This window comes from Salipiger bermudensis HTCC2601 (assembly GCF_000153725.1).
Classification (GTDB): domain Bacteria; phylum Pseudomonadota; class Alphaproteobacteria; order Rhodobacterales; family Rhodobacteraceae; genus Salipiger; species Salipiger bermudensis.
Genome location: NZ_DS022280.1, coordinates 1 through 48857, shown reverse-complemented (window position 1 = coordinate 48857; position 48857 = coordinate 1). Strand labels below are relative to the sequence as shown.

The 48857-nt window shown below is 66.5% G+C and carries 46 protein-coding genes; 28 read left to right on the top strand and 18 right to left on the bottom strand.

Annotated features, from left to right (window positions below):
* From R2601_RS25050 to R2601_RS25020, 7 genes are all read left to right on the top strand, one after another.
* On the top strand, positions 1-603 hold a 603-nt coding region (locus R2601_RS25050), incomplete at its 5' end, for an ABC transporter permease (protein ID WP_007804116.1).
* A gap of 1 nt (position 604) precedes the next feature.
* Positions 605-1501: an ABC transporter permease gene (locus R2601_RS25045; RefSeq protein WP_007804114.1), complete on the top strand. Its 897-nt coding sequence runs from the start codon at positions 605-607 to the stop codon at positions 1499-1501.
* Positions 1502-1504: 3 nt separating this feature from the next.
* Positions 1505-2500 carry an ABC transporter ATP-binding protein gene (locus R2601_RS25040; RefSeq protein WP_007804112.1) on the top strand — a complete coding sequence of 332 codons (996 nt, stop codon included), beginning with the start codon at positions 1505-1507 and terminating at the stop codon, positions 2498-2500.
* Positions 2497-3480, top strand: coding sequence for an ABC transporter ATP-binding protein (locus R2601_RS25035; RefSeq protein WP_007804110.1), 984 nt, complete (start codon positions 2497-2499; stop codon positions 3478-3480). The genes R2601_RS25040 and R2601_RS25035 overlap by 4 nt, the downstream gene beginning before the upstream one ends.
* Complete coding sequence (locus tag R2601_RS25030; RefSeq protein ID WP_007804108.1) at positions 3477-5042, top strand: gamma-glutamyltransferase family protein; 1566 nt, start codon at positions 3477-3479, stop codon at positions 5040-5042. The genes R2601_RS25035 and R2601_RS25030 overlap by 4 nt, the downstream gene beginning before the upstream one ends.
* On the top strand, positions 5039-6430 hold the full coding sequence (locus R2601_RS25025; protein ID WP_007804106.1) for a M20 family metallopeptidase: 1392 nt from the start codon (positions 5039-5041) through the stop codon (positions 6428-6430). Before R2601_RS25030 ends, R2601_RS25025 begins: the two co-directional genes overlap by 4 nt.
* Before the next feature lie 125 nt (positions 6431-6555).
* Positions 6556-7380, top strand: a complete 825-nt coding sequence (locus tag R2601_RS25020) for an SH3 domain-containing protein (protein WP_007804105.1) — start codon at positions 6556-6558, stop codon at positions 7378-7380.
* Positions 7381-7523: 143 nt separating this feature from the next.
* On the opposite strand, the gene R2601_RS25015 is transcribed toward R2601_RS25020, so the two are convergent.
* The 5 genes from R2601_RS25015 to R2601_RS24995 are packed head-to-tail and all read right to left on the bottom strand — an operon-like array spanning position 7524 to position 13197.
* On the bottom strand, positions 7524-8459 hold the full coding sequence (locus R2601_RS25015; RefSeq protein ID WP_007804103.1) for an ABC transporter substrate-binding protein: 936 nt from the start codon (positions 8457-8459) through the stop codon (positions 7524-7526).
* Between the two features lie 48 nt (positions 8460-8507).
* Positions 8508-9515 carry an ABC transporter permease gene (locus R2601_RS25010; protein ID WP_007804101.1) on the bottom strand — a complete coding sequence of 336 codons (1008 nt, stop codon included), beginning with the start codon at positions 9513-9515 and terminating at the stop codon, positions 8508-8510.
* Entirely contained in the window at positions 9512-11017 is a 1506-nt protein-coding gene (locus tag R2601_RS25005) for a sugar ABC transporter ATP-binding protein (protein ID WP_007804099.1), read from the bottom strand. The genes R2601_RS25010 and R2601_RS25005 overlap by 4 nt, the downstream gene beginning before the upstream one ends.
* Positions 11010-12134, bottom strand: coding sequence for a Gfo/Idh/MocA family protein (locus R2601_RS25000; protein ID WP_007804097.1), 1125 nt, complete (start codon positions 12132-12134; stop codon positions 11010-11012). Before R2601_RS25000 ends, R2601_RS25005 begins: the two co-directional genes overlap by 8 nt.
* A 4-nt stretch (positions 12135-12138) precedes the next feature.
* Positions 12139-13197, bottom strand: coding sequence for a sugar phosphate isomerase/epimerase family protein (locus R2601_RS24995; protein WP_007804095.1), 1059 nt, complete (start codon positions 13195-13197; stop codon positions 12139-12141).
* 122 nt (positions 13198-13319) lie between these two features.
* Here R2601_RS24995 and R2601_RS24990 point away from each other — a divergent pair, with 122 nt between their 5' ends.
* The gene (locus tag R2601_RS24990) at positions 13320-14336 is read left to right on the top strand and encodes a LacI family DNA-binding transcriptional regulator (protein ID WP_007804093.1); all 1017 of its coding nucleotides are present in this window, start codon (positions 13320-13322) and stop codon (positions 14334-14336) included.
* Between the two features lie 108 nt (positions 14337-14444).
* Here R2601_RS24990 and R2601_RS24985 read toward each other — a convergent pair whose 3' ends face one another.
* On the bottom strand, positions 14445-16868 hold the full coding sequence (locus tag R2601_RS24985) for a sensor histidine kinase (RefSeq protein WP_007804092.1): 2424 nt from the start codon (positions 16866-16868) through the stop codon (positions 14445-14447).
* A complete protein-coding gene (locus R2601_RS24980; RefSeq protein ID WP_040546119.1) occupies positions 16849-17523 on the bottom strand; it encodes a response regulator transcription factor in 675 nt (224 codons plus the stop codon). Before R2601_RS24980 ends, R2601_RS24985 begins: the two co-directional genes overlap by 20 nt.
* 157 nt (positions 17524-17680) lie before the next feature.
* On the opposite strand from R2601_RS24980, the gene R2601_RS24975 reads away from it, so the two are divergent.
* From R2601_RS24975 to R2601_RS24960, 4 genes are all read left to right on the top strand, one after another.
* Positions 17681-18652, top strand: coding sequence for a Bug family tripartite tricarboxylate transporter substrate binding protein (locus tag R2601_RS24975; protein ID WP_007804087.1), 972 nt, complete (start codon positions 17681-17683; stop codon positions 18650-18652).
* Positions 18653-18791: 139 nt separating this feature from the next.
* Positions 18792-19271, top strand: a complete 480-nt coding sequence (locus tag R2601_RS24970; protein WP_007804085.1) for a tripartite tricarboxylate transporter TctB family protein — start codon at positions 18792-18794, stop codon at positions 19269-19271.
* On the top strand, positions 19271-20788 hold the full coding sequence (locus R2601_RS24965) for a tripartite tricarboxylate transporter permease (RefSeq protein ID WP_007804083.1): 1518 nt from the start codon (positions 19271-19273) through the stop codon (positions 20786-20788). The genes R2601_RS24970 and R2601_RS24965 overlap by 1 nt, the downstream gene beginning before the upstream one ends.
* 8 nt (positions 20789-20796) lie before the next feature.
* Positions 20797-21822, top strand: coding sequence for an AbrB family protein (locus R2601_RS24960; protein ID WP_007804081.1), 1026 nt, complete (start codon positions 20797-20799; stop codon positions 21820-21822).
* Between the two features lie 468 nt (positions 21823-22290).
* Here the strand turns inward: R2601_RS24960 and R2601_RS24955 are convergent, their stop codons facing one another.
* Positions 22291-23268, bottom strand: a complete 978-nt coding sequence (locus tag R2601_RS24955; RefSeq protein ID WP_007804079.1) for a penicillin acylase family protein — start codon at positions 23266-23268, stop codon at positions 22291-22293.
* 42 nt (positions 23269-23310) lie between these two features.
* Here R2601_RS24955 and R2601_RS27130 point away from each other — a divergent pair, with 42 nt between their 5' ends.
* The gene (locus R2601_RS27130) at positions 23311-23694 is read left to right on the top strand and encodes a GntR family transcriptional regulator (protein ID WP_007804077.1); all 384 of its coding nucleotides are present in this window, start codon (positions 23311-23313) and stop codon (positions 23692-23694) included.
* A 199-nt stretch (positions 23695-23893) separates the two neighbouring features.
* Here R2601_RS27130 and R2601_RS24945 read toward each other — a convergent pair whose 3' ends face one another.
* Positions 23894-24826 carry an IS5-like element ISRssp5 family transposase gene (locus tag R2601_RS24945; RefSeq protein ID WP_007791754.1) on the bottom strand — a complete coding sequence of 311 codons (933 nt, stop codon included), beginning with the start codon at positions 24824-24826 and terminating at the stop codon, positions 23894-23896.
* Positions 24827-24909: 83 nt separating this feature from the next.
* Here R2601_RS24945 and R2601_RS24940 point away from each other — a divergent pair, with 83 nt between their 5' ends.
* Positions 24910-25110, top strand: a complete 201-nt coding sequence (locus R2601_RS24940; protein ID WP_007804075.1) for a M20/M25/M40 family metallo-hydrolase — start codon at positions 24910-24912, stop codon at positions 25108-25110.
* A 72-nt stretch (positions 25111-25182) separates the two neighbouring features.
* On the opposite strand, the gene R2601_RS24935 is transcribed toward R2601_RS24940, so the two are convergent.
* Complete coding sequence (locus tag R2601_RS24935; protein ID WP_007804073.1) at positions 25183-26115, bottom strand: LysR family transcriptional regulator; 933 nt, start codon at positions 26113-26115, stop codon at positions 25183-25185.
* A 167-nt stretch (positions 26116-26282) separates the two neighbouring features.
* Here R2601_RS24935 and R2601_RS24930 point away from each other — a divergent pair, with 167 nt between their 5' ends.
* Positions 26283-26627 (top strand): RidA family protein, encoded by a 345-nt coding sequence (locus R2601_RS24930; protein WP_007804071.1) that lies wholly within the window; start codon positions 26283-26285, stop codon positions 26625-26627.
* A gap of 268 nt (positions 26628-26895) precedes the next feature.
* On the opposite strand, the gene R2601_RS24925 is transcribed toward R2601_RS24930, so the two are convergent.
* The gene (locus R2601_RS24925) at positions 26896-27591 is read right to left on the bottom strand and encodes a TetR family transcriptional regulator (RefSeq protein WP_083794033.1); all 696 of its coding nucleotides are present in this window, start codon (positions 27589-27591) and stop codon (positions 26896-26898) included.
* A 133-nt stretch (positions 27592-27724) separates the two neighbouring features.
* Between R2601_RS24925 and R2601_RS24920 the strand changes: the two genes are divergently transcribed.
* The 9 genes from R2601_RS24920 to R2601_RS24880 all read left to right on the top strand — a co-directional run bounded on the left by R2601_RS24920 (position 27725) and on the right by R2601_RS24880 (position 40255).
* Entirely contained in the window at positions 27725-29824 is a 2100-nt protein-coding gene (locus tag R2601_RS24920) for a hydantoinase/oxoprolinase family protein (RefSeq protein WP_040546117.1), read from the top strand.
* A complete protein-coding gene (locus R2601_RS24915; RefSeq protein ID WP_007804064.1) occupies positions 29821-31398 on the top strand; it encodes a hydantoinase B/oxoprolinase family protein in 1578 nt (525 codons plus the stop codon). The genes R2601_RS24920 and R2601_RS24915 overlap by 4 nt, the downstream gene beginning before the upstream one ends.
* 108 nt (positions 31399-31506) lie before the next feature.
* A complete protein-coding gene (locus R2601_RS24910; protein ID WP_007804061.1) occupies positions 31507-32514 on the top strand; it encodes a TRAP transporter substrate-binding protein in 1008 nt (335 codons plus the stop codon).
* Between the two features lie 9 nt (positions 32515-32523).
* Positions 32524-33147, top strand: coding sequence for a TRAP transporter small permease (locus R2601_RS24905; protein ID WP_007804059.1), 624 nt, complete (start codon positions 32524-32526; stop codon positions 33145-33147).
* Positions 33141-34433, top strand: a complete 1293-nt coding sequence (locus R2601_RS24900; RefSeq protein WP_007804057.1) for a TRAP transporter large permease — start codon at positions 33141-33143, stop codon at positions 34431-34433. The genes R2601_RS24905 and R2601_RS24900 overlap by 7 nt, the downstream gene beginning before the upstream one ends.
* A 3-nt stretch (positions 34434-34436) precedes the next feature.
* Positions 34437-36569 (top strand): hydantoinase/oxoprolinase family protein, encoded by a 2133-nt coding sequence (locus R2601_RS24895; RefSeq protein ID WP_007804055.1) that lies wholly within the window; start codon positions 34437-34439, stop codon positions 36567-36569.
* A complete protein-coding gene (locus R2601_RS24890) occupies positions 36566-38230 on the top strand; it encodes a hydantoinase B/oxoprolinase family protein (RefSeq protein WP_007804053.1) in 1665 nt (554 codons plus the stop codon). The genes R2601_RS24895 and R2601_RS24890 overlap by 4 nt, the downstream gene beginning before the upstream one ends.
* A 100-nt stretch (positions 38231-38330) precedes the next feature.
* Positions 38331-39284 carry an AEC family transporter gene (locus R2601_RS24885; protein WP_007804051.1) on the top strand — a complete coding sequence of 318 codons (954 nt, stop codon included), beginning with the start codon at positions 38331-38333 and terminating at the stop codon, positions 39282-39284.
* Between the two features lie 41 nt (positions 39285-39325).
* Entirely contained in the window at positions 39326-40255 is a 930-nt protein-coding gene (locus tag R2601_RS24880) for a 2-hydroxyacid dehydrogenase (protein WP_007804049.1), read from the top strand.
* A 132-nt stretch (positions 40256-40387) separates the two neighbouring features.
* On the opposite strand, the gene R2601_RS27640 is transcribed toward R2601_RS24880, so the two are convergent.
* The 7 genes from R2601_RS27640 to R2601_RS24850 all read right to left on the bottom strand — a co-directional run bounded on the left by R2601_RS27640 (position 40388) and on the right by R2601_RS24850 (position 46454).
* A complete protein-coding gene (locus tag R2601_RS27640) occupies positions 40388-40564 on the bottom strand; it encodes a helix-turn-helix domain-containing protein (protein ID WP_083794032.1) in 177 nt (58 codons plus the stop codon).
* Between the two features lie 144 nt (positions 40565-40708).
* Positions 40709-42199, bottom strand: a complete 1491-nt coding sequence (locus R2601_RS24875) for an acyl-CoA ligase (RefSeq protein ID WP_007804047.1) — start codon at positions 42197-42199, stop codon at positions 40709-40711.
* A gap of 18 nt (positions 42200-42217) precedes the next feature.
* On the bottom strand, positions 42218-42631 hold the full coding sequence (locus tag R2601_RS24870; protein ID WP_007804045.1) for a DUF3830 family protein: 414 nt from the start codon (positions 42629-42631) through the stop codon (positions 42218-42220).
* Positions 42632-42650: 19 nt separating this feature from the next.
* Complete coding sequence (locus R2601_RS24865) at positions 42651-43937, bottom strand: TRAP transporter large permease (protein ID WP_007804043.1); 1287 nt, start codon at positions 43935-43937, stop codon at positions 42651-42653.
* Positions 43937-44449, bottom strand: coding sequence for a TRAP transporter small permease (locus R2601_RS24860; RefSeq protein WP_007804041.1), 513 nt, complete (start codon positions 44447-44449; stop codon positions 43937-43939). Before R2601_RS24860 ends, R2601_RS24865 begins: the two co-directional genes overlap by 1 nt.
* A gap of 82 nt (positions 44450-44531) precedes the next feature.
* Positions 44532-45509, bottom strand: a complete 978-nt coding sequence (locus R2601_RS24855; RefSeq protein WP_007804040.1) for a TRAP transporter substrate-binding protein — start codon at positions 45507-45509, stop codon at positions 44532-44534.
* A 66-nt stretch (positions 45510-45575) separates the two neighbouring features.
* Positions 45576-46454 (bottom strand): dihydrodipicolinate synthase family protein, encoded by an 879-nt coding sequence (locus R2601_RS24850; RefSeq protein WP_007804038.1) that lies wholly within the window; start codon positions 46452-46454, stop codon positions 45576-45578.
* Between the two features lie 130 nt (positions 46455-46584).
* On the opposite strand from R2601_RS24850, the gene R2601_RS24845 reads away from it, so the two are divergent.
* From R2601_RS24845 to R2601_RS24830, 4 genes are all read left to right on the top strand, one after another.
* Positions 46585-46950 (top strand): tautomerase family protein, encoded by a 366-nt coding sequence (locus R2601_RS24845; protein ID WP_007804036.1) that lies wholly within the window; start codon positions 46585-46587, stop codon positions 46948-46950.
* Positions 46951-47016: 66 nt separating this feature from the next.
* On the top strand, positions 47017-48159 hold the full coding sequence (locus R2601_RS24840; RefSeq protein WP_007804034.1) for an acyl-CoA dehydrogenase family protein: 1143 nt from the start codon (positions 47017-47019) through the stop codon (positions 48157-48159).
* The gene (locus R2601_RS24835) at positions 48156-48599 is read left to right on the top strand and encodes a MaoC family dehydratase (protein ID WP_007804032.1); all 444 of its coding nucleotides are present in this window, start codon (positions 48156-48158) and stop codon (positions 48597-48599) included. Before R2601_RS24840 ends, R2601_RS24835 begins: the two co-directional genes overlap by 4 nt.
* Before the next feature lie 14 nt (positions 48600-48613).
* On the top strand, positions 48614-48857 hold a 244-nt coding region (locus R2601_RS24830), incomplete at its 3' end, for a GntR family transcriptional regulator (protein WP_007804031.1).

The following is a 48857-nucleotide window of genomic DNA, read 5'->3' as shown; positions in this document are numbered from 1 at the left end:
CTCTTCGCGCTTCTGACCGCGGTGCCGCTCGGCGTGGTGGCGGCGATCCGTCCCAACTCGCTGATCGACCGCGTGGCGCTGTTCCTGTCGGTCGCCGGGCAGGCGATGCCGTCGTTCTGGTTCGGCCTGATACTGATCGTGGTCTTTGCCATCCAGCTCGGCCTGCTGCCGCCCTCGGGCGCCGCGACATGGCGGCATTTCATCATGCCCACCATCGTGCTGGGCTACTACGCCATGCCAGCCATCATGCGCCTGACCCGCGCCGGCATGCTCGACGTGCTGGGCTCGGACTACATCCGCACCGCGCGCGCCAAGGGCGCCGGCGAGACGCGGGTGCTTTTCAAGCACGCGCTGCGCAACGCCATCATCCCGGTGGTCAGCCTCGCGGCGGTGCAGATGGGCTTCATGCTCGGCGGCTCGATCGTGGTCGAGTCGGTCTTTGCGCTGCACGGCGCGGGCTACCTCGCGTGGGAGAGCATCGCGCGCAACGACCTGCCCACGGTGCAGGCGCTGATCCTCGTCTTCTCGATGTTCTACATCGTCTTCACCTTCCTTGCCGACGTGCTCAACGCGTGGCTGGACCCCAGAATGCGGAGCGCCTGACGTGACCGACGCCACCGATCCCCTCTTTCGTGAAATCGAAGGCCCGTCGCCGCGGCAGATGCTCAAGGCGCGCGCCCTGAAACACAAGGCGCTGATCTTCGGCATGACCGTGGTCCTGCTGCTGGTGCTGGTTGCGCTGCTGGCGCCGGTGCTGGCGCCGCACGACCCCTACGAGCAGAGCCTGATGAACCGCATGGTCAAGCCGGTCTTCATGGGCGGCACGTGGGAACACCCGCTGGGCACCGACCACCTTGGCCGGGACTACCTGTCGCGGCTGATCTACGGTGCCCGCGTGTCGCTGCTGATCGGCGCCGTTGCGGCGCTGATCTCGGGCGTCATCGGCACCGCCATGGGCGTCGCCGCCGGCTATTTCGGCGGCAAGGTCGATGCCGTGGTGACCTTTCTGATCAATGTCCGCCTCGCCATGCCGGTTGTGCTGGTGGCGCTGGCGGTGGTCGCCATCCTCGGTGGCTCGCTGACGGTGGTGATCTGCGTGCTGGGTCTGCTGCTCTGGGACCGCTTCGCCGTGGTCATGCGGGCCTCGACCCTGCAGGTGCGCCGGCGCGACTACGTTGCCGCCGCGCAGGTCATCGGCGCCTCGACCCCGCGCATCGTGCTGACCGAGATCATGCCCAACATCTTCAACAACCTGATCGTCGTGGTCACGCTCGAGATGGCGCACGCCATCCTGCTCGAGGCGGCGCTGAGCTTCCTCGGCCTGGGCGTGCAGCCGCCGACCCCGTCCTGGGGCCTGATGGTGTCGGAGGGCAAGAACATGATGCTGTTCGAGCCGTGGCTGGTGCTGATCCCCGGCGCGGTGCTCTTCGTGCTGGTGCTGGCGATCAACCTGATGGGCGACGGTCTGCGCGACGTCACCGCCCCCGAAGGCAGGAGCTGAGCCATGAGTGACACGATCCTTTCCGTGAAGAACCTGACCCTCGACATTCCCATGGGCAGCGGCACGCTGCACGCGGTGCGCGGCATCGACTTCGACCTCAAGCGCGGCGAGACGCTGTCGATCGTCGGCGAGAGTGGCTCGGGCAAGTCGCTGACCTCGCTGGCGGTGATGGGGCTGCTCGGCAAGTCCATCAAGCGGCAGGCCGACGAGATGCGCTTCGAGGATGTCGATCTGCTGAAAGCCAACCGCCGGGTGATGCGCACGCTGCGCGGCAACCGGATGGCGATGATCTTTCAGGAGCCGATGACCTCGCTCAACCCGGCCTACACCATCGGGGACCAGCTGGCCGAAACGCTCAGGCTGCACCGCAAGGTGAGCAACGCGCAGGCCCGCGCCCGCGCCATCGAGCTGCTCGAGAAGGTCGGCATCACCGCCGCAGAGAGCCGGCTGAGCCAGTATCCGCACCAGCTTTCGGGCGGGTTGCGGCAGCGCGTGATGATCGCGCTCGCGCTGATGTGCGAGCCCGACCTACTGATCGCGGACGAGCCGACGACGGCGCTCGACGTGACCATTCAGGCGCAGATCCTGCGCCTGCTGGTCGATCTCACCCGCGAGATGAACATGGCGATGATCCTCATCACCCACGATCTTGGCGTGGTGGCGCGCGTCGCCGACAAGGTGGCGGTGATGTATGCCGGCGAGCTGGTCGAGACCGGCCCCTCGACCGAGGTCTTTGCCAGGCCCAGCCATCCCTACACCCGCGGCCTGCTGCGCTGCATCCCGCAGCCCGGCAAGACCGAGCGCGGCGCGCCGCTCGGCACCATTCCGGGCATCGTGCCCTCGCTGATCGGCGAGGTCACGGGCTGCGCCTTCCGCACCCGCTGCCCGCACGCCCGGCCCGAGTGCCGCGCGCCGATCCCGCAGCGCGGCGACGCCACCCACGCGTTCCGCTGCATCCATTCCGATGGGGCTCTGTCGCAAGAAGGAGAGGTCGCATGAGCGATATCCTGACCCTCGAAGGGGTGAAAAAGACCTACAGCGTCAAGCAGGGCCTGTTCGGCACCCGCAAGCCGCTGACCGCGGTCAACGACGTGACCCTGTCGATGCGCAAGGGCGAGGTGCTGGGGCTCGTGGGCGAGTCGGGCTGCGGCAAGTCCACGCTGGCCAAGTTGCTGCTGGGGCTCGAACAGCCCACCGCCGGCAAGGTGCTGGTCGAGGGCGACGACATGGCTGGCCTCGACCGCCGCGCGCTGGCCGGGCGGTTGCAGCCGATCTTCCAGGATCCCTATTCCTCGCTCAACCCGCGCAAGTCGATCTACGACCTGATCTCGCTTCCGCTTCGGGTGCACAAGATCGGCGATGCCGCCAGCCAGCAGAAGGCGGTGCGCGAGATCCTCGACGTGGTGGGCTTGCCGCAGCGGGTGATCAACACCTATCCCAGCCAGATGTCGGGCGGGCAGCGGCAGCGCGTGGCCATCGCCCGCGCGCTGGTCATGCGCCCCGAGATCGTGATCTGCGACGAGCCGACCTCGGCGCTCGACGTGTCGGTGCAAAGCCAGATCCTCAACCTTCTGGGCGACCTGCGGCGCGAGTTCGGCCTGACCTACCTGTTCATCTCGCATGACCTCGCGGTGGTCGAGCACCTCGCGACGCGGGTGGCGGTGATGTATCTCGGCCGCATCGTCGAAGAGGCGCCGGTGGCGGATCTCTTCGAGCGGCCGCGCCATCCCTACACCCGCGCGCTGCTGAGCTCTGTGCTCACCCCCGATCCGACGCAGGGCGTGCCCGAGACCTCGCTCGGCAGCGACTACCCGAACCCGATCGATCCGCCCTCGGGCTGCGCCTTCCACCCGCGCTGCCCGCACGCGACAGAGCACTGCAAGGCGGTCGCGCCGCGCCCGCTCGAGACCGAGGCCGGCCGGGTCGAGTGCCACCTGCACGACCCCGAGAGCCCGATGTTCGAAAGGAGCGCCGCATGAGCGCCTTGTCGAAGACGCAGGAGACCCGAAAGCACGTCATCGAGACCGCGGGCGGCGTGGTCGCGGCGCAACATCGCCTTGCCGCCGAAGCCGGGGCCGAGGTGCTGCGCGCCGGTGGCGACGCGGTCGACGCGGCTGTGGCGACCTCGTTTGCCATCGGGGTGCTCGAGCCGTGGATGAGCGGACCGGCCGGCGGCGGGGCAGCGGTGCACTGGCGCGCCGATACCGGCGAGGCGGTGGCGATCAATTTCGGCATGCGCTCGCCGCGCGGGCTGAAGGTCGCCGATTACCCGCTGAGCGGCGAGGGCAAGGCCGGCGACCTGTTCCCGTGGGAGCGGGTGGTCGAGGACCGCAATGTCGAGGGCGCCAAGGCCATCGCGGTGCCCGGCACCGTCGACGGCCTCGGGCAGGCCCATGCCCGCTGGGGCCGGATGCCCTGGGCCGAGCTGCTCTCACCGGCCATCGCCTTCGCCCGCGAGGGGATGCTGGTCGACTGGTACGCGGCGCTGCTGATCGCTTCGACCGCGCGCAACCTCGCCAAGGATCCCGACGCCGCGGCGCTGTTTCTCGATGACGGGGTCTGGCCCAAGGGCAGCGGCTGGACCGCGATCCCCGACAACCGGCTCGACCAGAGCGCCATGGCTGCCACGTTGGAGGCGCTGGCCGCCGGCGGGCCGCGCGCCTTCTACGAGGGCGACGTGGGCCGCGCTCTGGCGCAGGACGTGCAGGCCAAGGGCGGCAGCCTCGCCGCCGAGGATCTCGCCGGCTACCGCGCCTGGGTGGGGGCGGCGCAGCCGGTGTCCTATCGCGACGCGCTGTTCCACGTCATGCCCGGCCTCACCGCAGGCCCGACCTTCGCGCGGGTGATGGAGCAGCTCTCGGACGCCGATCTGTCGAGCCCGGCATCTGCCTATCCTGCCTACGCCCGCGCGCTCGCCACCGCCTATGCCGAACGGCTGGGCAAGATGGGCGATACCGGCGAGGTGCCCGAGGCGCCGGGCTGCACCACGCATTTCTCCGTCGTCGACCGCGACGGCAACATGGTGGCCAACACCCAGACCCTGCTGTCGATCTTCGGCAGCCGCGTGGTCTCGCCCGCCACCGGGCTGCTGATGAACAACGGCATCATGTGGTTCGACCCTGAGCAGGGGAAACCCAACTCGCTGGCCCCGGACAAGGCTTGCCTGATGAATGTCTGCCCGGTGCTGGGCGCCGCAGGCGAACGCCGCGTCGCGCTTGGCGCGTCGGGCGGGCGCAAGATCGTCTCCGCCGTGTCGCAGCTGGCCTCCTTCGTGGTCGATGGCGGCATGAGCCTCGGCGAGGCCTTCCACTCCCCGCGCATCGACGTCTCGGGCGGCACCGGCATCGTTGCCGACGAGATGCTTTCCCAAGACGTGCTGAGCGCACTCGGCGCCGTCATGCCGGTCCAGACCACCCGCCGCACCGTGCTGCCCTATGCCTTTGCCTGCCCCGCAGGCGTGATGCGCGACGGCACGACCAACACCGGATGCACCGAAATCATGTCGCCCTGGGGCGACGCAGCCCTCGAGGACGACCAATGACCCGCGACGCCGCCATCTCCCATGTCACCGACTATTTCGACGCGGGAACCTTCCAGTCGGACCTTGCGAGCCTCGTGGCATTCCGCACCGAGAGCCAGAACCCGGCGCAGGAGGCGCGCGACGAGTCGCTGCGCTACCTCAAGGAGGCGATGCTGCCCCGGCTCGAGGCGCTCGGCTTCGCCTGCGAGATCATCGACAACCCCGATCCGCGCGGCGGCCCGCTGCTGCTGGGCGAGCGGGTCGAGGCCGAGGGCCTGCCGATGGTGCTGACCTATGGCCACGGCGACGCGGTGCTGGGGCAGGAGGGTATGTGGCGCGAGGGCCTCAAGCCGTGGGAGATCGTCGAGGAGGACGAGCGGCTCTACGGGCGTGGCACCGCCGACAACAAGGGCCAGCACCTCGTCAACATCGCCGCGCTCGAGGCGGTGCTGGCGACGCGCGGAAGCCTCGGCTTCAACACCCGCATCGTCATCGAGATGAGCGAGGAGGTCGGCTCGGTCGGGCTGCCCGAAGTGTTCGAGACCTACAAGGAGAGGCTCACCGCCGATGTGCTGATCGCCTCCGACGGGCCGCGCCTGCAGCCCGAGGTGCCGACCATGTTCATGGGCTCGCGCGGGGGCACCACCTTCGATCTCGTGGTCGAGACCCACGAGGGCGCGCATCACTCCGGCAACTGGGGCGGGCTGCTCGCCGATCCGGCGATGATCCTCGCCCATGCGCTGGCCTGCATCACCGACGCGCGCGGCCAGATCAAGGTGCCGGAATGGCGCCCTGACAGCCTCACCGACAGCGTCCGCGCGGCCCTGCGCGACCTGCCGGTGGCGGGCGGCGAGGGGCCGGCGGTGGATCCCGACTGGGGTGAAGAAAGCCTGACGCCAGCAGAGCGGGTCTTTGGCTGGAACAGCTTTGCCGTGCTGGCGATGGTCTCGGGCGTGCCCGAGGCGCCGGTCAACGCGATCTCGGGCTGGGCGCGGGCGACCTGCCAGCTGCGCTACGTGGTCGGCACCGACCCGGAAGAGGTGATCCCCGCGCTGCGCCGCCATCTCGATGCGCATGGCTTCGAGCGGGTGCAGATCCGCGCCCATGACCGGGGCTTCTTCGCCGCCACTCGGCTCGATCCCGAGCACCCGTGGGCGCAGTTCGTGGGCGCCTCGATCCGCAAGACAGCGGGCGAGTTGCACGTGCTGCCCAACCTCGCCGGCTCGCTGCCCAATGACAGCTTCACCGATATCCTCGAGGTGCCGACGATCTGGGTGCCGCATTCCTATCGCGGCTGCTCGCAGCATGCGCCGAACGAGCACATTCTGAAGCCGGTATCGCGCGATGCGCTGCGGGTCATGGCCGGGGTGTTCTGGGATGTCGGGGCAGGGGGCACGCCCGCCAGCTGAGGACAGGACGTCTCGCAACAGAGCTTTTCAAAGACATTGGGGATCGCGGTGCGCCGGGCGTGCCGCGATCCCTTGCACTTTCTTGCGCAGGGTGCTGCTCTGGCCGGTGAAAGAGGAGCGCTCAGATGACCCTGTTCCCGATCCGGGCGGCGATGGCCGCCCTGCTGCTTGCCGTGTCGATGCCGCAGCCCGCGGTGGCGTTCGAACCCGGATACGCCGCCACGCTCGACGACCGGCATCTCGACCTGCGCCGGGCGCCGGGCTTCGACAGCCGGGTGATCGGCCGGCCTGGCCCGGGCACGATGCTCCGCGTGCGCGCGGTGCGCGGTGGCTGGGTGCAGCTCGTGGATCTTGGCGGGATCTATCCGTCTGGCTGGGTAGAGGCCTCCACCCTCGCGGGGCTTGGTTGGGTCGATGCCACCCGGGCCGCCGGGACGGGCGAGGGGATGAAGCTCACCCGCGGCACCGACACCGAGGGCCGGCCCACCGGCCGACGGTCTTTCATGAACGCGCCGTTCGGGGCGTCTCAGGAGACGCGGCCGTCGCCAGTCCCGTCGCCCACGCTGCCGCGCCCCTGGCCCACGGTGCCGGGCAGCGGACGGCAAGAGCCTCTGAGCACGGATGTCGCACGCTTCGACTGCCGGAGCGGCAATGGCGCGGGGCAGGGTCTTGCGGGATGCACGCTGCGCCTGAGCGTCGCTCTGGAGATCCCCGAAGCCTATGCGCCCTTCCTGACGGAGGAGGTCGCGCTGGTCTGCGAGGCGAGCATTTCCTACGAGAGCCTCGGCGCCGAAGAGCGCCGCACGATCTGGCAGCAGGACGGGATGCGACTCCCGGTTCGCGACGGCACCAGCGGCGGCGACGTGATGCTTCGCTTCGACTTTTCGCTGGAGCCGGACCCGGTGCTTTCGGCAGAGGTCGAAAGCGTCGACTGCCAGCCCCGTCGGTAGTCTTGCCCTTCGACCTCGGAGCAAGAAACCGCGCTGCGCCTTCTTCAATTCAATGACCGAACAGACTGAAAGCGCCCCCGCGATATTCCGCGGGGGCGCCTGACCATGTCCAAGGGCGCCCCGCTTTCCGGGGCGCGGGCCTCTCAGTAGGGGCTGTCTTCGAAGTAGAAGTCGTCGGCGTTCTCGGGCGTGATCAGCTCCGAGGCGATGATGAACTCGCCGCTCATCGGGGCGGCACCGGTGACGCCGACGGCGGTCATCTCGATGGCGGTGGAGATCATTGCCGGCGGGTAGGTGACGTTGACCGGCACCGTCTCGTCGCCGTTGCGGATGCGGTCGACCATCTCCTTCATGCCGGCGCCACCGACCACGATCATCTCGTCGGTGCGGCCGGCCTGCTCGATGGCGGCCAGCGCGCCCACGGCCATGTCGTCATCCGCGGCCCAGACTGCGTCGATCTCGGGGAAGCGCGACAGCCAGTCCTGCATCAGGGTGAACGCGGTGTCACGGTTCCAGTTGCCGTGATCCATCGCCAGCACTTCGAGGCCGGAGCCGTCGATTGCCGCCTCGAAGCCCTCGACCCGCTCGTTGTCCACGGTGGAAGGGATGCCGCGCATCACCACGACCTTGCCGCCATCCTCGAGCGCACCGGCGAAATACTCGCCCGCGGTGCGGCCGAAGCTGTCGTTGTCACCGGCGACGTAGAGCGTCTCGATGCCCTCCACGGCGAGGCCGCGGTCGACCACGGTGACCCAGGTGCCGCTCTCGGCGATGCGCTGGATCGGACCGGTCAGCGGCTCGGATTCGAACGGCAGCACGACGAGCGCGTCGATGCCGCGGGTCGCCACCATGTCCTCGAGATCCGAGACCTGGGTGGCCGAGTCCGGCGTGGTGGTCAGCACGAAGCTGTGCTCGGGGTAGACCTCCTGAAGGCGCTCGACGGTGCGCTCGGCATGGTAGTTCAGCGCCCCGGCCCAGCCGTGGGTCGCGGCCGGGATCGAGATCCCGATGGTCTCGGCCTGCGCCGAGCAGGCCAGTGCGCCGATCAGCGCGGTGGTTGCGAAAAAGGTCTTCGTCATCTGGTAGTACCTCCCATGGAAAAGACGACGTTGCAGTCAGGCGGTCTCTCAGCGGTCGCTGGCGCTCTTGCGCTGCATGACCACCGCGAGGATGATGACAGCCCCCTGGATCGCTCCGTTCAGGTAGGGGCTCACGAAATCGGTGAGGTTGAGGATGTTGCCGATCAGGCTCAGGATCAGGACGCCCACGACGGTGCCCCAGACCCGGCCGAAGCCGCCCTTCAGAAGCGTGCCGCCGATGATCACCGCGGCGATCGCCTCGAGCTCCCAGAGCAGGCCGGTGGAGGCTGAGGCCGAGCCGAGGCGCGGCACGTACATCACCACCGCGAAGCCCACCAGCAGGCCGAGCAGGGCATAGGTGGCCAGCCGCACCTTGAGCACCGCGATCGAGGAGTAGCGCGCGACGCGCTCGTTCGAGCCGATGGCGGCGCAGTGGCGGCCGAAGGCGGTGTGGCGCATGACGATCTCGCCGATGATCGCCACCACGGCGAAGGCGATGATCGGCCAGCTGATGCCGGCGATGCCGCCGTAATAGACCGGGCGGTAGAGCTCGCGCATCTCGAAGCCGAGGCTTAGCGTGCCGCCATCGGCCAGCCACGTGATCAGCGAGCGGTAGATGCCCATGGTGCCCAGCGTCACGATGAAGGCCTCGATGCCGACCCGCGTGATCAGCACGCCATTGATGATCCCGGCGATCAGCCCGGCGGCCAGCGCCAGCGCGACCCCCAGAAGGATCACCGGCAGGGTGACGCCCATGCTTTCGGTCAGCGTGTTCATGGTCAGGATCATCAGGCCCGCCACGAAGGCGGCCATCGAGCCAACCGACAGGTCGAGCCCGCCGGCGGTGATCACAAATGTCATGCCCACCGCGATGATGCCGATGAAGGCCGAGCGTGCCAGTACGTTGGTGATGTTGGCGTAGCTCAGGAAGTTGGAGTTCAGCGCCATGCCGATCAGGATCAGCGCGATGAGCGCAACGACGGGGCCGATCACCTGAAGGTTGATCTTGCGGCCCGCGCCTTGCGAATTGGTTTTCGATGCCGTCGCCATGGTCATGCCACCGCCTCTTTACTGGTCTCCCCGAGGCCCATCGCCAGACGGACGATGGACCCCTCGTTCACGTCGTCTCCCTCGAGCGCGCCGACCACGCGCCCGTCATGCATGACCAGCGCCCGCGAGACGATGCCGATCAGCTCGGGCATCTCGGAGGAGATCACGATGATGGCGTGGCCCTCGGCGGCGAGCCGCGAGATCAGGCCGTAGATCTGCTGCTTGGTGCCGATGTCGATGCCGCGCGTCGGCTCGTCGATCAGGATCACCTGCGGTTCGCTGAGCAGGGTCTTGGCGAGCAGCAGCTTCTGCTGGTTGCCGCCCGAGAGGTTGCCAACCGGCATGCCGCGCTCGGGGATGCGGATGGCGAACTCCTCGATGGCGCGGTCGAGCGCGGCCTCCTCGGCCTTGCGGTCGATCAGCACCTTGCCGAAGCGGTCGAGCAGCGCCAGCGTCAGGTTCTCGCGCGCGCCCTTGTCGAGCAGCAGCCCGGCGTTCTTGCGGTCTTCGGTGAGATAGACCAGCCCGCGTTCCATCGCGGTGCGGACCTCGCCCGCGGGCAGTTCCTCGCCCATCAGCCGCACCTCTCCCGTGCGCGGGCGCAGCCCGGCGATGGCCTCGGCCAGCTCGGTGCGGCCCGAGCCCACCAGCCCGCCGATGCCCAGCACCTCGCCCCGGCGCAGGGTCAGGCTGGCATCCTCGATGAGGCCCGGCACCGAGAGCCCCTCGACCTCGAGCATGACCTCGTTCTGCGGCACCGCCTTGGCGGGATAGAGATCCGACAGCTCGCGGCCCACCATGGCGGCGGCCATCTCGTCTTCTGATATATCGGCGACCATCTCAGAGCGCACCATGGCGCCGTCGCGCAGCACCGTGACCCGGTCGCAGACGCGCTTGACCTCCGAAAGCTTGTGCGAGGTGTAGAGGAGCGCCACGCCCTCATCGCGCAGGCGCTCAATCTGGCGGAACAGGATCTCGCAGTCGCGCTCGGTCAGCACGGCGGTGGGCTCGTCCATGATCAGGACCCGAAGGTCGCGGGACAGCGCCTTGGCGATCTCGACCATCTGCTTCGAGGGCACCGAGATCTGCGACACCTGCGCCGATGGGTCGACATTGCATTCGAGCCGCTCGAGCAGCTCGCTGGTGCGGGCGCGCATCGCCTTGTGATCGAGGCGCCAGCCGCGTTTCAGCTCGCGCCCGAGAAAGACGTTCTGGTCGACACCGAGATGCTCCGCGAGGTTGAACTCCTGGTGGATCATCACGATCCCCAGCGCCTCGGCATCGTCGGAGCTCTGGAAGCTGATCGGCTTGCCCTGCCACAGCGTCTCGCCGGCGGTGGCGTCGTAGTAGCCGGCGATGATCTTCATCGTGGTCGACTTGCCGGCGCCGTTCTCGCCGATCAGGGCATGGATCTCGCCGGGACAAAGCTCAAAATCCACCCCGTGAAGGACCTGAACCGGCCCGAAGGACTTGTCGACGCCGCGCAGGGCGAGGATCGGGTCAGCCATGGCCCACCTCCACCCAGGCGCTGTCGGCCTCGGCCGAGCGGATGCAGGCATCGATGAACTCGAGCCCCTCGACCCCGTCGCGGATGCCCGGGAGCAGGGTCTCGTGCGGCTGCCCGGCCTGCCTCGCGCGGATCGCGCAGGCGGCCTCGGCGTAGATGTTGGCAAAGCCCTCGAGATAGCCCTCGGGATGGCCCGGCGGCACGCGGCTGCCGGCCATGGTCTCGGCGCCGCGACGCAGCTTGCGCGCCGGCTCTCCGAGCTTGGTGAACCACAGGGTCTCGGGCGTCTCGTGAGCCCATTCGATCCCGGCGGTCTCGCCGTAGATGCGCAGCTTGAGCCCGTTCTCGGTGCCCGGCGCGACCTGGCTGCACCAGAGCGCGCCCTTGGCGCCGGAGGCATAGCGCATCATGATCTGGGCGTTGTCGTCGACCGCGCGGCCGGGGACGAAGCTGGTCAGGTCCGCCGCCAGCCGCTCCGGCACCATGCCGCTGACAAAGCGGGCGAGCTGGAAGGCGTGGGTGCCGATATCGCCGATCGAGCCGCCCGCGCCGGCCTTCTTGGGATCGCCGCGCCAAGCCGCCTGCTTGCTGTCGCTGGGCCGGGCCAGCCAGTCCTGCGCGTATTCCACCTGCACCAGTCGGATCGGCCCGAGATCGCCGCGCGCGATCATCTCGCGCGCCAGCCGCAGCTGCGGATAGGCCGAGTAGTTGTGGGTCAGAACGAAGAGCGCGCGGGCCTCTTCGGCGATCTGCGCCAGCGCGCGGGCGTCCTCGAGCGTCGAGGTCATTGGCTTGTCGCAGATGACGTGGATGCCAGCCTCGAGGAACGCCTTGGCGGCGGGAAAGTGCACGTGGTTGGGCGTGCAGATCGACACCGCCTCGATGCCGTCGGGGCGGGCCGCTTCCTCGCGCGCCATGACAGCGAAATCGTCATAGGTCCGCTCCGGCGCGATGCCGATCTCGGCGGCGCTCTCGGCGTTGCGCTCGGGCGTGGTCGAGAGCGCGCCGGCGATCAGCGCAAAGCGGTTGTCGAGCCGTGCCGCGATGCGGTGCACATTGCCGATCATCGCGCCCTTGCCGCCGCCGACCATGCCGAGCCTGATGGGAGTGTGGGTCATGGTGTCAGCCCTCCAGCCCGAGCATCCGCAGGTTCGCGGCCTGGTCAGTGCCTGACGCCGCGAAATCGTCGAACGCGTGCTCGGTGACGCGAATGATGTGATCCTTGACGAACTGCGCGCCTTCGCGGGCGCCGTCCTCGGGGTGCTTAAGGGCGCATTCCCACTCGACCACCGCCCAGCCGTCGAAATCCATGGCCGCGAGCTTGGCGAAGATCGCCTTGAAATCGACCTGCCCGTCGCCGGGGCTGCGGAAGCGGCCCGCTCGGTCGACCCAGGACTGGAAGCCGCCATAGACGCCCTGCCGCCCCGTGGGGCGGAACTCGGCGTCCTTGACGTGGAACATGCCGATGCGCTCGGCATAGATGTCGAGATGGGCGATGTAGTCGAGCTGCTGCAGGAGGTAGTGGCTCGGATCGTAGAGCATCATCGCCGCCGGATGCTGGTCGACCCGGTCGAGGAACATCTCGAAGCTGGCGCCGTCATGCAGGTCTTCGCCGGGATGGATCTCGTAGCAGATCTTCACGCCCTTCTCGGCAGCATGGTCGAGGATCGGCCGCCAGCGCTTGGCCAGTTCATCGAACGCCGCTTCGACAAGGCCCGCCGGGCGCTGCGGCCACGGGTAGAGATAGGGCCAGGCCAGCGCGCCCGAGAACGCCGCCATCCGGTCAATGCCGAGATTGGCCGAGGCGTCGATGGTCTTGAGCACCTGCTCGACGGCCCATTCCTGCCGCGCCTTCGGGTTGCCGTGCAGCGCGGCGGGGGCAAAGCCGTCGAAGGCCTCGTCATAGGCGGGGTGGACCGCCACGAGCTGGCCCTGGATATGGGCCGAGAGCTCGCTGATCGCGACGCCGTTTGCGGTCGCGGTGCCGGCGAGCTCCTGGCAGTAGTCGCGCGACGTGGCCGCCAGGTCGAGATCCATCAGGCCGGCCTCGCCGGTCGGGACCTGAACGCCGAGATAGCCGCAGCCCGCGGCCCATTTGGTGATGTTGTCGAAGCTGTCGAACGGCGCATCGCTGCCAACGAATTGCGCAAGAAACAGGCCGGGGCCTTTCAGTGTTCGCATGTGCCCTCCCAGGTCGCCGATAGTAGATGTAATCGGTTACATATAGTGCTGACACACTCTGAAAAGGTTTTCAATACCGTTTGAAAGTCGTATTGTCGCATTTGAATGAGAGGAGACAGCCGTTGAGAGATCCCGAACAGGCCCCGCGCATCCACGACGTTGCCAAGCTTGCCGGGGTGTCGGTGGCGACCGTGAGCCGCGTCTTGTCGAACCCGTCCATCGTTGCCGAGCGTACGCGCCTTGCGGTCGAAAAGGCCGTGGCCGAAACTGGTTACACCGTCAACGTCATGGCGCGGAACCTGCGCCAGCAGCAGGTGGGCGGCGTGCTGGCTCTGGTCCCGAACCTCGCCAATCCGTTCTTTTCCTCGATCCTCGCGGGGATTGCCGACGCGCTGCGCGAGGAGGGACTGAGCCTGCTTGTTCTCGACACGAGGCGCGCCGACACCGGATCTCCGACGGGGGGAATCCGCTCTTACCTGACGCGGTCGCGGGCCGACGGGCTGATCGTGCTCGACGGGAGTCTCGATCCGGCGCTGTTCAGCCAGCCATCCTGCCCGCCGGTGGTGCAGGCCTGCGAGTGGATCGACGGACTGGCGGGGCCGCGCGTGCTGGCCGACAACGCGGCAGGCGCCCGGTTCGCGGTCGAGCATCTTCTGGGGCTCGGTCACCGGCGGATCATGCACGTGACCGGCCCGTCCGAGAACACGCTGTCGCAATCCCGTGCCGCGGGCGTGGCGCAGGCGCTGGCGGCACTGGGGCTGGCGCCCGTGGCACGCATGGAGGGCGCCTTCACGCTGGCCTCGGGCCACGCGGCGGCGGCGGCGCTGATGGCCGAGCCCGAGCGTCCGACGGCGGTGTTCTGCGACAACGACGAGATGGCGATCGGGCTGATGGCGGGTCTGCAGGCGCGCGGGCTGCGGGTGCCCGACGATGTCTCCATTGTGGGCTTCGACAATATCGAGATGGCGGCCTACGCGAATGTACCGCTCACCACGGTCCGGCAGAAGCGGGCGCATCTGGGGCGCCGCGCCGCCGAAATGCTGCTTGCACATCGCGCGGCGCCGAAGCTCGACGAGGAGCTCATCCTTCCGGTCGAGCTGGTGATCCGACAGAGCACCGCGCCGCTGCAGGGGGCGTGACGCCCTCCGCTCGGAGCCCCGATCCCGTCCGACACTGACACGCCGACCCGTTGCAGGCGTCGCGACCGCGCTTGTTCCGGCAACCGTCGAGCTGTGCCGGGCTTCGTGTCACGGGCCGTATTGTTGCTCCCGCGTCGCATCCCAGCTGCGCAGGAACTCGGCGCGCTTGATCTCGTCGAGGAACGTGAGCAGGCCCGGTCCCAGCCGGATCGGCAGGAAGCTCCCCGTTGTTCTGGCGAGCAACTGCGCCGCCGGCGAGAGATCCTCCATCGGCGGGGCGAGGGGGATCAGCACGGTGTCGCGGTCGATCAGCTGCTGTCCTTGGGGGGACAGGAGGAAGGTCACGAAGGCCTCGGCCACCTCGGGGTTCCCGGCGGTCTTGGGGACGAAGGCGCTGCGCGACATGACGAGGTTGTAGTCGTCAAGGAAATGAACGCCGATATTGTCATGCGCCACTGACAGGTTCAGCGCGTAGGAGCCGATGACGTTCAGCGCCATGGCCAACTCTCCGCGCCCGGTGGCCTCGACCATGTCGGCGGTGCAGCAATAGCTGCGCATGTTGGCGCGGCCCAGAACCTCGGTCAGGCGCTGCGCCTGCACGCTCTGGATGGTGTCCTGCGTGGCGAAGAGATAGCCGATGCCCGAGCGTCGCAGATCGTAGCCGCCGATCTTGCCGCGCAGCTCGTTCTCGCGATCGCGGATGAAGCTCGACAGGTCGCGATGGCTGGTCGGCAGCTCGTCCCGCGAAAGCAGGTCGCGGTTGAAGAGGATGGCGGCGGGCTCGAAGGTGAAGCCGAAGAGCTCCGAGCGCCATTGCGCCCAGCCGGGCGGCTGCAGCGGCTCGGGGATGCGCAATCGGCGGGCGAGGCCGCGGTTCACCAGATCGACCTGCAGGTCCATGGCGGAGGAAATCGCCAGATCCGGCGCCTCGCCCGGAGCGACGTCGAGCAGGGCGCGGTGCAGGTCGACGGTCTGGAACTCGCGGTAGGCGACGGTCAAGCCGGGGGTGCGCGCCTCGAAGGCCGAAATCAGCGGCGCCATGGCGACCCGGTCGGTGGACGCCCAGATCGTCAGCTCCTCGGCCGCGGCGCCCCGCGGGCCAGCCACGACCGTCAGGCAGGTCAGAAGCAGCGCGAGAAGGCGCGGGAAGGCGATCGTTGCCCGTAGCCCGCCAAGCGCCGAGCTGCCCAGTTCGAGCCGCGCGCCGTGGCCTTCGGCGACCGAGCGCACGATGGCGAGCCCCAGTCCCGAGCCGGCGGTCTTGCGGTTGATCGAGGTGAAGCGCTCGGTCGCCAGCCCTCGGTCCGCCGGCGCGATGCCGGGGCCCGCGTCCGAGACGGTAAGACGGATCGCGCTGTCATCGCCGCCAAGCTCGATGACGATGGTGTTGTCCGGACCGCCATGGCGCACGGCGTTGTCGATGAGGTTGCGCAGCGCCTCGCGGATCGAGATCGCATCGCCCCGGATCGGCGCGGTGCCGCCGGGCAGCCCGGTCTCCTCGAGCGAGATCGTCGCCGCCCGCAGCCGGCGCTCGCGCAGCAGCTCGGCCAGCGTGTCGCGCACCAGCTTGCGCAGGTCCACGGGCTCGAGGCGGGCATCGTCGGAGCGGTGGATCACCATCGCGTTGGCAAGCAGCTGGTTGGTCAGGTGGACGGTACGCTCGGCCTGCTGCTCGGCCTTGCCGAGGCGGCCGCGCATACGCTCGGGGTCCTCGGCATCGACCGCGAGGGCAAGTTGGCCCTGTAGCGCCGAGAGCGAGGTGCGGGTCTGATGTGCAACGTCTGCAATGAAGCTCTCGGTCAGCGCCCGACTGCGGCCAAGCTGGGCGATGAAGCTGTTGATGGCCCGGAACAGGTCCGAAATCTCCTGCGGCGGGTCGCCCTCGATGGGCGACAGGTCGCGGGGCCTGCGTGCCAGCAGCGTGTCTGCGATCGCCCCGAGAGGCGCCAGCGACGTGCGGATCGCCAGCCAGACGAAGGCCAGCCCGATCAGTGACACGCCGCCAAGCCCGGTGATCCCGTAGAGAAACAGCGTATCGCGCTGCGCCTTGCGGGCGCCGAGCGTCTGGCCGATCTGCACGAAGACCCATTCACGGCCGCTGGCGGAGGTCAGCTGCCGCCCCTGCAGGATGAAGCGGAAGCCCTCGTCGAGCTTCGCATCGTAGAACACCGGCTCGGCCGAGGGCCGCAGATCGTCGGGAACCGGAAGGTCCGGCGTGCCGGTGATCTCGCCATAACCGGGCGAAAACACGCGGTAGGTGATGCGGTCGTCGGCGGCGAGGGCGAGGATGTCCATCGCCGATTGCGGCAGGTCCACGGTCGGGCCGTCGGAATTGTACGAGACCCGCTCGAGCACCGACAGCGCGGCGCCGGCCAGCAGAAGGTCATAGGTGCGGTTCGAGGCGGCGCGGGCGTAGTTCCACAACAGCACCGAGATCAGCAGCAGCAGCAGCATGAAGCCCGCCGCCATGCTGGCGAGCAGGCGGCGCTTCAGCGAATGGCCGCGGCGCGGCTCAGTCGTCGTCGCTGACATAGGCCATGTATCCCAGCCCGCGGGCGGTCTTGATCACCAGAGGTGTGCCGCCGAGCTTGCGGCGCAGCCGCGTGACGAGCTGTTCGACGGCGTTGAGGCTGGGGGTCTCCTCGAAGGTGTAGAGCTTGTCGGCCACCTCTTCCTTGGTCAGCATGCGCCCCAGGTTGTCGAGCATGATCTCGAGCAGCTGCACCTCGCGCGCACGCAGCTCGAGCAGGACGCCGTCCACATGGGCCTGTTTGGCGGCGCGGTCGAAGCGGAACGGGCCGGCGGCGAAGACGTTGCTCGACGCCCCGGCGCGGCGCCGTGCCAACACCCGGCAGCGGGCCGAGAGTTCGCGGAAATCGAACGGCTTGACCATGTAGTCGTCTGCCCCTGCATCGAGCCCCACGACCCGGTCGTCGATCTCGCTGCGGGCGGTCAGCACGATGACCGGCGTCGCATCCCCGCGCGATCGCATCGAGCGCAGCACCTCGTAGCCGCTGCGGCCGGGCAGGTTGATGTCGAGGAGCACGAGATCGAAGGAAGAGAAGCGCAGCAGGTCGTTGGCCTCTTCGCCGTTGGACTCGCGGTCGACGGAATGACCCTCGCCGCGAAGGCGATCGAGGATCGTCTCGGCCAGTTCGTCATTGTCTTCCACAAGCAGCATTCTCATGGCCGCTTTCCTATCCCGTTGCCGCGAGCCGGAGAAGCGCCAACCGTGCTGCCCTGCGACATGTCAGCGTCCTGTCAGTTTGGCGTCAGCATCGCCACAGCAATCGTGACGCATAAGGAGCGTCGCCCGATGGGCACCGATTTTTTGGGAGGATCACATGACCATCACTCGTCTTTCGACCGCGTTTCTCTGCGCCCTGACGCTGGGCGCTCCGGCCTACGCCCAGAGCGCAATCGACAACCCCGAATGCGTCGCCCCGGCCAACCCCGGCGGCGGCTTCGACCTGACCTGCCGCGTGGCGCAGACCGGCCTTCAGCCGCACGTCTCCGAGCCTGTGCAGGTCACCTTCATGCCCGGCGGCATCGGCGCAGTGGCATTCAACCAGTTCAACACCAACCGCACCGATGACGGCTCGGCCATCGTTGCGTTCTCGACCGGCTCGCTGCTGAACATCATCCTCGGCAAGTACGGCGCGTTCGACGAGACCGACGTGCGCTGGCTGGCCACCGCGGGCGCCGATTTCGGTGCCGTCGTGGTGCGCGCCGACAGCGAGTTCGAGACCCTCTCCGACGTCATGGACGCGCTCAGCACCAACCCGGGCGACGTGGTCGTCGGCGCCGGTGGCTCGGTCGGTTCGCAGGACTGGATGAAGGGCGCGCTACTGATGCGCGAGGCCGGCGGCACGCCGATGCAGATGCGCTACGTGGCGTTCGACGGTGGCGGCGATGCCATCGCCTCGCTGCTCGGTGGCTCGATCGAGGTCTATACCGGCGACGTGGGCGAGATGGTCCCCTATCTCGACAGCGGCGACATGCGCATCCTCGCGACGCTGTCGCCCGAGCGCCTCGACGCGCCGTTCGACGAGATCCCGACCGCCAAGGAGCTGGGCTACGATGTCGAATGGACGATCATGCGCGGCTTCTACACGGGCAAGGACGTGTCCGACGCGGACTACCAGAAATGGGTCGATGCGTTCGACGCGGCCTACGCCACCGACGCCTTCGCCACGGTTCAGGCCGAGCGCGGCCTGCTGCCGCTCAACATGTCCGGCGACGAGCTGACCAGCTCGATCAATACGACGATGGACGAGCTTCGTACCATCGCGACCGAAGCGGGCCTCATCCAGTAACGCCCGCTTTCTCCCCGCAAGGCCGCCTCCTCCCACTCCGGGAGGCGGCCTTCGCGGCGCTCCGGGCCGTGATGCCCGGCCTATCTCCGAATTCCCCGACATTCCGACCCCCCGAAATCCCGAACCAAGGAGGCTCTCCATGGCTGACCGCATCTTCGCGGCGGTGCTTCTGGCGGTGACCATCGGTTATGCGGTGATCGCCTTCACCGTCATCCGGGCTCCGTTCCAGTACGACCCGCTCGGCCCCGAAAGCTGGCCGCGCATCCTCTCCATCGTCGCCATTCTGTGCCTGCTCTACATCCTGTGGAAACCCGACGCGATCGGCTTCGACATGACCAGGCAGGTCTGGTTCCGGCTCGGCGCCGCCGTGGTGCTTCTGCTGGCCTATTCGGATCTCTACGAGCCGCTTGGCTTCATCCTGTCGACCATCCTCTTCGGCACCATCATGGCGCTGATGCTGGGGGCGCCGCGCCTGCGCGCGGTGGGCTTCGGCATTGCCGCCGGGGTGTTCGGCTGGCTGCTCTGCGTCACCCTGATGGACCTCAACCTGCCGGAAGGCGCGCTTTACGAAGCGGTCGTCGACAGCTTCCAGCAAACCGAAGAAGAAGGGGCCAGCTGATGGACGCGGTTCTCTCCGGTCTGGCGACGGGCTTCTCCGTCGCGCTCGACCCGTTCAACCTCATGCTGGTGCTGGTGGGCTGCTTCGTCGGCACCCTGATCGGCGCCCTGCCGGGCCTTGGCCCGATCAACGGTGTGGCGATCCTGCTGCCCATCGCCTACGGGCTCGGCTTCCAGCCCGAGGCGGCCCTGATCCTGCTCGCCGGCATCTACTACGGTGCCGAGTATGGCGGCCGGATCTCGTCGATCCTGCTCAACGTGCCCGGCGATGCCGGCGCGGTGATGACCACGCTCGACGGCAACCCGCTGGCCCGCGCGGGCCAGGCCGGCCGGGCGCTGTCGCTCTCGGCGGTGGCCTCCTTCGTCGGCGGCACCTTCGCGGTGATCCTGATGTCGCTCTTCGCGCCCGCGCTGGCCGGCTTCGCCGTCACCTTCGGCCCCGCCGATTACGTGGCGCTGATGGTCTTCGCCTTCGCTTCGCTGGCCTCGCTTGTCGGCAAGAGCACCGTCAAGACCCTGCTCGGTGCCACCATCGGCCTGATGCTCGCTACCATCGGAATCGACGCCAACACCGGCGTGCCGCGCTACACCTTCGGCATTCCCGACATTCTCGCCGGGATCGACTTCCTGATCGTCGTGGTCGGCCTGTTCGGCATGGCCGAGCTGCTGACCCTCGTCGAGCAGCAGGCCCGCGGCACGCTCAAGTCGCTGCCCGTGGACCGCAGCTTCGTCACCATGGCGGACCTCGCCAAGAGCAAGTGGACCATCGCCCGCAGCTCGGTGATCGGCTTCTTCATCGGCATCCTGCCCGGCACCGGCGCCTCGGTGGCCTCGGCGGTTGCCTATGGCACTGAAAAGCGAATCTCGGACACCGAAGGGACCTTCGGCAAGGGCGACGTGCGCGGCCTCGCGGCGCCGGAAGCGGCCAACAACGCGGCCGCAGGCGGCTCGATGGTGCCGATGCTGACGCTTGGCATCCCGGGCTCGGGCACCACTGCGATCCTGCTCGGCGCGCTGCTGATGTTCAACATCCAGCCCGGCCCGACCATGTTCACGCAGCGCCCGGAAGTGGCCTGGGGCCTCGTGGCGTCGATGTATATCGGCAACGTCGCGCTGCTGGTCATCAACCTGCCGCTGGTGGGACTCTTCGCCCGCATGTTGACGATCCCGCAGCACTACCTCACGCCGCTGATCGCGGTGCTGGCCTTCATCGGCATCTATACCATCGTCGGCAACCCGCACGACCTGTTCATGATCACCATGCTCGGCGTGTTCGGCTGGTTCCTGCGCAAGCTCGACTTCTCGCTCGCGCCGATCATCCTCGGCTTCGTGCTGGGCGGCCTGTTCGAGGACAACCTGCGCCGGGCCCTGTCGATCTCGGGCGGCGACTGGAGCATCCTCGTGTCGAACTGGAAGAGTATCCTCCTCTACGTGCTGGCGCTCTTCGTTGTGGTGCTTCCGATCTGGCTCGCGCGGCGCGCACGCGGTAACGCAATGCAGGACGCGGAATCGCACTAGGACCCGCCATGCAGGTGCCAGACAACATGAAGACAGCGGGGCTCACGGGCCTCGCGGCCCTCGGAGGGGCGGCGATCGCCGCCCTTCTCGGCGTTCCGGCAGGGGCACTTATCGGGGCGATGCTCGCGGTGGCGCTGATGGCCGGGCTCGGCCACGCGGTCACCGTGCCGGTCATCGCGCGAGACCTCGCTTTCCTCGTGATCGGCATCTCGCTCGGCGCGGGCATCGATGCCTCGGTGCTGCCGCACCTGCCGGGCTGGTCGATCAGCCTGCTCGGGCTCGCGGTGGCGCTGGTGGCCACCATGGCGGCCAGCACCTTCCTGCTGCAGAGGGTGTTCGCCGTCGACTGGCAGACCGCGGTTCTTGCGAGCGCGCCCGGCACCATGTCGAACGCGGTGGCGATCGCGGTCGAGGGCAAGGGAGATGCGTCGGGGGTGATGATCCTGCAGCTGATGCGGCTGGTGATCCTCGTCACGCTGGTGCCGCCCCTTGCGGCGGTGCTGGGCGCGCCGGATGCGGCGGCGGGGGGCGAGCGCCCGGTGATGCCGTTGCTGGCGCTTGCTGGACTGCTTGTGGTGGGGCTGCCGCTGGGTCGCTTCGTGGGCCGGCGCGGCATCTCGGCCGCCTGCCTGCTGACCGGGATCCTGCTGAGCGGCGTCGGGCATGGCGCCGGGCTGATCCACGGGGCGGCGCCGTCGTGGATGGTCTTTCTCGGCTTCACCATGACCGGTGCGGTGCTTGGGACGCGGATCAGCAAGGTCGATCTGCGCTCGGCGTTGAAGCTTGCCGGGGCAGGCACGGTGGTGGTCGGTATGGCGCTTGGCATGGCGCTGGTGTTCGCGCTGATCACGCAGGCGCTGACCGGGTTCCCGCTGGGCCAGATCCTCATCGCCTATGCGCCCGGCGGGGTCGAGGCCATGGCCGCGATCGGTTTGGCCCTTGGCTACGATCCGGCCTTCGTGGCGGCGCATCATTTCGCGCGGATCCTGATCCTGCTGGCGCTGGTCCCGGCCTTCCTGCGGCGCGGCGCGTGAGCGCCTGACACGCGGCGGATGGCTGCCCCCGGCGACCACCGTCGGCGGTCAACCGCTTCGGCGGGCGCTCGTGTTGCAACCTAGCGAAAGTGTCACTTGCCCGGCAAGTCAGAGGGCCAGAGACCGAGGAACTGGCACAAATCCGTCGCGCCGAGACGAGTGAGCTGCTCCATCGATTTGATCGCGTCATCCACCAATGAGCTGCCGAAGACCGCGCCAGGCCGATGCCGCAGCGAAGATGGCGCCGTTGAAGAGCCGCACGGGTTCCGTTCGAAACGCCGAACACGCCAATGGAGAGCGTCTTTCACGCACTCAAAGTCGAGCTCGTGCATCACTGGGTCTAAGTGACGAAGGGTGAGGTATGGGGTGTTTCCGGGCGCTCGTGGAGGATGCGGGCGGTTGCCATCGCTCTTCGGCGAAGGTTTGGGTGGCGGCAGCCAGCTCGCCACCGTCACCGTCGCTTCTGCCTCAGGACGCCAGTTTCCCGCTCCCCTCCGGCTGGCGCTCGAGCGATGCCTGCTGCTCGATCAGGGGCCAGTCATAGAGCATCGGGATCATCTGTCCCTCGGCCCAGATGCCATGCTGATCCTGCCCGTGGGGGTGCGTCGTATCCGCAGCGGTGCCGTGGCAGGCAATCCAACGGCAGGCGGACCAGTCGGAGAGGTCGAAGGCATAGCGTGCGATGGCGGCATAGCGCGCCGCCAGACCCTGCGCCGGGACGATGCCGGTCGCGCAGACGGTGTCGTTGTCGCCCCCGATCGCGGCCGTCGCCAAGTCAAACGTCCCGGCCGACCCGGGAAAGACCCGTGCCAAGGGATGCGCGATCACCGGCCGGTGCACCTCGCCCCATGGCGGGGCCTCGCCCTCGGTCAGAATATCCTGCAGCGCCGCTTCGGTGAGGCCTGCCCAGTCGGTGCCACGTAGCAGCGTGGTGTCTCCCGAGCGCAGCAGACCGGGCAGCACCCACCAGGTCTGCGTGAGCATGTCGCCGGGGCCAATCATGTCGGCGGCGGGGCCTTCGGGGCGGGCAAGACCGGCCACCGCCGCGAGGCGCTTCGACATCGCAAGCCGCAAGCGCGCGTATAGCGTTGGCGTGATCGCGGCCTTCTCCATCACGCCGTCCCAGTCGAGCAACTGCTGGCAGAGCGCCGCCGTCTCGCCGGACTGTGGCTGGTGGCGGGAGAGATGATCGCGGAAGAGATGCGCGGCGGCGCTGCTCTGGTCCATCATGATCGGGCTCATGGTCTCGATCGACAGCGACTCGAGCGCGTCGAGCCGGGCGGCGATCCGCTTGGCGCGATGGATCGTGACCTGCTCAGTCGCATTCTGCCCGCGCACATGGATGGTGTCTCCCTGGATCTCGGTGTCGTGCAAGGTGCCCTCGTGCAGGTAGCGGGGGCCCGCCTCCTCGAAGCGTTCGATGAAGAGATCTTGGATATTGGCCATGGCGTGGGTCACACACCACGCCACGCGCGCATTGTGACCCACATGAGGGAAGCCCGGCCCGCGTCCGAGAATGCGAACGCGGACGACATTGCCGCGCTGGAGGAGATCATCGACCGGAACGAGGCGGCCTTCCGCGAGGAAGACTGGGATGCGGCCTCGGGGTGCAATCAGGAATTCCACTTCAAGATCGTGAACATTGCCCGGATGGAGATCCTCGGCGGGATGTTGAGCGCGCTCTGGCTTCAGACCGGCCCAGTGGTCTCGAGCTTCTACCAGCGCGGCGGGCGGTCGATGGTGGACGAGCAATATGCGATCGTTGCGGCCATCAAGGCCGGTGATGCCGACGCGGCGGCGCGCGTCATGAAGCGCGACGTGGCGGGCTCGGTCGAGGGCATCGTCGCGTACCTGCGCGAGCTGGCCCAGTAGCCAAGTCTTTCGCAACGCGCCGGGTCCGCCCAGTCAAACGAGGCGCTCCCTGTGGAGACCATGCGCATAGATTGAGGTGTCGACGCCGCCCGCGGCTTCCCGACGCCGGACGACTGAACTCTGGAAATTTTCTACTCTTGCAACGGGCGTTGTTGGACAAATCAGCTGGTGACCGCAGTCCCCCTTTCCCCAGACACACCTATCCTGCGGCCACGGTCATCGGGATGCCGAGAGCCGTGAAGCGGTTCATGACCGCCGCGCGGATCTGGACCTCTGCCACTTGGCGGTCGAAGTCCCGTGACATCAGCCGCTGGCCGAGCTGCTTCACGCAGTTCATTTTCGTTTCGACCCGGCTGCGGCGGTGGTACCCGCTCCAATTCCGCCAGAGCGCCCTGCCCAGGTGCTTTGACGCCCGCAGGATTTCGTTGCGCGCCCGGGCTCCGGCAGTGTCCGGCTCCCATGGCCTCGCGGTCCGCCTCGGCGGAATGACCGCTGCCGCGTCACGGGCGGCGATGGCATCGTGGCAGGCGCGCGTGTCGTAGGCGCCGTCGGCCGTCACCGTGGCGATCTCCTCCTCCGCCGGAATCTGGGCGAGCAGATCTGGCAGCATCGGCGCATCGCCGACATTGCTGGACGTGACCTCGATGGCCCGGATCTCCAATGTTTGCTCGTCGATCCCGAGGTGGATCTTGCGCCACACACGCCGTTTCGAGCCGCCATGCTTGCGCGTGTGCCACTCGCCTTCGCCCTCCACCTTGATGCCGGTGCTGTCTACTAGCAGGTGAAGCGCCCCCTTGGAGCCGCGATACGGGATGCTGACGTCCAAGGTCTTCTGACGACGTGACAGCGTGCTGAAGTCAGGAACGGACCACCCCAGCCCGGACAGTTCCAGCAGGCTCGCCACGAACCCCGTCGTCTGGCGGAGCGGCAGCCCGAGGAGGACCTTGAGGGTGAGACAGGCCTGGATTGCGGCGTCGCTATAGGTTTGCTGGCGACCGCGCCGCCCGGACGGCGCCGCTTTCCATTGCATCAAGGGATCGAACCAGACGGTCAGCGATCCGCGCCGCCTCAGCGCCTGATTGTAGCTGCGCCAGTTGGTGGTCTTGTAGGTCGGCTTCGGAGGTCTGCTCATGCTGCCCGGCTAGCATGCTGGATTCACGAGATGAATCCCCTAGATTTGCGCAACAACGCCGCATCCGGGATGAAGCGATCCGCATGGAGTTCAACTGGCGCGACATCGAAAGTCAGGCGGGCCACGACGCCTATTTCCTTGCCACCCATTGCCCGACGGCGATGATCTTCACGCCCTGCGAGAACGGCATCACTCACAACAACGAGGAAAACTGCACGCCCGAGAACTTCGTGGCCGGACTCAACATCCTCCTGCACGCGGTCGTCAAGCGGGCTGACCGATGACCTAGCGCTCAGGGTCTATGGATCCGGCGGAATGGCGCTTCGGGATCTGGCGGCGGCAAAGCTTGCCGTCGCTCAGACCATATCGGGGTAGAGCGCCAGCAGCTCTTCGATCGTCTGAACGAATTTCCGCTCTGACGCGGACAGTTTCTCGGCCGCGGCATGGACCAGGTAGACATCCGCCCCGATCGGCTCGTCGGTGATCTTCAGCGGCCAGAGCTCGCCGCGTCGGATGTCGTCCTGGGCGACGGCCAGGGGCAGGATACCGATGCCCATCCCGTTGACGATCATCCGCCGTACCTCCTCGGTGTTGGTGCTCAGCCCGTTGATCCGATTGCCGAGCCGTGTCCCTTCGCGCAGGACCGACATCGGCTCCAGCCCCATGCCCTCGGTGGCGCAGGCGAAGGAAATGAACGGCTCTTGCCGAAGGTCGCGCAATTCCACCGTTTCCTTCCCGAACAGCGGATGCTCAGCGCCGCAAAACACTCGGAATTCCTCGCGGAAAAGACGGATCGACGGCAGGTTGACCAGCGGCCTGGCCAGCAGGCAGAAACCCAACTGCACGTGGCCCTGCTGGATCATGCGAACAATGGCCTGGCTGTTTTGCACTTCGCTTTTGAAGATCACCGATGGGTGACGGTGGTGAAAAAGACGCATTGCCTCGTCGATCAGCGGCGACACCAGGTTCGAGATGATCTGGTAGCGGACCTGCCCGCGCTCCTCGGTCTCGGCGTCGCGTACCAGGAGTGAAATCCGCTCGGCGCTGTGAAAGATATCGCGGCATTCCTGGAAAATCTTGTCGCCGCGCGTTGTCAGCTCGAAATGGCGGCTGTCTCTGAAGACCAGTTGGCAATCGAGCTGGGCCTCGAGCTTCTGCAGGGCATTGCTGACAGAGGGTTGGCTGAGGCCGAGCCGCCGCGCGGCCTTCGTGATGCTCCGCTCCTCGGAGATCATGTAAAACACGCGCAGAAGGTTCCAGTTCAGGTCGGCTTGACTGATGCTGTCCATGCTGGCGGTTCCGGTGTCGTCGGGTGATATGGGAGGTACCTGTGCGTGTTTCAGTCCGAAAATAGCAAGGAGCTATCATAGAGATTGGCTGGTTCTATGCCCAGCATCTGTGCGGACCTCTTGTGCGGGGATAAGATTGCCGAAGTTTTCATCAGAAAGAAAGTCACATGAGCATCACACGCCTTCACCCCGGCCCCCGCATGAGCCAGGCCGTCATCCACAATGGCACTGTCTATCTGGCCGGTCAGGTCGGCACGCCCGGCGCGGACGTGGCCAGCCAGACCCGCGATTGCCTCGACGCGATCGATGCGCTTCTGGAAGAGGCCGGCACGAACAAGTCCAAGCTGCTGCAGGTCATCATCTGGCTGGCAGACATGGCCGATTTTCAGGACATGAACGCGGTCTACGATGCCTGGGTCGATCCCGCCAACCCCGCGGCGCGCGCCTGTGGCGAAGCCAAGCTGGCCACGCCCGACTACAAGGTGGAGTTCATCGTCACCGCGGCGGTCTGATCGGCCTTCCAATCCGGAGGTTATGCGAGGCATAACCTCCGGCTATTTGCTCTTTGCCCGCTCCTGCGGCTTCCTTGCCAGAACCTTCGCGACGTCAGGACAGGGTAATGCCGCCAGCGCCGAAGAGCATCGTTCCGATAGACCAAACAGCCGGAAAAATCCAGCTTTCGGCGGTCCAAAGATGGGGAGCAGCGCATTTGCAACAAGCCCCGCGCCAAGCGCAGCCCTCCAAAGGTGCGTCGGTGTCGCGGGGTCAGAGCGTCGCCGGTCATCCCGGCCCTTCGGGCTGTGGTTCGGTCAGAAAACCCCGCACGGCCGTGTGGATGATCCGGCGCCGGCTGGCGAGATTTTCCTTCGAAAGCACGTCGGTTTCGAATGTGATACCGAAGGTGTACTGCGTTGCGACCGTATACCAGCACAGCGAAGAGGCCACGAAATAGAGGTCAACTGGGTCGACACCTCGGCGAAACACGCCCTGCTCCATGCCCATGTCCAGCACCTTGCTATATATGCCCTTGAGGTTGTCGACGTTCAGCCCAGCCTTGTCGACGCGTCTCAGGAATTCGCCCTTGTTGAGGTTCTCGATGCCGACGAGCACCAGGAAGTCCGGATTGGCGATATAGTAGTCGAAGGTGTAGTCGACCACGCGCGCAAGCGCCTCCTGTGGGTCATCGGGAAGCTCCAGTGCGCTTTCACCGGCGCGGATCTGAGCGTAGGCACGGTCAAGCACCGTGCAGTAGAGCGTCTCGCGATTGCCGAAGTGGCGATAAACTAGGGATTTGTTCACGCCCGCGCTCAGGGCGATCGCCTCCATCCGCGTGCCCTCCAATCCGTTCGCAACGAATTGAGCATGTGCCGCAGCGAGGATTCTCTGACGCGTCTCCTGGCTGCGTAGCTCGTTCAGGTTCGGCTTCGGCCCCTGTGCCTGGCCGGTTTCTCGTGCCTCGGCACCTGTCTTTTTCATGGGGACTGTCCGTTTTTTGCACAATGAAGGCCGAGCCTCGAAATTAATGCCCTCTTGGACATGACGCAAGTTGACGATCCGCAGCGGTCTGTCGATTTCTAACTGCAACGTTATCGTTACAGGAATATGGACTTTGCCTACAGATACCAGATTCCGCGTCGCTTCGGACGTGGGCGGAACCTTCACCGATAGCATCGCCTACGATTCGCAGACCCGCCGCATCAGCGTCTCAAAGGTTCCGACGACCCCCGCAAACCGTGCCCTCGGCACGGCGCAGGGGCTGAAGACGGCCCTGTCGCAGCAGGGGGCAACCGGGCGCGACGTGTCCTATCTTGGTCATGGCATGACAACCGCCACCAACGCGGTGATCCAGCGCAACGGCGCCCGCACCGCCTTTCTGACAAACAAGGGTTTCCGCGACATCCTTCAGATCGGGCGGCAGAATCGTCCCACCTTGTTCGACATCGAAGTCACGCGGCCCGAACCCCTTGTTCCACGGGAGCTTTGCTTCACCGCCGACGGCCGCATGGACCAGACCGGCGCCGAGATCGTCCCCCTGAGCGAGGCCGATGTCCGCGCCGTCGCCGCCGAAATGAAGTCCGCCGGCGTTGAATCCGTTGCCGTGCTTTTCCTGCATTCCTACGCCAACCCGGCGCATGAACGTCGTGCCCGCGCGATCCTCGAAGAAGAGATGCCCGGCGTCGCGGTCTGCGCCTCCACCGACGTGAACTCCGAGTTTCGCGAGTACGAGCGCGCCAGCACCACCGTGCTGAACGCCTACCTGCGCCCGGTGATGGACACTTACCTCAGCACCCTGTCCGAGATCCTGATGGATGGAGAGCGCGGCCTTGCGCTGGCTGCCGATCGCCCGGTGATGGTCATGGATGCGGCCGGCGGGCTGATGAGCCTGGACAGTGCCCGCGAAAAGCCGGTGCACACGGTGCTTTCGGGGCCGGCGGGCGGTGTGGTCGCGGCAGCGCATGTTTCGTCGCTGGCCGGGATTGACGACATCATCACCATGGACATTGGCGGCACCTCCACCGACATCAGTCTAATTCGCTGTGGCCGGCCCGAGATCACCCGCGGGGCCTCGCTCGAGACCGTGCCGATTCAGCTGCCTGTCATCGACATCAACGCAATCGGCGCCGGCGGTGGCTCCATCGCCTGGATCGACGAAGGTGGCGCCCTGCGTGTCGGCCCGATGAGCGCCGAGGCCCGTCCTGGTCCCGTCTGCTACGGGCACGGCGGTGACCGGGCCACCGTGACCGACGCGAACATCGTACTCGGCCGATTTGACGGCAGCTCGCGCCTTGGCGGTACCATGGAGATGGACGTGAGCGGTGCCGCCCGCGTTATCGAGCGAGATATCGCAAAGCCGCTGGGGCTGACGTTGGAAGAGGCCGCCGCGGGAATTCTGCGTGTCGCCCATGCCAACATCGTGCGCGGCATCCGCGTTGTCTCCGTCGAGCGTGGTTACGACCCGCGCGACTTTGCTCTGGTGCCTTTCGGCGGCGCAGGCCCGATGCACGGCAGCCCGGTAGCGGCCGACCTGCGCATCCCGCGCGTCATGGTTCCGCCCACCCCCGGCATCCTTTGCGCAATGGGGCAATTGATCTCTGACCTGCGCCACGACTTCGTCGAGACGCACATCGCACTTTTCGACGATCTCGGCGCGGACGGCGCACTGGCTCATATCGAAAAGCTGAAGGCCACGGCGCGTGAACGGCTCGAAGCCGATGACGTTCCTGAGGCGCAGCGTTCATACGAGGTCAAGCTGGACCTGCGCTATGATGGCCAGAGCTTCGCCCTGCCGATCCCGGTCGACACCACGAAGCCCGGTTGGTGGGACGTCTTGCCCGCCGCCTTCAATGCCGCGCATGAGGCGCGCTTCGGCCATGCCGACCCGAGCGCCCCGCTCGAGGTGGTGGGGGTCAACGTCACCGGCATCGGTCATATCGAAAAGCCGGTGCTGCCGGAACTGGCGCGCGGCACCGAAACCCCGCCTGAGGGCGCGTTGATCAGCCGCCGCAAGATCTATTACGAGACCGCCGATGGCGCGACGCCGGGAGACTGGTACGAGGCCGGAGTCTGGGCACGCGATGCGCTGCTCGCGGACAATGTCATCGAAGGCCCTGCCGCCATCGAAGAAGTCTCGGCCACCCTCATTCTCTATCCCGGAGACCGTGCCACCGTGCTGGCGTCGGGCTCTCTCGTCGTGGAGGTCGCACAATGACTGATTTTGACCCGATCCGCCTTGAGGTTCTGCGCAACGCGCTCGAAGCGACCGCGCAGGAAATGGGCTCGGTGCTCAAGCACACGGCGTTCTCGCCCAACATCAAAGAGCGCATGGACGCCTCCTGCGCCATCTTTACCGCCGATGCCGAGCTGGTGGCACAGGCCGAGCATGTGCCGGTGCACCTCGGCTCGATGCTGCGCGCTGTGAAGCCGACACTGGAGCGCACCGGCGAGCTGGACGAGGGCGACGTGGTCATCGTCAACGACCCCTTCGTGGCCGGGGCGCACCTGCCCGACATAACATTGATTGCACCGGTCTTCATCGACAGCCGCCGCATCGCCTATGTCGCCAGCCGCGCGCACCACTCCGACGTAGGCGGTATGGAACCCGGCTCCATGCCCGGGCGCTCCATCGAAATCTTCCAGGAAGGCATCATCATTCCGCCGGTAAAACTATACCGCGCTGGTGTGCTGCAGGAGGACATCATGTCGATGACCCTCGCCAACGTGCGTACCTCCGCGGAGAGGCGCGGCGATCTCAACGCCCAGCTGTCCGCCCTGCGGGTTGGCGCGCGGCGTATGGAAGAGGTCGCCGACCGCTTCGGTGCCGATGTGCTGGAAGCCGGCCTTGCGGCCATCCTCGACTACACCGAGCGTCGCATGCGCGCCCGCATGGCCGAACTGCCGCGCGGCAGCTGGACCTGCGAGGATTGCCTCGACAACGATGGATCCTCGGACGATCCGGTGTGGATCCGTCTCAGGATCACCATCGACGAGGAAAAGATCTCCTTCGACTTCACCGGCACGTCGCCGCAGGTTGCGGGCAACGTCAACGCCGTGGCGCCGATGTGCTGGTCGTCGATCTTCTACTCGCTCAAGCTGCTGACCGATGCCAGCCTGCCGCCCAATGCCGGCGTGCTGCGCCCGGTCGAGGTGCATATCCCCAAGGGGTGCTTTCTGGATGCGCAGAAGCCTGCAGCCGTCTGCGCCGGCAACACCGAGACGACCCAACGCCTTGCCGACACCGTGCTGCGCGGCTTTGCCCAGATCGCGCCGGATCGTATCGCCGCCGCGTCCAACGGCACGATGAACCTTATCGGAATCGGTGGCATCGACCCGCGCAATGGTCGCCCCTATACCTATATCGAGACCTCGGGCGGCGGTCAGGGCGGGCGTCCCATGGGGCCGGGGATGTCTGGCGTCCACGCCAACATGTCCAACACTCTCAACACGCCGATCGAGAGCCTCGAGATCAGTTACCCTCTGCGCTGCGTCCGCTACGAGCTGCGCGACGGCTCGGGCGGCGCCGGCGAGAACCCCGGGGGCGACGGGTTGATCCGGTCGATCCAGGTGATCGGTCACGATGCCCGCGTCTCGCTTCAGACCGACCGGCGCGCCTTTGCGCCCTATGGCCTTCACGGCGGCGCCGATGGCATGCGCGGCATCAATTGGTCCACCGACGCCGACGGCAATCGGCAGGACCGGCCCGCCAAGGGTTCGCTCACCCTGAAGGACAAGGAAGCCGTGACGCTGGAAACCCCCGGCGGCGGCGGCTGGGGCGCGGGTGTCTGACCCTTAGCCCGTAGCAGAACGCTCACATACCCCGGAGACCGGATCAACCGGTCCCACTCCCCCTTCCTGGCAAGCCGGGATGCTTCTCAAAAAAGGAAAGACAACAGGATGACCAATCTTCATTTTCCCACCCTCGGTCGCAGTCTCGTGGCGGCCACGCTTTGCTTCGGCCTGGGCGCAACCATGGCGTCGGCCGAAACATGGCGCATGGCGACCAAGCAGCCCTCTGACAGCCCCGAGGGTATCATCTACGATTTTTTCGCCGAGCGCGTCGCCGAACTTTCGGGCGGTGACCTGACCGTCGACGTCTATCCCAACGAACAGCTGGGCCGTGAAGATTCCATCCTCGAACAGCTCGAGCTGGGCACTGTGAACATCTATGTCGAGGACTCTTTCTTTCTCCAGAAATGGGTGCCCGAGATCAAGTGGGTTGCCCCGCACTTCCTGTTCCAGAGCCGCGAGGACTGGGTCGAGTTCACCCGTTCCGATCTCGTGCAGGGCTGGTTCGAGACCGCCGAAGAGGTCGCCGGCGTGCGCGCTCTTGGCGAGCCCATGGCGATGGTCCGCGGGCCGTACCGCGTGCTGATCTCCAAGGAGCCGGTCGAGAGCTACGAGGACATCTCGAACGTCGAGCTGCGCATGTACCCCGACGAGCTGGCCATCGACGTGTGGCAGCACCTTGGCGCCGATCTGCAGATGCTGGCATGGACCGAAACCTATCAAGCGCTGCAATCTGGTGTCGTGAATGCGGCAACCTCGCCCGCCGCGCTGGTCGAGGCGATGAAGTTCTACGAGCAGGCGCCCTACATCACCCGGACCAACGAGTTCTGGCAGGGCCTGCCGTTCATGATGAATGCCGCCGCATTCGACGCGCTCCCCGAGAAGGACCAGCAGGCGCTGCTGACCGCTCACGAGGAAGCCGGTGCCTACTCGGCAGAGCTGATGGCCGAAAACGCCGCCGGCATGCAGGCCCTACTTGAAGAGCGGGGTGTGACCTTCACCGACATGCCGCTAGAGCCGCTGTTCGAGACGATGGCCGACTGGTACCGCGAGCGCGACGCCGCCGGCGAGCTGCCCGAGGGCCTGCTCGAAGCCGCTATCCCGAGCGAAGGCTGACGGCGCATCATGGCAGCCAAACTGACCAACGACAAAGCCCCCGGTGCGCACCCCAGCGCCGCCGGGGGCGATGCCGCCCCAGCGACCGCGCCGGGCGGCCTGCCGGGTGCGCCCAAGTGGGTCCGCACCGTCGACGCCATACTCGACGGCGCCGCCACCGTGTTTCAGGGCGGTGCCATGCTCCTACTGGTGCTGATGCTGGCGTTCAACTTCGCCAACATCCTTCTGCGCAACGCCGGCGCTGACAGTCTGCTCTGGGTGTCGCCCTGGACCGGCGTGATGATGGTCTGGTCAGTGTTCCTGGCTTTTTACGTCATGTACCGCCGGCGGCTCGACATCGAACTGATGATCCTGATCGACCGGTTCGGACGACGCGGGCGGCTGTTGTCGCGCGTGCTCACCGGCATCGCCGGCCTTGTCGTCGCCGGCATCCTGCTGGCAGAGGCGCCTCAGATCTTCGCCCGCCAGCGCGGCAACATGGAGATCGTCGGTCTCAGCCGCTACTGGCTCTCGGTTCCCATGCTCGCATCCTCGCTGATGTTGCTGATCCACTTCATCTTCGATTTGGTCTGCATCCCCGCAGGCTGGAGCCGTGACGAACCTGCCGGCGATGAAGGAGCGGCCGCATGGTAGCCCTTACGATCTTCGGCATCTTCATGGTGCTGCTCTTTCTCGGTGTGCCCGTGGTGGTCGCGCTGGCCGCCGGCACCCTCGCCGGGTTCTGGCAGATCGGCCTCGCCGACAACCTGCGCCTGCTCTACACCTTCCCGCTCAACATCCTCGAGGGCATCAACGCCCCGGCGCTGATGGCGGTGCCGTTCTTCATCCTCGCCGGTCACCTGATGACGGCCATCGGCCTCACCGACCGCATCTTTGTGCTCGCCAACGCTCTTGTAGGCCACTTCCGTGCCGGCCTCGCGCAGGTCAACGTGATGTGCTCGCTGCTCTTCGGCGGCGTCACCGGGTCGGCCATCGCCGACGTTGCCGGCATCGGCAACCTCGTCATCAAGCAGATGGAAAAGCACGGCTATCCCAAGGCCTTCTCGGCGGCGCTTACCTGCGCCAGCTCGGTGATCGGGCCGACCATGTGGCCATCGGTACCGCTGCTGATCTACGCCTTCGGCGCGCAGGTCTCGGTCGAGCGCATGTTCCTTGCCGGGATCGGGCCGGGCCTCGTGCTGGTCGCGGTGCTGATGCTCTACAACCGCTTCGCCGCCGGCCGTTTCGACGTGCAGGTGACCCCGATGCCAAGTGCCCGCAATATCCTGCGCGAAACCTCGCGCTCGGGCTGGGCGATCCTTGCGCCGTTCATCATCATCGGCTCGGTCACCACCGGCATCGCCACCCCGGTCGAGGCGGGCGTGATCGCCTGCGCCTACACGCTGATCCTCGGCATCGCCTACCGCTCCCTCGCGTTCTCGCGGCTGCGGACCGCGCTCGGCGAGACCATCATCCTTTTCGGCTCGATCCTTATGATCATCGGGGTCAGCCATGCCATGGGCTTCGTGCTGACCTATGACAGGGTGCCGCAGACCATCGCCGAAGCCGTCGTCGGCTTCACCGAGAACCGCTACCTGTTCCTGCTCCTCGTCATCATCTTCTTCCTGGCGCTCGGCACCATCCTCGAGAACATCCCCGCGATGATCATCCTGATCCCGATCATGATGCCCATCGTCGATCACTTCGGCATCGACCGGGTGCATTTCGGGCTGATTATGGTCTACGGCCTGCTCATCGGCATCGTGACCCCACCGGTCGGCGTGGCGCTCTTCATCGTCACCCGCGTCGGGGCCATCTCGTTCGAATCCGTGTGCCGGGCGTCGCTGCCGTTCCTGGTGCCGCTGATCGCCGTTCTCTTCATCATCACATACGCGCCGGGCGTGGTGCTTTTCCTGCCCGACCTGCTTCTGGGAAACTGATCCATGACCGATACCTCACACGGTTCTCTGCGCATTGCCGCCGACATCGGCGGCACCTTCACCGATGTCGCCCTGATCCGGGCCGACACCACCATCGCCACCCGCAAGGTCGCCTCGACCCCCGACGATTACGCGCGCGGCGTGGCCGAGGGCATCCTCGAGCTGATCGAAGTCGAGGGGCTGGCACCCTCCGACATCGGCGAGGTGATGCACGCCTGCACCGTGGCCACCAACGCCATCCTCGAAGGCAAGGGTGCCAAGACGGCGCTGATCACCACCGAGGGCTTTCGCGACGTGCTCGAGATGCGCCGCATCAGGGTGCCGCGCCTCTACGATCCGCTCTATGAAAAGCCGCCCGCGCTGTCGCCACGCAAATGGCGCTTCGAGGTCACCGAGCGTACGGATTTCCAGGGCGAGGTGCTGACCGAGCTGGACGAGGCCAGCGTCATGGCCGCCATTGAGGCGATACGTGCCAGCGGCTGCGAGGCTGTTGCAGTCTGTCTGCTGCACTCCTACGCCAACCCCGCACACGAGCGCCGCATCGGCGAGCTGCTGGCCGAGCATCTGCCCGACCTATACGTTTCGCTGTCGGTCGACGTGCTACCCGAGCTGCGTGAATACGAGCGCACCTCGACCACCGTGATCAACTCCTTCGTCGGCCCGCCGGTGAAGACCTATCTAGACAGCCTGCGCGACCGTCTGGCCGCCGCCGGTCTGCCGCCGCAGTTCCAGATGATGCACTCGGCGGGCGGTATCGTCGACAGCCGCACAGTGGTGGCCAAGCCGGCGCAGATCGTCGAATGCGGGCCCGCCGCCGGGGTGATTGGTGCGCGGGCGGTGATGCTTCAGGCCGGTTTCGACGACGCCATCGCCTTCGACATGGGCGGCACGACTGCCAAGGCGTCGCTGATCGAAGGCGGCAAGCTGCTCAAGGCCGATGATTACGAGGTCGGCGGCGGCATCTCGCTGTCGTCGAAGCTGGCACAAGGCGGTGGCTACGCGCTGAAACTGCCGGTGATCGATATCTCGGAGGTCGGTGCGGGCGGCGGCTCGATCGTTTGGCGCGACCGCGCCGGCGCGCTCAAGGTCGGACCGATGAGCGCCGGCGCAGCACCTGGGCCGGCCTGCTACGGCGCCGGCGGCACGGAACCCACCGTGACTGACGCCAACATGGTGCTCGGCTACCTCAACCAAAGCGCCCTCGCGGGCGGCGGGGTGCCCGTGGACCCGGAAAAATCACGCGAGGCGATCGACCGAGTGGTGGCCGGTCCCATGGGCATTTCTCTCGAAGAAGCGGCGCATGGCGTGCACGAGCTCGTCAGCACGGTGATGATGCGTGCGGTGAAATCCGTGACGACGTTCCGGGGCCGCGATCCGCGCGACTTCGCGATGATCGCCTTTGGCGGCAACGGCGGCATCCACTCGGTATCGCTGGCCCGCTCGCTGGGCGTTTCTACCGTGATCGTCCCGCCGGGCGCGGGCGTTCTTTCCGCGTTGGGGCTCTTGTTCGCGGACATCGAGACCCAGGCCTCTTCGGCAATGCTGCGCCCGTTGGACAGCGTCGAGCCGGCGGCGCTGGCGCAGGGCTTCGGCGCGCTCGATGCGCAGGTGGCTGGCGAGCTGGGCCGCAGCACGCATGAAGTTGAACTGATCCACGAGGTGGATATGCGCTATCGCGGACAGGCGTTCGAGCTGACGCTGCCCTTTCCCGCCGCAAGCACGTTCGACGCAGCGGCCGCGGCTGCCATGCGCGCCGAATTCGACGCCGCGCACGAGCGCGCCTACGGCTACCGGCTGGAGGCCACTGGGGTCGAGATCGTCAACCTGCGCGCCACGGCACGTGTGCCCAAGGGCGCCGAGGCGCTGCCGGAATACCGCGCCCGCCAGGCGGCTCCAGAAACGACACGCGAGGTCTATTTCGGTCCGCTATGGGGCCGCGTTCCGGCACGCATCCTCGACCGCCCCGCGCTGCTTGGCGCGCCATTGCAGGGCCCAGCAATCATCGAGGAATACGAGGGCACCACGATCGTGCCCCCTGATTGCACCGCTGTGCTGGATGCGCGCGGCAACATCATCGTGACGCTGCCCGTGGCAAGTCCCGCCAAGCAGTTCAAAAGCAAGGAAGCCGCGGAATGAGCACCATCGACCCGATCCGCCTCGAGGTGATGAAAAACGCCTTCGACGCCATCGCCGACGAGATGGCTCTGATGCTGATGCGCGCGGCCTATTCGCCGATCGTTCGCGACAGCATGGACTACTCCACCGCCATCTGCGACGCCAAGGGCCAGACTCTTGCGCAGGGTGTGACCACGCCGATGCACCTCGGCTCGTTCTACGACGCGATGCAGCACCTGATGCACCGCTACGAAGGGGATATCCACCCCGGCGACTGCTTCATCGGCAACGATCCCTACGCCGCCGACGGTCAGCACCTTCCCGACATCTACATCGTCGAGCCGATCTTCCACGAGGACGCGATCATCGCATGGACAACCACGCTGGCGCACCACGCCGATGTCGGCGGTATTGTGCCCGGCTCCAACGCGCTCGGGGCTTCGGAGATCTATCAGGAGGGGCTGCGGCTGCCGTTCCTCAAGCTGTTTGAGCGGGGTGAAATGAACTCTGCGATCTGGGAGATCATCGGCCTCAACGTTCGCGTGCCCGAAATGGTCCACGGCGATCTGCGCGCCCAGATGGCTGCCTCGCGCGCCGGGCGCCGCTCCTTCGCGGATCTTGTGGAACGCTTCGGTGTCACCGAGGTTCTGGCCGCCGCCGAGGCGTTGCACGACTATGCCGAGCGTCTGGGCCGTGCCGAGATCCGCGACCTGCCCAACGGAACCTACCATTTCACCGACCATATGGACGGGCTGGGCGAACACCCTGAACCCATCGTGATCAAGGTGGCGCTGACCATCCATGATGAGAGCATCTCGGTGGATTTCGACGGCTCCTCGCCGCAGGTGGAGGGTGGGGTGAACACGCCGCTGCCCTTCACCAAGGCCTCGGTCTACACGGCGCTGCGCTCGATCATGCAATCGGACATTCCCAACTGCCACGGCTTCGAGCGGGTGGTGACGGTGACCGCGCCTAAGGGCACGGTGATCAACTCGGTGCATCCAGCCCCCTGCGGCGCACGTGGCATCACCGGCTACCGGGTGATCGACGCCATGTTCGGCGCGCTTGCCCAGCCGCTGCCCGATCGCGTCACCGCCGACGGCATGGGGGGGTCCACCGTACCGACTTTCGCCGGCTATCGCGAGGGGCGCAGCTTGGTCTTCACCGAGACTGTCATGGGCACATGGGGCGCAAGTTCGGCCCATGACGGTCAGGTGGGTGTGCCGCATATGGGCGCCAACCAGGCCAACGTGCCGGTCGAGATGATCGAAGCCAATTACCCCCTGCGCATCCGCCGCTATGGCATAATGCCCGACACCGGCGGCGCCGGGCGGCATCGCGGCGGCAACTCGTTCATCCGCGAATACGAGTACACCGGCGAAGAGGACGGCCTGCTGTCGCTGCGTTCGGACAAGCGCGACTTCCGCCCGCACGGCCTTCATGGCGGTGGCGAAGGGACCGGCCCGGTCAGCTTGCTGATCCAGGGAGAGAGCGTCACAGAGCTGCCCGTTCTGGTGACCAAGCCCTACAGACTCGGCAAGGGCGACGTGTTCCGCCATATCTCGCCGTCAGGCGGGGGCTTTGGCGATCCGGCGGATCGGACCTCCGAGGAGGTTGCCGCAGATCTCGAGGCGGGCCTGATCTCGGCTGAGACTGCGAGGAGTGTCTACGGCCACGGCTGACCAGGCCCGCGCCTGTCGTGCCCTGCTGAACCGGAGCCCGCGGCCTTCCGGGATCCGGTTCAGCAGGGCCTATCTCTCTCTTTTCAGAACCATCGCCGAAATGCTTGATCTCGTTTCCGTTATCCTTCCGGTTTTCGTCGTCGTCGTCGTCGGAGCCGGATACCTCGCAGCTTGGCGGCGGATGATGTCTGACGCGGCCATCGACGGGCTGACCAAATTCGCTCAGACGTGGGCCTTGCCCTTGCTGCTGGCGCGCGGCATTTCCGAGCTCGACCTGTCGCGGAGCTTCGACGCCGGGCTGCTCCTGTCCTATTACGCGGGGGCGTTGATCTGCGGGGCGCTGGCCTATGTCGGTGCGCGGGCGCTTCTAGATCGCCCGCCCGCAGACAGCGTGACCATTGGCTTCGGCTGCATGTTTGGCAACATCGCCCTGCTGGGCCTGCCGATCACCCAACGTGCCTATGGTGATGCTGCCCTCGCCGACAACTTCGCGATCATCTCGATCCATTCCCCGCTGCTCTACACGATAGGCATCCTCGCGATGGAGGCCGTGCGCTCCTCGGGTACGGGCTCCGGGCTTCTGCGCGTTGGTGCGCGGGCGCTCCGGGGCGTGCTGCGGACCCCGCTGGTGATGGGTATCATGTTTGGATTCACATTGCAGGCGTTCCGGGCACTGACCGGCCTCGCGGTGCCCGAGCTTGTCACCGCGACAATGAACATGATGGCCGGCGCCGCGCTGCCAGCGGCTCTGTTCGGGCTGGGTGGCATCCTGTACCGCTACCGTCCCGAAGGCGACATCCGCGCCATCGCCGGCATGACCGCGCTGTCGCTGGTGATACATCCGGCGATCTCGTGGGGCATGGGAACGTGGATGGATCTCGAGGCATCTCAGATGCGCTCGTTGGTGATCTCTGCCGCAATGGCGCCGGGCGTGAACGCCTACATCTTCGCCAACATTTACGGCGTGGCAAAACGCGTTGCGGCCACAGCGGTCCTGGCTGCCACGGCGCTTTCGATGTTCACCGCCGCCGCATGGCTGGCCATCCTGCCCTGACACACGATATCCGGCCCGCTGCGGCCGCACGGAGGTTCCAAATGTCGAAGCCCCTTATCCTCAAGGCCGCGACCCTGCCCGATGCCACGGTTGCGGCGCTGAAGACGCATTTCGCGGTCGTCGACCTGCCCGCCGATCATGCCGCGGCGACCGCAATGCTGGCGACCCATGGCGCCCGGATCCGTGGCATTGCCCTGCGCAAGACCCGGGTGGACAAGGCACTGCTGGACGCGCTGCCCGCGCTCGAAATCATCGCCAGCTACAGCGCCGGGCTCGATAATGTTGACCTGCCGGCGGCGCGGGCGCGGGGCATCACGGTGACCAATACATCGGCGGTGCTGGCGGAGGACGTGGCCGATGCCGCTCTCGGGTTGGCGCTGGCAGTGACGCGCGACCTGGTGCAGGCCGACCGTTTCATGCGCGCAGGGCACTGGCCAGCGCAAGCGGCTTATCCGCTCGCTCGCTCCCTTGGCCGGATGCGCGTCGGTATCGTCGGAATGGGGACGATCGGACAGGCGCTGGCGCGCAGGCTGCGAAGCCTCGGTTCGGCTGTTGCCTATACTGGGCCACGCCCCAAGGAGGTGCCCTACGACTACTTTCCCGACCTGATCGAGATGGCGGGTGTCTGCGACATGCTGGTGCTGACCTGTGCGCTGACCAGGGACACCCACCATATGGTCAACGCCGAAGTGCTCGAGGCGCTCGGGGGGCGTGGCTTTCTCGTGAATGTTGCGCGTGGGTCAGTGGTCGACGAACCCGCGTTGATCGCCACTCTTGCCTCCGGGGGCATCGCGGGGGCCGCTCTCGACGTATTCGAGACCGAACCGCATGTGCCGCAAGCTCTGCTCGACAATCCGCGCGTGGTAATGACGCCACATATCGGGTCTGGCACCGAAGAGACGCGGCAGGCCATGGCCGATCACATGCTGAACAGCCTGCGCCGCCATTTCGCCGTGCCGGTCGAAGGATAGACGTATGATCCCACGGTTTGATAGTATGATGTGTTCTCTGGAATGGAAGGAACCCCTGTCGGACAGATACGTATCTGCTGCGCCACGACGACCCACGCGCTGCGAGCTACGCCAGGTCGAGGTGCTGCATGGTCAGGGCCTGCCGATGGCCTCTGCGATTTTCCGTACTGATGCCTTGGCATTCAGCATCTCTTCAATCCGGCGTCTTTCGCGCAGGTTCAGTTCGATGTGGGCCAATCTCGTTCCCCTTGCTTTCCAGCAAGATAGAGCATCTGTCGCAACGCAGTTTAGAATGTGCCCCGCGCACATTCGAAAATCTGAGAATGGGAATTATGTTCATTATAGTCGTGGCCTGTCGCGGCGGCGCTGAAACAAGTCAAATGCTCCGAGCTTGCCGGGACGTCGAGAAGACCACGGACTATGTTCGCGCTAGAGCTCCCGCTGCACCGGGCGTCAGCGGGTCGCGAGCCAGTCCTGTCGCAACGCCTTGCGGCGGATCTTGCCGAAGCCGTCGCGCGGCAGCGTCTCGCAGAGCTTCACCTGCTTGGGGATCTCCTGCGGGCTCAGGTGGCTGGTGCAGAAATCGTGCAGCGCGCGCTGGTCCGGTCCGGAGGTGCCCTTCGGCACGACGCAGGCCACCACTCGCTGGCCCCACTCCCGGTCATCAATGCCGAACACCACCGCGTCGCCGATCTCGGGATGTTGCAGCAGCACCGCCTCGACGGTCTCGGGGTGCACCTTCACGCCGCCAGTGTTGATCACGTCGTCGCGCCGCCCGCCGAGATAGAGGAAGCCGTCCGCGTCCAGCCAGCCGACGTCGCCGATGCTCTGGAAACCGTCGGCGTCTCGCTCGGGCTGCGGTGCGTCGGGGCCGGTGTAGTGGGTTCGCCCGCCCAGATCTGCAGGGCGCATGAAGATCTCGCCGGTCTCGCCCTCGGGCAGCAGCGTGCCATCGAGGCCGTAGATGCGGATCTCGGTCTCGAAGCCGCGCCCCACGGAGCCGCGATGCTCGAGCCATTCGGAGCCGGTGATGGTGGTCTGGCCGGTGTTCTCGCCCGAGCCGTACATCTCGGTGACGCGCTCGGGGCCGAGCACGTCGATCCACGCCTGTTTCAGCCAGCCGGCGCAGGGCGCGCCGGTGTGGTAGAGCGCGTGCAGGCTCGAGAGCGTGGCGCCGCTTTCTTCGAGATGATCGACCATCCGCACCATCATCGTCGGCACCAGCATGGCGAAGCCGATCTCGAAGCGGTCGATGGCCTGCAGCGCGCGCACCGCGTCGAAGCGCTCCATCAGCACCAATCGGTTGCCCTCGAAGAGCCCGTTCTGCGCCCAGGTGAAGGGCGCGTTGTGCGACATCGCCCCGCAGACCAGCTGGACCTGGTCGCAGCGAAAACCGAGGCGCGGCGCCACGCGGCCCCAACTGAAGCCGGGCACGCGGGTAAATGGGCGCTCGTCGCACATCATCTTGGGCAGGCCGGTGGAGCCGCCCGAGAGCACGATCTTGCCCGGCGTCGGGATGCGGTCCTCGACCGTGGTCTCGGGCAGCGCATGGGCCTCGGCTTCGAAGGCCTCGAGCGTCACGTCGCCGGTGCCCTCGCGCTGAGCGATGATCAACGCCGCGCCGCTGCGGGCCTTCATGGCCCGCGCGGTCTCGGGCAGGATGCCGGGGTCGAGCACCATGGTTGTGGCGCCGCAGCGCCAGATGGCGAGGGCCAGCGCCAGATGCGCCGGGATATTGCCGAGGGCGAAGGCGACCACGTCGCCCTGCCCCACGCCGCGCGCCTCGAGCGCGCGGGCAAAGCGGTCGGTCAGGACGTCGAGCGCCTGCCAGCTCAGCGACTGCTCCTCGCCTTTTGCCGGCAGAAAGCGCACGGCCTCGGCGCTGCCGCGCTCGGCGGCGAGATGGCGCAGCCTTGCGCCGTAGCTGATCGGTGTCACCGTCATGATCCGTCCTTCAGGTCGTCAGACTTCCTCGAAATGGATGTCCTGCGCGCCCTCCCAAAGCACCTTGGGCCCGATTTCCTTCAGCTTGTCGAGGTTCGACGTGAGCGTGATGAAATGGTTGCCCGCGAGCTGGCCCATCTTGGAGGCGAAATGCACGCCGCCATAGGCGAGCAGGATCTCGGTCTCAGAGATGCCGCCGGGATAGAGGATGAACTGGCCCGGTGCCGGAAAGCTGGTGTGGTTCTCGTAATCGACGCCGAAATCGGTCTCGCCGAGCGGGATCCACACGCCCTCGCCGGACCAGCGCACATGCACCACCTTGCTGGTGTAGGGCATTTGGGCGCGGAACGCGGCGACGGTCTTGGGCGCGGCGTCTTCCTCGAAGCGGGCATCGAACTCGATGCCGGCGATGGTGACTTTGAGCTTGGTCATGGTCTTGTCCTTGAAAGAATTATTCGATGAGCCCGAAGAGCCGCGGCAGGAACAGCGACAGGTCGGGAATGAAGGTCACCGCGAGCAGCATGGCGAAGAGCCCCGCCAGCGGCCAGCCGAGCCGGCGCGACACCTGCAGCACCGAGCGCCCGGCCACGCTCGACGACACGAAGAGCGACACGCCGTAGGGTGGGGTCACTGTGCCGATGGCGCAGTTGAGGATGACGAGCAGCGAGAAGTGGATCGGGTCCACGCCCATCTGCGCCGCGATGGGCGACAGCACCGGCACGATGATTAGGATGGCCGCGATGGTCTCGAGGAACATGCCGACGAAGAGGAACAGGACGTTGGCGATGATCAGGAAGATCAGCGTGCTGGTCGAGACGCTGGCGATCCAGTCGCCGAGGATGCGCGGCACGTTGGCATTGGCGATGAGCCAGGAGAACACGCTGGCGGTGCCGATGATCAGCATGACGGCGGCCGACAGCGAGGCGGTGCGGAGGATCAGTCCGGGCAAACGCGAGATCTTGAGGTCGCGATAAACGAAGAGCCCGACGAGCAGCCCGTAGAAGCCCGAGATCGCGGCGGCCTCGGTGGGCGTGAAAACCCCGCCCAGGATGCCGCCGAGGATCAGCACCGGCATGCCGGCGGCGGGCAGCGCCTTCCAGCCGGTGCGGCCGAGGCGCTCGAGGGTGAAGGGGTCGGTCTCGCGGTAGGCGGCACCGCCCTTGCGGGCCTGAAAATAGGCGATGACCATCAGCATGGCGATGCACATGAGCCCCGGCAGCACGCCGGCGATGAACAGCGCCCCGATCGAGACGTTCGAGATCACCGCGAGGATCACCATGGTCAGGCTCGGCGGGATGACCTGCGCGATGGAGCCGGCGCAGGCGATCAGTGCGGCGCCGAAATCCACGTCATAGCCACGGCGGCGCAGCTGCGGCTGCATGATCGCAGAGATCGCCGCGGTGTCGGCCGAGCCGGAGCCCGAGATCGCCGCAAGCCCGGCGGCGGCGACGCAGCTCACCTGGTAGAGGCTGCCGACGACCCAGCCGATCAGCGCCGAGGCGAAATCGACGATGCGGCGCGAGATGCCGCCCGCGTCCATGATGACACCGGCAAAGACGAAGAACGGGATCGCCATCAGGGTGAAGGAGTTGAGCCCGGCGAAGACACGCTGGCTGACGATGGCGACGGGCACGTCGGTGGTGGTCACCAGCGCCAGCACCGCCGAGGCACCAAGCACGAAGACCACGGGCACACCAAGGGCCAGAAGGAAGACGAAGGCGGCAGCAATCACCAGCATCAGATAGCCTCCTCGGCATCGGGCTCGGGCGGCGGGAAGGGATTGTCCCAGCGCTGGATCACCGTGAGCAGCAGTTCGAGCGCCATGTAGCCGGCGCCGAAGGGCAGGCAGATATAGACGTATTTCATCGGCACGCGCAGCGCCGGCGAGCTCTGGAATTCACCCATGCGCAGCAGCGGCAGGCTGCCATAGGCCAGAACCGCGAGGAAGGTCGCGATGACCAGCGCGATGGCCACCAGCGCCACGCGAGCGGCGGGCAGCGGCAGCTTGGCGGGCAGCATGTCGATGGCCACGTGCTGCCCCTTGGCGACGGCGACGCCGGAGCCCAGCAGGACCAGCCAGATCTGGCTGAACGTGGCGATCTCGGAGGCCTGCGCGATGGAATAGTTGAAGACGTATCGCCCCCCGACCTGCACCAGCACCGAGATCATCATCACGCTGAAGAGCAGGATCACCACGCCCGAGACGACGAAGCGCAGGGCAAGGCAGAGGCGTTCGAGAAGGGCGAACATGCGCGGGCTTTCTATGCGAGGTCTTTGCAGAAACCCCGGCCGCGGGTGGGCGCGGCCGGGGGAGTTGGATCGAGTTGGGAGATTACTCGACCGATTTCACGAGCTCGAAGATTTCTTTCTGGGCGTCGGTTTCGAGGTACTTTTCCTGCACCGGAGCCGCGGCTTCGCGGAAGGCGGTGGTGTCAGGGCGGGTGATCTTGACGCCGACCTCTTCGAGATCTGCAAAGCGGGCGTTGTCGCTGGCGAGATAGGCCGCGCGCTCGGCCTTGCCGGCCTCGAGGCCCGCCTCGTCGAGCGCGGTCTTCACGTCGTCGGGAAGCGCTTCGTAGGCGGCCTTGCCCATGATCACCGGAGCGACCAGCTCGAGCCAGCCGACCACGGCCCAGTCGGGCGCGACCTCGTAGAACTTCTGCGAGAAGAAGTTGGTGTTGGCGGCTTCGGCACCGTCGACCACGCCGGTTTCGAGCGCACCGTAGAGTTCGGTATAGGCGATCGGGGTGGCGTTGGCGCCGAAGGCGTTGAACGTGTCCACATGGGCCGGGTTCTGCATGGTGCGGATCTTCAGACCCTCGAGATCGGCCAGCGACTCGATCGGCTCCTTGGTCATGATGTGACGGGTGCCGGCCGAGAACACGGCGAGCAGGTGGAAGCCCTGCGCGTCGAGCGCGCCGCCGATGGCGTCGAGCACCTCGGGATCGCTCAGGGCGCGGTCCATCTGCTCGGCATCGTCGAACAGGAAGGGCAGCGAGAACACCGACAGGTCCGGCACGAAGTTGGCCAGCGTCGAGTTGGCGGTCACGGCGATGTCGACAGTGCCGATCTGGGTGCCCTGGATGCTCTCCATCTCGTCGCCGAGCGTGGCGTTGTCAAAGACCTCGATGGTGGCCGCGCCGTCGGTCTTCTCTTCGAGGATCTCGGCCATCTTGCGCATGCCGACGCCATAGGGCTCGTCGGCATTTGCGTTGTGGCTGGCCTTGAGGGTGATGTCCTGCGCGAAGGCCGGAGCGGCGACGGCAGTCGCGCCGAGCGCGATGCAGAGGGCGAGGTTGGTGAGTTTCATTGTGGTTTTCCCTGTTGGGTTTCTCTCTGATGGGGCGGAAATTGTCCCCCGGCGCTTGCGCCGGGATCAGGCCTCCGCCAGCAGCCCGAGATCTTTCAGAATGGTTTCCAGCTCGGCGCGCTTGGCGTCGGGCAGCGGCAGGCGCGGCGGGCGCGGGTCGCCCATCGGACGGCCGATCATGGTCATCGCGGCCTTGGTGGCCGAAACGTAGAGGTCGCCGGCCAGTGCGTTGATCAGCGGCAGGCTCTCTACATACAGGTCGCGCCCCTCGCCGGAGCCGTCGACCGTGCGCTCGAAGGTCTTTGCCGAGAGGCCGGGCGCAATGTTCGACATCACCGAACTGTAGCCCTCGGCGCCGGCAAGATAGCTCTCCCAGGGATAATAGCCTGCAAACACCGTCATGCGGCCCTTGCAGGCCTCGAGCAGCTCGGTCACCCGGTGCACGTTCTTCGACGTATCCTTGATGTAGGAGATGTTGTCGACTTCCGAGAGACGGCCCACGAGGGCTGCGCTCAGGTCCACGTTGGCGGTGAACGGGTTGTTGTAGAGCATCACCGGGATCGACAGCGCCTCGGCGACACGGGTGAAGTGCACGGTGAGCTCTTCATCGGTGGGCGAGGAGTAGTAGGGCGGCACCAGCATCACGCCGTCGGCGCCAAGCGCCTCCGCCTCGCGGCTGATGTCGACCGCCTCGTCGGTCCACTCGGCGGCGGTGCCGATCAGCACCGGAACGCGGCCGGCGGCTTGGCTGATGACGGTCTCGGCGACGGCGGCGCGCTCGTCGCGGGTCAGCGACAGGAACTCGCCGGTGCTGCCCAGAGGGATCAGGCCGTGCACGCCGTCCTCGATCTGCCAGTCGACATAGCCCCGCAGCGCCTGAAGATCGACGCGGCCTTCCGCGTCGAACGGCGTCACGCAGACGGTGTAGCTCCCCTTGAAGGTCATTCCGATCCTTTCCGATCTCGGCAGCGCCGATCCAAATCTGTTGCACTCACGTTTGATCTGATCAGATAATGAGTCAACTCGTCAGCTTGCCGGCGAGCCAATTTCTCCCCTGCCGCCAAGGAGCCGCATCATGCCCTTCATCGAAATCATCGACCGCGACGCAACTCAGGAAATACGGGAGGTTGCGACGAAAGACATAACCGATGGTCTCTGCCAGGCCTTCGACATCAAGCCGGAAATCGTCACCTGCTATTATTTTTCGGCCCCCGACTATTCCTACGGACATGCCGGAAAATATGGCGAAAACGCCGAAAATTTCCGCGTTTTCATAAAAGTCCATGCGTTCCCTCGCCCACAAAATGCAAAAGAAACAGCGGCCCGGGCGATCACCGAGGCCGCGGTCCGTGCCTACGGCGTGACCGCCAAGAACGTGATTGTCTACTTTTTCGACCGCGCCCCCTCGGATGCGTTTCATGCCGGGGTGGCCTCGGCTTGACCGCGCCGCACCCGGCTGTGTAGCTGTTGATCAGATAATATCACATCCAACAGATCGGAGATCACTTTGGATCAGTTTTACACCGAAGAGCAGCGCATGGTCCGCGAGACCGCCCGCCGGCTCTCCGACGACGTGGTCGCCCCCGCCGCAGCCGCCATCGACCGTGACGACGTTTTCCCGCGCGCGATCTACGAAGCCCTCGCCGAGCAAGGGCTTTTCGGCGTCGCGCTCCGCGAGGAGGCGGGCGGCGTCGGGCTCGACGCGATGGCCGCCTGCATCGTCATGGAAGAGATCGCGCGCGGCTCGGGCGCGGTCGGCAACGCCTTCGCGATTCCCGTCGAGGCGGCGCTGTTCCTCGATCATCACGGCAGCGACCAGCACAAGGCGCTGATTCCCGGCATCCTCGAGGGCAAGGTGATTCCCGCCACCGCGGTGACCGAGCCCGACCACGGCTCGGACGTGGCGGCGATGACCACCACCGCCCGGCGCGAGGGCGATGAGTATGTCATCAAGGGCACCAAGGCCTGGGTCACCTTCGGGCAGGTCGCCGACGTGATCATGGTCTTCGCCAAGACCGATCCCGAGGCCGGCCATCGCGGCATCTCCTGCATCCTCGTCGAGACCGACCGCGCGGGCGTGTCGCGCGGCAAGTCCGAGGAGCTGCTGGGGATGCACGGCCTTGCCGAATGCATGGTCAGCTTCGATGACGTGCGGGTGCCGGTGGGCAACCTGATTGGGCCCGAACACGGCGCCTTCAAGATGGCGATGGAGAACTTCAACTTCTCGCGCCTGATGATGTCGTCGATGGCACTCGGCATGGCGCAGGCGGCGATGGAAGACGCCATCGCCTATGCCAATGACCGCAAGCAGTTCGGCAAGCCGATCTTCGAGCATCAGGCGGTGCAGTTCATGATCGCCGACATGGCCAAGGACATCTCGGCCGCGCGGCTGCTGATCCACAATGCGGCCAAGCTCTACGATGCCGGCCAGCCGATTGCGCTCGAGGCGGCGCAGGCCAAGCTCTTCACCACCGACATGGCGCAGGGGCACATCTCGAACGCGCTGCAGATCCATGGCGGCAACGGCTATTCGCGTGAATTCCGCGTCGAGCGCCTGTTCCGCGACGTGCGCCTGAGCCAGATCTACGAGGGCACCAACCAGATCCAGCGCATGATCATCGCGCGGCAAGTCCAGAAGGCCTACGCATGAACCTGTTCTACGAGGACGTCGAGGTCGGCGCGACCTACACCACGCCGTCGCACGAGATCACGGTGGCGGACATCGCCGATTTCTGCCGCCTGACGCGCGATTTCCATCCGCTGCACACCGATGCGGACTATGCGAAGAAAGCCGGGTTTCCCGGCATCATCGCGCATGGGCTTTACGGGCTGGCATTGATGGAGGGTTTGAAGACCGAGCTGAAGCTCTACGAGGAGACCTCGATCGCCTCGCTTGGCTGGAACGACGTGCGTTTCAAGCATGCCATCGTCGCGGGCGATACGGTCTACGTGGAAATGGACTTTACGGCGAAGCGCGAAAGCGGCTCGCGCCCTGCCGGAATTATCACCGAAGCGGTGCGACTGTGCCGCGCCGACGGCACATTGCTGATCGAGGCAGAGCATATCTCCTTGATCCGCAAGGCCCCCTGACGGAAGCTTCCGCCATGCCCACCGATCCCGCCGACGCGCTGACCCTCGATCCCGCCCAGAACTCCGTCGATCAGGCCACGCGCCTGATCCGAGAGGATATTCTCTCGGGACGCATCGCGCCGGGGGATCGGCTCAAGACCGCCGAACTGGCCAAGCAGCTGGGCTTCTCGACGATGCCCCTGCGTGAGGCTTTGCGGAAGCTCGAGGGCGAGGGTCTGGTGGCGATCGAGCCCAACCGCGGCGCCACCGTGCGCAAGC

What these genes read in the sequence shown, in the direction of transcription:
- R2601_RS24935 (WP_007804073.1), bottom strand. Translation starts at nt 26,115, where the DNA reads ATGGACAGCATCAGTCAAGCCGACCTGAACTGGAACCTTCTGCGCGTG.
- R2601_RS24980 (WP_040546119.1), bottom strand. Translation starts at nt 17,523, where the DNA reads ATGAGAATGCTGCTTGTGGAAGACAATGACGAACTGGCCGAGACGATC.
- R2601_RS24930 (WP_007804071.1), top strand. Translation starts at nt 26,283, where the DNA reads ATGAGCATCACACGCCTTCACCCCGGCCCCCGCATGAGCCAGGCCGTC.
- R2601_RS27130 (WP_007804077.1), top strand. Translation starts at nt 23,311, where the DNA reads ATGAGGGAAGCCCGGCCCGCGTCCGAGAATGCGAACGCGGACGACATT.
- R2601_RS24855 (WP_007804040.1), bottom strand. Translation starts at nt 45,509, where the DNA reads ATGAAACTCACCAACCTCGCCCTCTGCATCGCGCTCGGCGCGACTGCC.
- R2601_RS24925 (WP_083794033.1), bottom strand. Translation starts at nt 27,591, where the DNA reads ATGAAAAAGACAGGTGCCGAGGCACGAGAAACCGGCCAGGCACAGGGG.
- R2601_RS24870 (WP_007804045.1), bottom strand. Translation starts at nt 42,631, where the DNA reads ATGACCAAGCTCAAAGTCACCATCGCCGGCATCGAGTTCGATGCCCGC.
- R2601_RS27640 (WP_083794032.1), bottom strand. Translation starts at nt 40,564, where the DNA reads ATGTGCGCGGGGCACATTCTAAACTGCGTTGCGACAGATGCTCTATCT.
- R2601_RS24965 (WP_007804083.1), top strand. Translation starts at nt 19,271, where the DNA reads ATGGACGCGGTTCTCTCCGGTCTGGCGACGGGCTTCTCCGTCGCGCTC.
- R2601_RS24970 (WP_007804085.1), top strand. Translation starts at nt 18,792, where the DNA reads ATGGCTGACCGCATCTTCGCGGCGGTGCTTCTGGCGGTGACCATCGGT.
- R2601_RS24945 (WP_007791754.1), bottom strand. Translation starts at nt 24,826, where the DNA reads ATGAGCAGACCTCCGAAGCCGACCTACAAGACCACCAACTGGCGCAGC.
- R2601_RS24875 (WP_007804047.1), bottom strand. Translation starts at nt 42,199, where the DNA reads ATGACGGTGACACCGATCAGCTACGGCGCAAGGCTGCGCCATCTCGCC.
- R2601_RS24995 (WP_007804095.1), bottom strand. Translation starts at nt 13,197, where the DNA reads ATGCGAACACTGAAAGGCCCCGGCCTGTTTCTTGCGCAATTCGTTGGC.
- R2601_RS24985 (WP_007804092.1), bottom strand. Translation starts at nt 16,868, where the DNA reads ATGTCAGCGACGACGACTGAGCCGCGCCGCGGCCATTCGCTGAAGCGC.
- R2601_RS25025 (WP_007804106.1), top strand. Translation starts at nt 5,039, where the DNA reads ATGACCCGCGACGCCGCCATCTCCCATGTCACCGACTATTTCGACGCG.
- R2601_RS24890 (WP_007804053.1), top strand. Translation starts at nt 36,566, where the DNA reads ATGAGCACCATCGACCCGATCCGCCTCGAGGTGATGAAAAACGCCTTC.
- R2601_RS24900 (WP_007804057.1), top strand. Translation starts at nt 33,141, where the DNA reads ATGGTAGCCCTTACGATCTTCGGCATCTTCATGGTGCTGCTCTTTCTC.
- R2601_RS25005 (WP_007804099.1), bottom strand. Translation starts at nt 11,017, where the DNA reads ATGGCTGACCCGATCCTCGCCCTGCGCGGCGTCGACAAGTCCTTCGGG.
- R2601_RS24850 (WP_007804038.1), bottom strand. Translation starts at nt 46,454, where the DNA reads ATGACCTTCAAGGGGAGCTACACCGTCTGCGTGACGCCGTTCGACGCG.
- R2601_RS24905 (WP_007804059.1), top strand. Translation starts at nt 32,524, where the DNA reads ATGGCAGCCAAACTGACCAACGACAAAGCCCCCGGTGCGCACCCCAGC.
- R2601_RS24940 (WP_007804075.1), top strand. Translation starts at nt 24,910, where the DNA reads ATGGAGTTCAACTGGCGCGACATCGAAAGTCAGGCGGGCCACGACGCC.
- R2601_RS24895 (WP_007804055.1), top strand. Translation starts at nt 34,437, where the DNA reads ATGACCGATACCTCACACGGTTCTCTGCGCATTGCCGCCGACATCGGC.
- R2601_RS24880 (WP_007804049.1), top strand. Translation starts at nt 39,326, where the DNA reads ATGTCGAAGCCCCTTATCCTCAAGGCCGCGACCCTGCCCGATGCCACG.
- R2601_RS24975 (WP_007804087.1), top strand. Translation starts at nt 17,681, where the DNA reads ATGACCATCACTCGTCTTTCGACCGCGTTTCTCTGCGCCCTGACGCTG.
- R2601_RS24835 (WP_007804032.1), top strand. Translation starts at nt 48,156, where the DNA reads ATGAACCTGTTCTACGAGGACGTCGAGGTCGGCGCGACCTACACCACG.
- R2601_RS24960 (WP_007804081.1), top strand. Translation starts at nt 20,797, where the DNA reads ATGCAGGTGCCAGACAACATGAAGACAGCGGGGCTCACGGGCCTCGCG.
- R2601_RS25030 (WP_007804108.1), top strand. Translation starts at nt 3,477, where the DNA reads ATGAGCGCCTTGTCGAAGACGCAGGAGACCCGAAAGCACGTCATCGAG.
- R2601_RS25040 (WP_007804112.1), top strand. Translation starts at nt 1,505, where the DNA reads ATGAGTGACACGATCCTTTCCGTGAAGAACCTGACCCTCGACATTCCC.
- R2601_RS24845 (WP_007804036.1), top strand. Translation starts at nt 46,585, where the DNA reads ATGCCCTTCATCGAAATCATCGACCGCGACGCAACTCAGGAAATACGG.
- R2601_RS25010 (WP_007804101.1), bottom strand. Translation starts at nt 9,515, where the DNA reads ATGACCATGGCGACGGCATCGAAAACCAATTCGCAAGGCGCGGGCCGC.
- R2601_RS24955 (WP_007804079.1), bottom strand. Translation starts at nt 23,268, where the DNA reads ATGGCCAATATCCAAGATCTCTTCATCGAACGCTTCGAGGAGGCGGGC.
- R2601_RS25015 (WP_007804103.1), bottom strand. Translation starts at nt 8,459, where the DNA reads ATGACGAAGACCTTTTTCGCAACCACCGCGCTGATCGGCGCACTGGCC.
- R2601_RS25000 (WP_007804097.1), bottom strand. Translation starts at nt 12,134, where the DNA reads ATGACCCACACTCCCATCAGGCTCGGCATGGTCGGCGGCGGCAAGGGC.
- R2601_RS24915 (WP_007804064.1), top strand. Translation starts at nt 29,821, where the DNA reads ATGACTGATTTTGACCCGATCCGCCTTGAGGTTCTGCGCAACGCGCTC.
- R2601_RS24865 (WP_007804043.1), bottom strand. Translation starts at nt 43,937, where the DNA reads ATGCTGGTGATTGCTGCCGCCTTCGTCTTCCTTCTGGCCCTTGGTGTG.
- R2601_RS25035 (WP_007804110.1), top strand. Translation starts at nt 2,497, where the DNA reads ATGAGCGATATCCTGACCCTCGAAGGGGTGAAAAAGACCTACAGCGTC.
- R2601_RS25020 (WP_007804105.1), top strand. Translation starts at nt 6,556, where the DNA reads ATGACCCTGTTCCCGATCCGGGCGGCGATGGCCGCCCTGCTGCTTGCC.
- R2601_RS24910 (WP_007804061.1), top strand. Translation starts at nt 31,507, where the DNA reads ATGACCAATCTTCATTTTCCCACCCTCGGTCGCAGTCTCGTGGCGGCC.
- R2601_RS24885 (WP_007804051.1), top strand. Translation starts at nt 38,331, where the DNA reads ATGCTTGATCTCGTTTCCGTTATCCTTCCGGTTTTCGTCGTCGTCGTC.
- R2601_RS24860 (WP_007804041.1), bottom strand. Translation starts at nt 44,449, where the DNA reads ATGTTCGCCCTTCTCGAACGCCTCTGCCTTGCCCTGCGCTTCGTCGTC.